The sequence below is a fragment of the Streptomyces sp. NPDC050535 genome, assembly GCF_044457665.1.
Taxonomy (GTDB): domain Bacteria; phylum Actinomycetota; class Actinomycetes; order Streptomycetales; family Streptomycetaceae; genus Streptomyces.
Map to the genome: position 1 here is coordinate 228,960 of NZ_JBITHE010000011.1, position 56,213 is coordinate 285,172.

Below are 56,213 nucleotides of genomic sequence, written 5' to 3' on the forward strand. Positions count from 1 at the left end.
GCCGCGGGCAGCTCCGCGACCAGCGAGTCGATCACCGCCCGGAAGTCCGCGGCGTCCTCTTCGTCGTAGTCGTCGAACGTGGCCCACGCCGCCGCCGTACGCTCTTCCCAGTCTTCGTTCACGGGCCCACCCTCGCACGGGTGTGCCCACCGAGGCCGATCGGGGCCGTTGATTGAGCGCTGGGCCGGTGGGAGCCGTATCCAGGGCGAGGGCCCTCGTTCGACAGGGCTCCCGGCGGCATGGGCGCCGGCACAGACCGGAGGTACGTAGGTATGAGGTTGACGGGACCGAAGCTCACGGTGGCCGGAGCCGTGGCGGTGCTCGCGCTCACGGGCTGCGCCGCCGAGGACAAGTCCGACCCGGTGCCGGTCACCGCGACCGGCAGCCTGGAACACATCGCGAGCGAGGCGGGCTGTGACCCCGAGATGCAGACGGACGCGGACGAGATCCGGCAGGCCACCTGCAAGAACACGGACGGCAAGTTCATCCTCGCGACGTTCGCCACCGACCGCGGCCAGCGCGAGTGGATCAACGGGGCCAAGGACTACGGCGGGTTCTACCTCGTCGGCCGCAAGTGGGTCGCCGTCGGCGAGCAGAAGGTCGTGACGGCGCTGCGCGGCCGGCTCGGCGGCGCCATGGAGGTGGGGACCGTGCACACGGGTCACAGCGGCTGACCGCGCGCGGGTTCCTCGGGGCGGCCACCGGAACCCGTACCGGTCCGGGGCAGACGAAAGCCGGTGGCGGAAATTCCCGCCACCGGCTTTCTCAGTGGTTCAGCTTCTCAGCGGGCCACTGCCTGTCGGTACTTCTCGCTACTGGCACCTCTTGCCGGTGTTGATGCACTTGACCAGCTTGTTCATCGTGTTCGCGGAGAAGAAGTTGATGAAGTCGTTGTGGTCGGTGATCGGCTTGTGCAGGTTCTCCGGGAAGCTGTCCACCGCGTACGGGTTCACGACCGTACCGTTCTCGATGGTCGGAGCCGGGACGTCGTAGACCAGGCGGACCTGGAGCTGGGGGATCGCCTTGAAGCCGTTGGCGCAGGTGCCGTCGGCCTGGACGAACGCCACGTGCGTGCGGTGGTTGGCGCTGTCGATGTTCTGGCCGTCCCAGCAGCTCTGGAAGTTGGTGGTCCGCACCACGTCACTGCCCTCGGGGCAGATCGGGTACTTGTCCTCCAGCTGCACCTTGTTCTCGAAGCCGGTGCAGCTCCAGTTCACGTTGGCGTTGGCGTTGCCGTTGACGAAGGCCTTGGCGTCACCGGTGATGATGCGCAGGGCGGACGGCATCGCGACGACCTTGCCCCGCTTGTTGCCGACGAACTTGAGCTGCGCCTGGACGGGCTGCAGGATCTTGCCCACGTTGCCCTCGGTGCCGCCACCGGCGTTGTTCTGGTCGAAGTCCTGCGTACCGTCCTGGAGACGGAGCACCGGCCAGAAGTACGACGACTTGTCACCCTGGTTCTGGCAGGTGGTGTCGGCCGCCGCCAGGTCCGCGTCGCTGGCGAACGCGTCGTTGTTCTGGTTGCCGACGTAGTCGTGCAGGTGGTGAGCACCGTTGGTGACACCCGGGGCGACGATCACGTTGTCCGTGTTGTGGTTGTCGTTCCCGTTGGTGCCGCACTTGGTGCTGAAGGTGCCCTTCGAACCGGACCTGCCGTTCGCGGCGAGCCCGTTCGCGCCCACACCCAGCTGGGCGTTGCCCTGCGCGGCGGTGATGTCCTGGAAGTCGGCTGCCACCGGACCGTTGCTGACCGGAGGAGTCGCACCGGCGTCGTCGCCGCCCGCGTCTTCCCCGCCGGCGTCGCCGCCCGCGTCCGCACCGGCATCGGCACCGGCGTCCGCACCGGCCTCGTCGCCGGGCGCGGGGCTCGCGGTCTCCTGACCGTCACCGGTCTGGCCCTGGGCGTCGCCGCCCTCGCCGTCGTTGGTCTGCGGCAGTTCCACCGACTGTCCGGTGCAGGGAGCGAGACCGTCCAGCGAGTCCGGCGCGGTACCGCCGACCCGGGTGATCTCCAGCTGGATGCGGTCGATGATGTTCGCCCGCCGGTCCTTCAGCGGCTGCAGGACCGCGTTCTGGACGAAGCTGGCGTCCCGGGTCTGCGCGTCCCGGGTGGTGGCCAGGCGCTGGTAGGCCTCGGTGATCTGCTGGTCGAGCGTGGCCAGCTCACCGTCGACCTCCCCGCGAGCCTTATCGGGAACACTGGTGAGCTGCTGACCGACATCGGGGCAGTCGATCGTGGCCACCTGAGAGGTGGCGGCCTTGGTGCTGTTCTGCGTGTTGTTCTTCTCATGAGCCGAGGCGTAGAAGTTCGCCCAGACCAGACCGCCTCCACCGATCGCGAGGGCCGCGGATGCGGCCACGGCGCGAACGGCCAGTGGCGAACGTCGTTTTCGTGCATTGCGTCCCATGGAACTCCTCTGACTTCCTTGCGGGGCAGCGGAGGCGCCCGACAGGAGTGAAGCGGCTCCATTCCATACGCATGAGGCGGGTGGGGTGTTCAGAAACCTCAGAAAATCTTAGAAGTCCCTGAGGTCAATTCCCCCACAATGGGCGCAGAAGCCCCCGATTCTCCGGGAGTTGATCTCGTGAAACAGGTTTGCGGCAGCCCTGAATGATATTCAGCGGCGCTGAATATCTGTCAACGGGGCCCTTGGTCCAGATAAGCGAGCACCGCCAGTACGCGCCGGTTGTCGTCATCCGAGACCTCTAGTCCCAGTTTGGCGAAGATGTTAGAGGTGTGTTTGGCGATCGCCCTTTCCGTGACCACGAGTTGACCCGCGATCGCCGCGTTCGTGCGCCCCTGCGCCATGAGTTCGAGCACTTCCCGTTCGCGCGGGGTGAGCCGCCCGAGCGGCTGGTCGGTCGTCGCCCGTCGCGACAGCAGCTGCTGGATCACCTGCGGGTCCATGGCCGTACCCCCTGCCGCGACCCTCCGTACGGCGTCGATGAACTGGTCCGCGTCGAACACCCGGTCCTTCAGCAGATAGCCGACCCCGCCGGTGCCGTCGGCGAGCAGCTCCCGCGCGTACAGCTGCTCCACGTGCTGCGAGAGGACGAGCACCGGGAGGCCGGGCCGGTTCCGGCGGGCCTCCAGCGCGCACTGCAGGCCCTCGTCCGTGTGCGAGGGCGGCAGCCGTACGTCGACCACCGCGACGTCCGGCTCCAACTCGGCGAGCGCCCTGCTCAGTTCGGGCCCGCTCTCGACCGCCGCGGCGATCTCGAAGTCGTACGCCTCGAGCATCCGGACCAGTCCGTCGCGCAGCAGGAACAGGTCTTCGGCTAGGACAACTCGCAAGGGATCTCCATGGTGACCATGGTGGGACCGCCCGCGGGGCTGCTGACGGCCAGGACGCCGTCGAATGTACCCAGCCGCCGGTCGACCCCGGTGAGCCCGGAGCCCGCGTCGAGCCGGGCGCCGCCCCTGCCGTCGTCGGTGACCGTGACGCGCAGCATGCCGTTCGCGTGGTGGACGTCCACCCAGACACGGTCGGCGCCCGAGTGCTTGACCGCGTTGGTCAGTACCTCGCTGACGGCGAAGTACGCCGCCGCCTCGACCGGTTCGCCCGGCCGGCCGTCGAGCTCGACCTCCACCTCGGTCTCCAGCGGCAGCCGCAGCGCCAACGCCCGTACCGCGTCGCCGAGTCCGCGCTCGGCGAGGACGGGCGGGTGGATGCCCCGGACGAGGTCCCGGAGCTCGGTGAGCGCGTCGGCGGAGGACCTGCGGGCCCGCGCAAGCAACTCCTTCGCCTTCGCCGGGTCCTTCTCGACCAGCGCCTCGATGGTGCCCAGGTCCATCCCCATGGCGACCAGCCGCGCCTGCGCCCCGTCGTGCAGGTCCCGCTCGATACGCCGGAGTTCGGCGGCGGAGGAGTCGACGGCGTCGCGACGCGTCTGGGTCAGTACGCGTACCCGCGCGGTGAGTTCGCCCTCGTCCCCGCCGAGCACGGCGCGGGTGAGCAGGAAGTGGACGCGCAGCAGGGGCGGGGTGAGGTGGTAGGCGGCGACGAGGAGAGCCGCGCCCAGCGCGCCCGCGAGAAGCGCCGTGCCCTGCCCGGAGACCGGCACGAAGCCGTACCACCAGTCGCCGCCCGTGGCGTCCGTCAGGACCCGCCACAGGCCGAGCGTGAGCGCGAACCCCTCCAGGGAGTAGAGCAGCAGCGCGGCCGGCAGCACCGCGGTGACCAACCCCGCGGTCAGGTCGACCGGCAGCCATCCCAGATCCCGCCAGGTCGCCGGGTCCCGGAGCATCCGGAAGCACCGCTCCCATGGGTTCGCCCCCTCGGGCACCGGCCGGTACATGGCCGGAATTCGCACTCCGGACCACTGCGCCGAGACGGTCCGCCGCCAGTTCGCGAAGCCGCGAACGCCGCTGAGAACCCACGGGGTCGTGAGGATGCCGACGCCGACCGGCACCAGCAGGACCGACACGAGCGCCAGCACGAACAGGGTGACCGATCCGACCGGTCCCACGACAGCGATCAGGAGCCCCCGGCCGCCGGCCACGACGGCTTCCCGTGCCCGTGCCCGAACTCGGCTGCTGCTCCGCGTATCCATGCGCTCAGTCTCACCGACCCGGCGGGGAGGGTCACTGGGCCTGGCCCCCGGGCGAGGGGTGGTGATGGGTGCACCCCTAGGCTTCTTCGCCCCCTCCGCCCCTGCCCGTCCCCTGCTCCTGGGGCTCCGCCCCAGACCCCGCTCCTCAAACGCCGGAGGGCTGAAATCTCTAGCCCGTCCGGCGTTTGAGGACGAGCGCGTCAGCGCGAAGCGGGGGTCTGGGGGCGGCAGCCCCCAGAAACGGGACGGGCAGGGGCGGAGGGGGCGAAAAAGGCCACTCCTCACAGGCCGAGCACCTTCGCCTCCACCGCGGGATCGAGTCCCACGACGGGCCGGTCGGCCCGCTGGGGCGCAACCCCGCCGAGCCCCTGGAGCCAGCTCCAGGTGTCGGCGACGGTCTCCAGGACGGGCCGGCACCGCAGTCCGGCGCCGACCGCCCGGGACACGTCGGCCCCGTGCAGGGAGTCATGGAGCTCGCTCCCGCCCGGCGCCCACACCGGCAGCTGACTCCACGGCTCGACACCGGCCCCGAGGACCACCTCGGGATCGGTCCACCGCAGGTCCCCCTCGCCCCCGGTGACCTGGACGCACGCGTCGAGCAGCGCCCCCGTCGTCGTGTGTCCCCGCGGACCGATCACGTTGTACGCCCCGCCCAGCTCACGCTCCACGCCCCCGAGGATCCACTCGGCGAGATCGCGGACGTCGACGTACTGGAGGGGGAGGTCGCGTGGGCCGGGGGCGAGGACCGGTCCGCCGCGGGCGACACGGTTCAGCCACCACGGCAGGCGCCCGATGTTCTCGTACGGGCCGAGGATCAGCCCGGCCCGTACGAGCAGCGCACCCTCGGCCCCGAACGCGTCGAGGGCGGCCAGTTCGCCGCCGCGCTTGTCCCGCGCGTAGTCGGTCTGCGCGGCGTCGGCCGTGGCCCCGTCGACGAGCGGCGCGTCCTCGTCGTATCCGGCCGTCATGGGCCACGCGTACACGGAGCAGCTCGACACGTACACGTAGCGGCGCACCCGGCCGGCCAGCAGCCGTGCCGAGTCCCGTACGGCCCGCGGCGCGGCGGACCAGGTGTCGACGACGGCGTCCCACTCGCCGTCGGCGAGCGCCGTGAGCCCGTCGGGAGCGGTGCGGTCGCCCTGCGACGACCGGACCCCGGCGGGCGGTTCGTGCCGTCCCCGGTGGAAGACGGTCACTTCCCAGCCACGCCCGAGCGCCGCCTCCGCGACAGCCCGCCCCGCGAACTCCGTACCACCCAGTATCAGAAGCCTCATACCGACGACTCTGCCCGCACGGCCCGCCACAGGGAACGGGAATCTGCTGACAGAAGATCCGCGCTCAGGCCGCGGGACGCGGCTGTGCGGTCAACGCCCGGTCGGCGGCGCGTACTTGTACCCCACCCGCCGCACCGTCTGGATCGCCTGCCGGTGCTGCGTACCGAGCTTGCGCCGCAGCCGGGCGACGTGCACGTCGACGGTCCGTCCGTCGCCCACGTGCCCGTAGCCCCACACCGTGGTGACCAACTGGTCGCGGGTGTGCACCCGGTTGGGGTGCGTGACGAGGTGGGCGAGCAGCTCGAACTCCAGGTACGTCAGGTCGAGTCGCTGTCCGTCGACCTCGGCGGTGCGCTGCACGGTGTCGATACGGACGAGCGGGTTGGCACCGCCGGCGGCGCCCTCGGCGTCGAGCGGCTCGGGCCGGTCCGGCACGGCGACCGGCAGCAGCGGCTGCTGGTCGGCCGGCACGAGGACCAGGTAGCCGATCATCGGCGGCTGTCCCGGCAGCACCGGCAGGGTGTGCGGGGGAGCGGGCAGCCAGGTGGCGCCCGGCGGCAGGAAGTCGGTGACGTCGACCACCTCGTCCCGATCGACGGCACGCAGTCGGTGCCGTCCGGAACTGGTGTTCGTCGCCGCCGAGGGAGAGGTCGCGACGGACGAGAATGAACGGGTGTTCGCCATGAGAGGTCAGCTCTTTCGCGCGAGGAGTTCGTCGGGGAGATCGACGACCGCGAGTTCGTGGTCGGGTTCGTCGAGGACGTACGTCGTGCGCGCTGGCCGGAGGCCGGGGTGTCGGCTTTAGAGGGCCCGCGCGTTCATCGCGCGACAACACACCCGGTCGAAGTCATGGTGCTGACGGGAAGGCCAGAACGGCTCGAGGTCATGGCGACCCGTCGCGCTGTACTTCTGGAAACCGGCCATGCCCCCATTGAAGCAGAACCCTGCGCCGGGCAGCAGAGCCCTCTCACCGGTCGGACGCTTCCTTGGCGCGAACTTGACGTCGCGCCCCTGTGAAAACGGGAAGGGGCGCCCACCGTGATGGTGGACGCCCCCGCACAGAGCTGGGTGATCAGATCTGGCCGGCCTTCTCCAGGGCGGTGCAGCAGGTGTCGACGATCAGCCGCGTCACGACGTACGGGTCGACGTTGGCGTTCGGACGGCGGTCCTCGATGTAACCCTTGCCGTCCTTCTCGACCTGCCACGGGATACGGACCGAGGCGCCGCGGTTGGAGACGCCGTAGCTGTACTCGTTCCACGGGGCGGTCTCGTGCAGGCCGGTCAGGCGGTCGTCGATGCCGGCGCCGTAGTTCTTGACGTGGTCCAGGGGCTTGGAGCCCTCGCCGAGGGACTCGCACGCGGTGATGATCGCGTCGTAGCCCTCGCGCATCGCCTTCGTGGAGAAGTTGGTGTGCGCACCGGCGCCGTTCCAGTCGCCCTTCACCGGCTTCGGGTCCAGGGTCGCGGATACGTCGAAGTCCTCGGCGGTGCGGTAGAGCAGCCAGCGGGCCACCCACAGGTGGTCGGAGACCTCCAGCGGGGAGACCGGGCCGACCTGGAACTCCCACTGGCCGGGCATGACCTCGGCGTTGATGCCGGAGATGGCGAGACCGGCGGCGAGACAGTTCTCCAGGTGCGCCTCGACGATGTCACGGCCGAAGATCTCGTCCGAGCCGACACCGCAGTAGTAGCCGCCCTGCGCGGCGGGGAAGCCGCCCTCGGGGAAGCCCAGCGGGCGCGTGCCCTTGAAGAAGGTGTACTCCTGCTCGATGCCGAAGATCGGCTCCTGGGCGCCGAACTTCTCCTCCACCTCGGCCAGCGCGGCACGGGTGTTGGACTCGTGCGGCGTCATGTCGATGTTGAGGACCTCGCACATGACGAGGACGTCGTCGCCGCCGCGGATCGGGTCCGGGAAGACGGCGACCGGCTTGAGTACGCGGTCGGAGGCGTGACCCTCGGCCTGGTTCGTCGAGGAACCGTCGAAGCCCCAGATCGGCAGCTCGGCACCCTTCGCGTCGTCGGCCAGTATCTTCGTCTTCGAACGGAGCTTGGCCGTCGGCTCGGTGCCGTCGATCCAGATGTACTCAGCCTTGAAGGTCACGGGCCACATCCTTCGGGGTGGGTCTTCAGTCGCACTGCGGTGCTGCCTGCGGCGCTGCGGCACTGGGGCGCCGCGGAGATGCAAGGCAGCCTGTCAACAGGCGATTTCCCGATCATTGCTCGAATGTGAACCCCGTGTTACCTGAGCTGTGTGTGCCGGTTGTCACCCGGCAGCGCCCCGCAGGGGGGTTCGCGACCGCGACCGGCGGTCCTGCCGGGCGGTCGCGCGCGGCGCCTCCCGCCGCTCCCGGTGCCGTGGCTCGTATGCGATGGGTTTGCGGGCGCGCACGGGGAAATGAGGGGGTCCTGCCGCCTCTGGCCGGAAAGCGGCAGGACCCGGTAGGGACGGCTCCGGTCAGCCCACCCGCTCGATCCGGGCGTTGCGGATCAGGAACTTGCCGGGCTCGCGGACCAGCTCGAAGGCGGCGTTGTTCAGCAGGGCGCAGCTTCCGGAGGTCGCGGTGACCTCCACGGTCGTGGACTTGTTGTTGTCCAGGTTCGTGACCTTCAGCTTCGTCCCGGCCGGGAACTGGTTGCTGGACGCGGCCGGGGCGCCGGCCTCCCCGGAGAGGGTGACCGTCGAGCCGTTGCAGACCTGCTCGCCGGTGGCGGCGCCGGCACCGGCATCGGCACCGGTGTCCTCCGCGGGGGCGGTCTCCTCGGGAGCCGCGGCCGGGGGCACGGATGCGGCGGGCGGCGTGTCGGTCTGGGAGTCCTGAGCCGACTCCCCGACCTCGCAGCCGGACGCTTCCTGCTGGACCTTGATCTGCGCGAGGACCGCTTCGCGGTTGGCGATCCGGGCCTCCGACTGCGCGTCGGGGGCGGCCCGTTGGTCGGCGATGAACTTCTCGTTGTTGCCGAACGCGGTGGCCAGGCCCTGGCAGACCGTCGAACTCGCCGCGTTCTGGACCGAGGCCGCGTTCGAGGTGGCGGCCAGGGCGAAGGCGCCGCCGCCGGCCACGGCGGCGGCGCTGACCAGCAGTACGAGCTTCTTCTTGGTGCTGAGGGTTCTCCTGCGCGACATGTGCGCCTCCTGTGTGCGGGGGTGCGGTACGTCGCTATGTACGAGATCCCGAACAAGGTTACTCAACGGTTACAGGAGTCACTGAAGTGGCGTGGGTCACAACGGAGTTGGCGTCCGGCGGGGATCCGTCCGGGCGGGAAAATCACGCGGCGCGGACGGCGGCCGCATCGCCGCCCACTGGAGCTGTTCGAATTTCTGCCGCCTCACGCGCATCTCCAAAACCTGCTGTGACATGTCGGCAATTCCCTTGCCCACCTGGCTGTTTGGCGGACTTCACGGACTCCCCGGTTGTCAGTGGGGGCCGGTAGACTGGGAGCAGTGTTCGAGGGAATCGCCGGGGGAGCCGGACGGTTCCCAGACCGCGACAGGAGGAGTTCCGTGCCCGCTGCCGCACTGAAGCCGCTGCCCACCCAGTCCACGTCCAAGAGGGCGGTCCTGCTGGACCTGCCGTACGAACCCGTGGAGAAGCGCCCGCTGCCCCCGGGGCGCCCCCGCGAGTGGTACGTCATCCACAACCGCCGGCTCAAGGCGATGCGCCTCGCGATCGCCCTCCTCGACTCCGGCGTCTACATGCCGAACCAGGCACGCAACGAGCAGATCCGCGCCACCGCTCAGATCATCGGCATCCACCCGCCGTCGGACACCACGTGCCACATGGTGCGCGCGCTGATGAGGTACGCGCGCTGACCCGTTCCCCGATCTTCTAGCCCGTCCGGCGCTTGAGGACGAGCGACGAGCGACTAGCGCGAAGCGCGAAGGGGGTCTGGGGGCGCAGCCCCCAGGAACGGGACGGGAAGGGGCGGAGGGGGCGAAAAACCTCCCCGCCCCGCCCGGCCTCGCCCCCACCTCACCCGATCGCCGCACCCGGCATGCGCACGTTCCGCTCCCCGCCTTGACTGAGGCAACCGCGCGGAGCGGAACCGGACGAGAACCAGCGAGACGTCGGGAGACGCCATGACGAGGCACGGCATACCGGGACTGATCCTGGCGGCAGCCGCGACAGCGGCGCTGACCGCGCCCCTCACCGGCTGCTCGGACGACACCACCCCCTCCGGCGCCGCTTCCAAGGCGGCCTCCGCCGCCTCCGCGGCCGGTGACGCGCTGTCCTCCGCCACCGCCGACGCCGGAGACGCCCTCGCCTCCGCCACCGCCGAGGCCGGCGAGAGGTTCGACGAGTTCAAGAACGGCGTGAACGCCAAGGGCGACGTGCGGACCGGCGACGTCGGCACCGACTCCGACGGGCGCTCCACCACCGAGGTGACCGTCACCAACTCCGGCTCCTCGTCGAGGTCCTACGCCGTCCAGGTCGACTTCCGCGACCCGAGCGGCAACCTCCTCGACACGGTCGTCGTCACGGTCGACGGCGTCGCGGCGGGCGCCACCAAGGACGCCACCGCCCGCAGCAACCGCACACTCTCCGGCGACGTCACCGCCGAAGTGTCCAGAGCCGTGCGGAAGTGACGGAGGTGGCCCCGACCGGCGTCACGGCCACCCCGGAGGACCGCGCCGCGCGGGGCAGAGCGGCCCGCAAACGCGTCTCCCGGTCCGCGCACGCCGGCTGGATCCCCGGCGTCGGCCGCCCCGACCCCGTCGCGCTGCTGGAACGACAGGGCAGGAACCGGCTGGCGGAGCTGCTGCCGATCCGGTACGGGCGGATGACCGCGTCACCCTTCGCGTTCCTGCGCGGCGGCGCCGCCGTCATGGCCGCCGACCTGGCGGCCCAGCCGCACACCGGGCTCACGGTGCAGCTCTGCGGTGACGCCCACCTGCTCAACTTCGGCCTGTACGCCTCCCCGGAACGCGCCCTGGTCTTCGACCTGAACGACTTCGACGAGACGCACCCGGGCCCCTTCGAGTGGGACGTCAAACGGCTCGCGGCCAGCGTCGCGGTGGCGGCCCGCGAGAACGGGCACACGGAGGCCCAGGTCCACGGCGCGGCCCAGGCGGCGGTGGGCCAGTACCGCGAAGGCATCCGGCGGCTCGCGAAGAAGGGCGAACTGGCCGTCTGGTACGAGCGTCTCGACGCCGACAGCCTGCTCCCGCTGGTCCGCTCCGCCCGGCATCGCAAGCGCGTCGAGTCGAGCCTCACCCGCGCCCGCCGCCGCACCAGCCTGCACGCGCTCGGCAAACTCACCGCGACCGTCGGCGGACGCCCGCGCATCGTCCAGGACCCGCCGCTGCTCGAACCGGCCGGAGTCACCGACATGGCGTCGCTCCGCAAGATCTTCAGCGACTACCGCTCCACACTCTCCGAGGAACGCCGCGTCCTCCTGGACCGATACCGCTTCGTCGACGCCGCCCGCAAGGTCGTCGGCGTCGGCAGCGTCGGCACCCGCTGCTTCATCGTGCTGCTCGCCGGGCGCGACACCGACGACCCGCTGTTCCTCCAGATCAAGGAGGCCGGCAGGTCCGTACTCGAAGAGCATCTGCCCAACGGCCCGTACGTCCATCCCGGCCACCGGGTCGTCGCGGGGCAGCGCCTGCTCCAGGCGGCGAGCGACATCTTCCTGGGCTGGATGACCGGGCCGCAGGGACGCGCCTTCTACTGGCGGCAACTGCGTGACATGAAGGGTTCCGCGGACGTCGCCGGGATGACCCCCGGTGAACTGCTCGCGTACGCCCGGCTCTGCGGCACAGCGCTGGCCCGCGCCCACGCCCGCTCCGGCGACCGCATCGCGATCGCCGCCTACCTGGGCGGCGCCGACACCTTCGAACGCGCCGTCGCGGACTTCGCGCTGCGCTACGCCGACCAGAACACCGCCGACCACGCGGCGCTGAGCGCCGCCGTGACGGCCGGGGTGGTCACGGCGACGCAGGGCGTGTGAGCCGAGGGGCCGGCCGCGACCGGCGGCCGGGACCGCGTCACGCTGCCCCAACTGTCATTCGCAGCAACGCCGTTGAGCGTCAGGCGTACGGAGTCACTCGGCGACCGACGCCGATGATCCGGTCGTCTTCCGCCCCTGGTCGTCCGGGCCGCCGAGCAGGGCGTCCACGAATCGCCGCCGGTCCTCGGGGTGGTCGCGGAACCACAGCCCCAACATGTGCTCCGCGCCCGGCAGTTCGAGCCGGGTGAACCGGGCCCGGGTGGCGAGAGCCTCCGCCACCGCTTCCGTCACGTCGGCCGGGATCACGGTGTCCGTGCCCGGCACGGCGAGCACCGCGCGTCCCGCGTACGCCCGCAGGACGTCGAGCGCGGGGGACCGGCGCCAGCTGTCCGGCGTACGGATGAGCTCGCTGAAGAGTCCCGCACCGTCCCCGAACGGAACCGGCCACGCCGCGGCGCCGTACACGGCGGGCGCGCACAACCCCAGCGCCGCCGCGCGCTCCCCGTAGTGCCCCGCCAGATCGGCCACCGTCTGGCCGCTCATGCTGAACCCCACGAGGATCAGCGGCGCGTCCGCCGGCACGCTCGCGTCGATCACGGCGACGGCCTGCTCGAAGCGCCTCTTCAGGCTCAACTCGCCCAGCGCGCCCGAACTTTCGCCGTGTCCGGAGAAGTCGAGAGCGAGGCCGCGGCAGCCACGCGCGACGAACTCCTCGAGCAGCGGCAGCAGCCGTTCCTTGTTGCCGACGCCCGCGCCGTGCAGCAGGACGGCGGTGGCCGTCGGGCCACCACCGGCCGATCCGCTGACACAGCTCAGTCGTTCACCGTCGTGGTCGCACGTGAAGTGGTCGAATGCGAAGTGGTCGTGCGTGGAGGGGGAAAGCATCCCTCATTCACTCACGCCGCTCGCGGCCTTCAGGCGGCGGGCGTACCGCTGTCCGCCGTCTTCGCCTGCGCGGCGGCGACCGCCTCGCGCAGCGCGTCCTCCTGCTCCTGGCTCAGCGACGTCTGCACCAACTGGCCGCCGAACTGGGCGATCTGGGGGATCACCTTGTCGCCCGCGGCCTGCTTGACCAGGACGAAGAGGGCGGCGGCGCCCGGCTTGAGGTTCTGGCTGAGGTCCTTCATGAACTTGTCGTTGACGCCGGTGTCCGTGACCGCGCCGCCGGCCGCACCGGCCGCCGCGCCCACCGCCGCGCCGAGCAGCGGAACCAGGAAGAGCAGCCCGATCACGCCGCCCCACAGCGCGCCGCCGGCCGCGCCCACGGTCGTGTGGCTGACCGCCTGGTGCAGCTTGATCCTGCCGTCCTCACGCCGCTCGACGACCACCGCGTCCTCCAGCTCGACGAGGTGTTCCTTGGAGAGCTCGAACAGCTTGGCGCGTACCTGGTTGGCGGTGGCGAGATCGTCGTACGCGACGACGAACAGATTGCTCATGAGGGGCACCTCTTCAGGTCATATGTCTATTTTGACAGACTCTATAGCGATATCCGCACGGTTGCAGGTGAGGGATTCGCCGAGGGAAATACAGGTGCGCGCCGACAACGCGCTTCCCTACGCTGGGTGGGCGTTCCGGAGGTGTCGAGCGCCGCTTTCCTCCGTACGGGCATCAGCGGGCGGACTCGGGGCTACTCTCTACGCACCGACGGACGGCAGCCTTCCCCAGCGCCCTGTCGGCCCATCCGGAAAGCACCTTCACGACATCGAGATCCAGTCACCCACGCACACAAGGAGTCCCGTCATGGGAACCTTGATCATTTCCGCTACCGCGATCCTGGTCGTTCTCGGCTTCTCCAATCACGTCCTGTGGCTCGCGGCGATCGCCCTGCTCTTCCTGTACGTCCGCTACGGCCGCGCCGGGGACGGCACCTCGGCGGCGTCCGCACCGGGTTCGGCGCCCGCCCCTCCTCAGGGCGGGGCGTCGGGGGGCCGCCCGGACTCCACCTATCGGGCATACCGTGCCCGCCGCGACCGTCAGGCCAGGTGGGAGCGCCGCTACCGCCGTGAACGTCCGCTGGAGGTGCGCCGCCAGGAGCGCAAGAAGTAGCCCATGTGCCATGGAGCCGGTGCCGGCGGGCGGGTGCTCCGGGTTCTCACAGACCCGGGGCACCCCAGAGCGGGAACCAGCGGGTCAGGTCCTGCTCGACCCGCAGATCGTCGGCGAGCGCGGCCTTGATCCGCAGTTCCAGCGCGTTGTCGCGCTGCTGCCCCCCGCCGGCCGACGGGGCGAATGGATAGAACGTCCCGCGCTTGTAGAGGTAGACGAGCCCGAGCCGGCGCCTGTGTTCGCTGTCCTGGAAGCCCGCCACCGAGCAGAGCAGTTGCGGCCCGAAGCCGCTGCCCTCCAGCGCGGTGTTGACCGCGTGCAGATCACCGACCAGCGCGGGCAGATCGTCGGGCGCCCGCCGCGAGACCAGCCAGGAGTACCCGTACTCGTCCCGGCTGACCTCCACCGGCGAGTTCCCGCGCCCGGAGTCCGCGTCGAGCAGCGCCTGGACCTCCTGGTGGGCCTCGGCGAAGGCCGCGCCCTCGACGGTCGCGAAGCACACCGCGCCCGTCCCCGTCGGGGTGAACCCGGCGGCCGCCTGCAGGGTGATCGCGGCCGACGGCAGGGCGAAGAGCTGGTCGAGGTCGGGCGTGACGGGTCTGCTGCGCCCGAGCAGGATGTCCAGGAGCCCCATGTTCAGCCGGCCTTCCCGGGGGTTGCCGCCTCGCCCAACTCGACGGACATGCGGGCCAGTTGTTCGAGCCGCTGCTCCAGGCTCGGGTGGGTGGAGAAGTACTTGGCCACACCAGGCTCGGCGCCGAGGGCGGGCGTGAAGTAGAAGGCGTTGAAGGCCTGGGCCGTCCGCAGGTCCTTGGTCGGGATCCTGGCGATGTCCCCGGTGACCTTGGTCAGCGCGGACGCCAGCGCCGAGGGCCGTCCGGTGAGCTGGGCCGCGGCCCGGTCGGCGGCCAGCTCGCGGTACCGGGACAGCGCCCGGATGAGCAGGAAGCTGATCGCGTACACGGCCGCCGAGACCGTCATGACGGCCATGAACACCATGGCCGTGTTCTGGTCCCTGCGCCCGCCGCCCAGAAGCTGCGAGTAGAAGGCGAACCGGACGATCAGCCCGGCGATCACCCCGAGGAAGGAGGCGACGGTGATCACCGCGACGTCCTTGTGCGCCACGTGCGACAGCTCGTGCGCCAGCACACCTTCGAGTTCGTCGGGCTCCAGCCGCCGCAGGAGCCCGGTGGTCACACAGAGCACCGCGTGATCGGGGTTCCGTCCCGTCGCGAAGGCGTTGGGCATGTCCAGATCGGAGACGGCGACGAGCGGCTTCGGCATGTCGGCGATGGCGCACAGCCGGTCGACCACGCCGTGCAGCTGCGGATACTCCTCCCGCTCCACGATTCTCCCGCGCATCGCGAACAGCGCTATCCGGTCCGAGAACCAGTACTGCGCCCCGAGGAACGCCGCCGCGACCACCACGACCAGCACCCAGGACTTCATCAGCGCGATCAACGCGGCGACGAAGGCCACGTACAGCAATCCGAGCAGAAACAGCGTGACCGTCATCCGCACGGTCAACCGCCGATCGCTCTGGAACCGGCTGCGCATCATGCACCACCCCACACTCGGGCACTCGTCCCGATTCCCATTGTGCGCCCGCCCCCTCCCATGAACAGGCCCCGGTCTACCCCGCACCAGGCAAAAACCTGCCCTGTCAAGAGTCACTTATTTATCCGGAGCGAACAGTCCCGTACACGGATCCGAGCGGACGACGACGGAGCCCCGCCACCACCCGAAGGCGATGACGGGGCTCCGTGGGAGAACCGTGACGACGACCTACACGTCGTAGTACAGCTCGAACTCGTGCGGGTGCGGGCGGAGCTGGAGGGGGGCGATCTCGTTGGTGCGCTTGTAGTCGATCCACGTCTCGATCAGGTCGGACGTGAAGACGTCGCCCGCGAGCAGGAACTCGTGGTCGGCCTCGAGGCGGTCGAGGACGGCCGGGAGGGAGGTCGGGACCTGGGCGACGCCCGCGTGCTCCTCGGGAGCGAGCTCGTAGAGGTCCTTGTCGATCGGCTCGGCCGGCTCGATCTTGTTCTTGATGCCGTCCAGGCCCGCGAGGAGGAGGGCCGAGAAGGCGAGGTACGGGTTGCCGGAGGAGTCGGGCGCGCGGAACTCGACGCGCTTGGCCTTCGGGTTCGAGCCGGTGATCGGGATACGCATGGCCGCGGAGCGGTTGCGCTGCGAGTACACCAGGTTGACCGGGGCCTCGAAGCCGGGGACCAGGCGGTGGTAGGAGTTCACCGTCGGGTTGGTGAAGGCCAGCAGCGACGGGGCGTGCTTGAGGATGCCGCCGATGTAGAAGCGAGCGGTGTCCGACAGGCCCGCGTAACCGGCCTCGTCGTAGAACAGCGGGTCGCCGTTGGCCCAGAGCGACGAGTGGATGTGCATGCCCGAGCCGTTGTCACCGAAGATCGGCTTCGGCATGAAGGTCGCGGTCTTGCCGTTGCGCCAGGCGACGTTCTTCACGATGTACTTGAAGAGCTGGAGGTCGTCGGCCGCGGAGAGCAGCGTGTTGAACTTGTAGTTGATCTCGGCCTGGCCGGCGGTGCCCACCTCGTGGTGCTGGCGCTCGACCTGGAGGCCGGACTTGGCCAGCTCCAGGGAGATCTCCGCACGCAGGTCGGCGAAGTGGTCGACCGGCGGGGTCGGGAAGTAGCCGCCCTTGTAGCGGACCTTGTAACCGCGGTTGTTCTCGGCGGCACCGGTGTTCCAGGCGCCGGCCTCGGAGTCGATGTGGTAGAACGCCTCGTTCGACTTGGTGTCGAAGCGCACGCTGTCGAACACGTAGAACTCGGCCTCGGGGCCGAAGTACGCGGTGTCGGCGATACCGGTCGACGCCAGGTAGGCCTCGGCCTTCTTGGCCACGTTGCGCGGGTCACGGGAGTACTGCTCGCCCGTGATCGGGTCGTGGATGAAGAAGTTGATGTTGACCGTCTTGTCGCGGCGGAAGGAATCGACGCGCGCGGTGGACAGGTCGGCGCGGAGCGCCATGTCGGACTCGTGGATGGCCTGGAAGCCGCGGATCGAGGAGCCGTCGAAGGCCAGTTCCTCGGTGGGGTCGAAGGCCTCCGCCGGGATCGTGAAGTGCTGCATCACACCCGGCAGGTCGCAGAAGCGGACGTCGACGAACTTGACGTCCTCGTCCTTGATGAACTTCTTGGCCTCGTCGGCGTTCTGGAACATCCAGCTCCTCCTACTCCCGCCCACTTCGGACCGGGGTGGTAGTTCGTTCGTGCGGCCAGTGCGGTGGCACACGCTGGACCCGACCATAGGGACGGGGGATTTCTCAAGCGTGACCCATTTGTTTCGCCCAAGTTAACCGAGCCGGGCCCGTGATACCCCGCCTGTCCACATGCCAAAACGGGCGCAGTACCTTGGACGGGTGGACAAGAGGCAAGTAATCGGATCATGGCTCGCCGGACCGCGCGAGGCACTGGAGGACGCCGGTGTCGACCTCGGCTACCGAGGCGAGCAGCTCGGCCTGCCGGAACAGGGGCCCGGTTCGATCGCCCGCCCGGGCCGCCGCTTCGGCGCCCTCGCGGTCGACTGGGCCCTCTGCCTCTTGATCGCATACGGCCTGCTCACTGACGGCGACAGCCAGGCGACCGGCAACTGGACCCTGCTCGTCTTCTTCACCCTCGGCGTCCTCACCGTCGGAACGGTCGGCTCCACCCCCGGCAAACGCCTGTTCGGCCTGCGCATCGTCCCCGAGAACGGCGGCCGGCTGAACCCCCTGCGCGCCCTCGTCCGCACCGCGCTCCTGTGCGTCGCCCTCCCCGCCCTGATCTGGGACCGCGACGGCCGCGGCCTCCACGACCGCCTGGCCCGCACGATCGAGGTCCGCATGTAGGGGAGACGGTTCCTGTCACGACGCTCACGACTCCGCTACGACGATGGGGCGCCCGGAGGAATCCGGGCGCCCCATCGTCGTAGAAGTCTCAGCTCGTGAACTCGAAGCTTGTGAACTCGAAGCTTGTGAACTCGTAGAAGGAAGGTCAGCGGGTCTTCGGGCCGCCGCGCGGCATCCGCATGCCCTTGGGCATCGGCCCCTTCGGCAGCGGCATGTTGCTCATCAGGTCGCCCATCGCGCGCAGCCGGTCGTTGGTCGCGGTGACCTGCGGCCCGGCCAGGACGCGCGGCAGCTTCAGCATCGTCGTGCGGAGCTTCTTGAGCTCCACCTGGCCCTCACCGGTGCCCACGAGAATGTCGTGCACCGGGACGTCCGAGACGATCCGCGCCATCTTCCGCTTCTCGGCGGCCAGCAGGCTCTTCACCCGGTTCGGGTTGCCCTCGGCCACCAGCACGATGCCGGCCTTGCCGACCGCGCGGTGCACCACGTCCTGGCTGCGGTTCATCGCCACCGCCGGAGTCGTGGTCCAGCCCCGCCCGATGTTGTCCAGCACGGCCGCGGCAGCGCCCGGCTGGCCTTCCATCTGCCCGAAGGCGGCCCGCTCGGCCCTGCGCCCGAAGACGATCGCCGTCGCGAGGAAGGCGAGCAGGAGGCCGAAGATGCCGAGATAGATCGGGTGGCCGATCAAGAAGCCGATCGCGAGGAAGACACCGAGGGTGACGATTCCGACAGCCGCGAGTACAAGACCGATCTTTGAGTCGGCCTTGCGGGTCATCTTGTAAGTCAGAGCGATCTGCTTGAGTCGCCCGGGTTCGGCAGCGGTGTCCGCTGCGGTTTCCTTCCTCGCCATGCCTGGAAGTCTACGTGGCCCGGCAAGCGCCTACGACGGCAGTACCGGGGGAGCCCCGGCCGACGGCAAGGAGGGCCTCGCGGAGGCTACGAACGCGTCGCGACGGCTTCCAGCACCTGCTGCGCCTCGACCCTGTCCTTGGCCCGGCGGCGGTCCTCCAGGACGGACGTCCACGCGTTGCGGCGGGCGGTGCGCTGGCCGCCGCTCAGCAGGATCGACTCGACGGCACGGAGTGCATCGGTGAACGACGGAATCGCGGTGGCGCGTACGGGCGCGGCCTGCATGATGGTGTTCCCCCCTCGGGACGGCGGCTCTGGCGGGTGCGGTACGGGGTCTGCAACCAGGGTCACTGATTGGTGTTACCAGGGCGTGACCGACCGGTCAAACACCAATGAAACCTTGACGCACCGGGCCCGATCCCTGACACGTCCCTGTCGGCGCCCCCATCTGCGGGGAAGGCGTCGAGGGTGTGGAACGGGCCATCGTGGAGGCGGAGTTGCTTGTGTGCCGATTCACATGAAAGCGGTGGCACTCAGTGCCACCGCTTTCGTCGGACCACTCGTTTCGACACGTCCGTCCGACTAGGCCGTACGAGGCCCCGCGTCGTCCGGCGCCGCGTCGCGCCGTCCGGAGCTCCTCCTGCCGCGCCCGCACGCGCCGGCGCGGACCGTTCCTCAGACCGCCTGCGAGGCTACGTACGCCCCTCGCTTCTCGATGGCCATCTGGTACAGCCGGCCGGCCCGGTACGAGGAGCGGACCAGCGGGCCCGACATGACACCGGAGAAGCCGATCTGGTCGGCCTCCTCCTTCAGCTCCACGAACTCGTGCGGCTTGACCCAGCGTTCCACGGGGTGGTGGCGCACGGAGGGACGCAGGTACTGCGTGATCGTGACCAGCTCGCAGCCCGCCTCGTGCAGCTGCCGGAGCGCCTCGCTGACCTCTTCGCGGGTCTCGCCCATGCCCAGGATCAGGTTCGACTTCGTGACCAGACCGTAGTCGCGGGCCTCGGTGATGACCTTCAGCGAGCGCTCGTAGCGGAAGCCGGGGCGGATGCGCTTGAAGATCCGGGGGACCGTCTCGACGTTGTGCGCGAAGACCTCGGGGCGTGAGGAGAAGACCTCGGCGAGCTGCTCGGGCTCGGCGTTGAAGTCGGGGGCCAGCAGTTCGACCTTGGTGCGGCCGGCCTCGCGGCCCGACGTCTGGGCGTGGATCTGGCGGACCGTCTCCGCGTACAGCCAGGCGCCGCCGTCCGCCAGGTCGTCGCGGGCGACGCCGGTGATCGTGGCGTAGTTCAGGTCCATCGTGACGACCGACTCGCCCACGCGGCGGGGCTCGTCGCGGTCCAGAGCCTCCGGCTTGCCCGTGTCGATCTGGCAGAAGTCGCAGCGGCGGGTGCACTGGTCACCGCCGATGAGGAAGGTGGCCTCGCGGTCTTCCCAGCACTCGTAGATGTTGGGGCAGCCCGCCTCCTGGCAGACCGTGTGCAGGCCCTCGCTCTTCACGAGGGCTTGCATCTTCGTGTACTCGGGGCCCATTTTCGCCCGGGTCTTGATCCACTCGGGCTTGCGCTCGATGGGGGTCTGGGCGTTCCGGACCTCCAGGCGCAGCATCTTGCGTCCGTCGGGTGCGACTGCGGACACATCGGCTCCCTGTAGCTTCGATTCTTCGGCGTACACCAGGGTACGCCCGTGCGGTTCCTGGTCCTCGCGGTGGGCAACCTTCGGGAACGGGGGTGCATTCCCGGGGCCCCGTTTCGCTAGGCCGACGCCGGTGCCACCACCCGCGGCTTCAGGTCCGCGTGCTCCAACACGTCCCGCAGATGCCGCTCGGCGACCGGCAGGACCTCGTCGATGGTGATGTCTCGGCCCAGCTCGCCCGCGAGCGAGGCGACTCCCGCGTCACGGATGCCGCACGGGATGATCCGGTCGAACCAGACGTTGTCGGGGTTCACGTTCAGCGCGAAGCCGTGCATCGTGACGCCCTTGGCGACCCGGATGCCGATCGCCGCGATCTTGCGGTCCTCGCGGCGCTGGCCGGCGTTGGAGGGGGCGTACTCGGGGCCGTTCATCCGCGGGTCGAACTCGTCGTCCGTCAGGCGCGGGTCGAAGTCGAGGGAGAGCCCGCCGAGGGCCGGCCGCCGCTCGACCGGGTCGCCGAGGATCCAGACGCCGCTGCGGCCTTCGACCCGGCTGGTCTCCAGACCGAACTCCGCACACGTACGGATAAGTGCCTCTTCCAGGCGTCGTACATGTGCTACGACGTCCACCGGGCGGGGCAGCTTCTGGATCGGGTAACCCACCAGCTGGCCGGGACCGTGCCAGGTGATCTTCCCGCCGCGGTCCACGTCGATCACCGGGGTGCCGTCGAGCGGCCGCTCGTTGTCCGCCGTGCGGCGGCCCGCCGTGTAGACCGGCGGGTGCTCGAGGAGCAGACAGGTGTCGGGGACCTCGTCCAGGAAGCGGGCGGCGTGCACGCGGCGCTGCTCGTCCCAGGCCTCCTGGTAGTCGACGGCCTCCGCGCCGAATCCCATACGGACGAACCGCAGCTCACTCACGGCAAGCGCCTCCCTCGAAGCTTCGTCAGGTACGCGGACAACGCGAAGTACCTGTGTCAGGCATGTAACGCGCCCACGCCACTGTACGTCCGGCCGATGCCCGTCAGCCCAGCGGTCAATCCTCACACGATCGGATGAATGCCCGTCGAATCGTGCGACGGCGTGCTTACGCTCCGCTACATTCGCGCCGTTCAAGAGGCCAAAAGGGCTGCTCACAGGCAATCCGGGACACCTCGGCGGTCCCAAGGCCGCTCAGAGGCCCGAAAGGCAGGAGACCGCACCGCAGATGACGGAACGACCCGCGCAGCGCACCCCCAACCGCCAGCTCGCCGCGCTCATCGCAGAAGCGGGGTTCTCCAACGCAGGTCTCGCCCGTCGCGTGGACCAGCTCGGCCTCGAACACGGCCTCGACCTGAGATACGACAAGACCTCGGTCACCCGGTGGCTGCGCGGCCAGCAGCCGAGAGGGACCACGCCCGCGCTGATCGCCGAGGTGTTCACCCGCCGCCTCGGACGCCGGCTCAGCGCGCAGGACCTCGGACTGGACGCCTGCGCACCCGTGTACGCGGGCCTCGAGTTCGCGGGGTCCCCCGAGGAGGCCGTCGACATCGTCAGCGGCCTCTGGCGCAAGGACGCCGGCAGCCATGCCGAGCTGCGCAAGATCGCCTTCACCCCGGCGGGACTCGTGGTCCCCAGCCGGGACTGGCTCATCGGCAAGGCCGACGACCGGGTGAGCCGCGGCGACCCCGCCCCGGGACGGGTGCCCGCGCAGGGCCGCTCCGCCGTGCCCAGGCAGCGCAACCAGGCCGAGCGCGGACCCGGCCAGAAGGTCAGCGGCGGCGACATCGCCGCGCTGCGCTCGGTCGGCGAGCTCTTCCGCACCCTCGACCACGCCTACGGCGGCGGCCACGCCCGCCAGGCACTGGTCCGCTACCTGGAACACGAGGCGGAGCCGATGCTGCGCGGCGCGTACGGCGAGCAGACCGGACGCCGCCTGTTCGCCGCCACCGCCGACCTCACCCGCCTCGCCGGCTGGACCTCGTACGACATCGCCGCGCACGGACTCGCCCAGCGCTACTTCGTCCAGGCGCTGCGTCTCTCGCAGGCGGCCGGGGACCGCGGGTACGGCTCGTACGTGCTGATGACCATGAGCAGGCAGGCGGTCTACCTGGGGCACGGCAGAGAGGCCGTCCAGCTCGCGCGGGTGGCCCAGCAGGGCGTCGGGTCGGCCGCGCCGCCCGTGGTGCAGGCGATGCTGCACTCCGTCGAGGCGCGCGGGCACGGAGTACTGGGGGAGGTGCGGGCCTGCACGGCGTCCCTGGTGCGCGCCGAACGGGCCCTGGAAGCGGCCCGCGCCGGTGACGAAGTCCCCTACTGGGCACGGTTCTTCGACGAGGCACAGCTCGCCGACGAGTTCGGGCACTGCCACCGGGATCTCCAGCAGTACCGGGCCGCCGCGCAGCACGCCGAGCGCTCACTCCAGTTGCGGGCGCCCGGCTATGCGCGCAGCCGGCTGTTCTGCCGGGTGGTGCTCGCCTCGGCGCGGCTCGGGCTCGGGGAGCTCGACCAGGCCTGCCAGTTGGGGGCCGAGGCCGCCGGGCAGGCGCTGGAGATGCGGTCGGTGCGGGCGGTCGAGTACGTACGGGACTTCGAGCGGCGGCTGGAGCCCTACCGGGACGCGGCCCCCGTACGCGGGTACCGGGACCGGGTGGCGGCGCTGGGCTGAGGCTCAGGCGGCCTCCGCCTCCCGGTGTTCCCCGAGTAAGGCCGGGCGGGCGCCCAGGTCCATGAGCACGGAGTGGGCCGCCCGGCGGGCCGAGTGGAGCGCGCCCTGCACGGTGCTCGTGTCCCGGTGGTCCCCGCAGACGTACAGGCCCGCCAGGAGCCGTACCGGGCGGCGCAGGTCGTGCGGCGGGGGCATCGCGGGCACCGCCTCGGGGTCGTGATGGACCGCGAGGAGTTCCCAGCGCGAGGTCGGGGTCCCGTAGAGGCGGGCGAGTTGGGCGCGGACCGCCGCGTCCAGCCGGCCGGCGGGCGGCGGAGTGCCGAGGACGGTCGAGGTGATGAGTGCCCGTCCGGCCGGGGCGCGGGTCGCGTCGACCTGGCTGATGACCGCCGTGTGCGTCACCGGACCGCTCCTGTCCGCGTCCAGCAGCAGGGCCGGTTCCGTGAGCGGGGGCTCGTCCGTGGTGTGGTGAACCACCGTCACCGGGTGGAAGGCCGGCACGTGCAGCCCGGGCAGCAGCTCGGCGGCGGCGCGCGCTCCGGTCGCCAGCAGGACGGCCCGGCAGCCGAGTTCGCCGTGCTCCCGGGTCGTCACCCTGGTGGTGGAGACCGAGTCGACCCGGACGCCGGTGCGGACCGTCCCCGGGGGGAGCGAGGCCGCGAGCAGTTCCGGGAGAGCGTCCGCGCCGCCCTCCGGCAGACACAGCCGGCCGGTGGCGAAGGAGTGCAGCGCCAGGTCCGCGCAGCGGCTGGAGGTCCGCAGCTCCGGGTCGCAGAGCAGGGCGGCGAGCAGCGGGCGCAGGAAGCCGTCGACCGTGCGGGGCGGCAGACCCCGGGCTGTCAGCGACTGGGCGGTGGGGAGGTCCGGGCGGGCGAGGAGACGGGCCGGCGGGGTGTCGGCGAGACGGGCGAGCGTGCCGGCGAGCCGGGTCCGGTCGAAGGGGCCGCCCAGGCGGTCGGCCCGGTGGGCGCCGCTCTGGGGGCGAGGGCGGGGGAGCCGGGGGGCGCTCGCGAGGGCGCGTGCGGCGTTGAGTGCGCCCCTCGCGCTCCGGGGTGCGAGGGGGGTGCTCGCGCGATGGTGCCGGCCGTCGCTGTGGAGCAGGGCTCCCGGGGAGAACGGGCGCAGCGTCAGGGTGTCCAGACCCGGCGTGCGCCGGAGTTCGGGGTACGCCGTGGACAGGAGCCGGCCCGCGCGGTCGAGCCGGAAACCGTCGACTTTCTCCGTGGACATGCGGCCCCCCACGTGCTGGGTGGCCTCCAGGACGGTGGCCGTGAGGCCCGCCCTGGTCAGATGCTGGGCGGCTGCGAGGCCGGCGGCCCCGGCCCCCACGATGACGACATCCACGTCTTGCGCCAGGCGAGCGGGCTCTAGCACGTGCTCCTCCTCGAGGTTGCGCGACGGTGCCTTGCCGGGTGGGGACGTCATGCCCCCAACGGGCTTCTGGGATGCCCGAGTTCGGATCGAGGTTAGGGGCGTGACGGGCGAGGGCAAGTCGTGCGGAGGCCGTGCACGGTCGCATGGGGGTGCACTTCCTCTCTTCAGCCCCCCGGCGTTCGAGGACGAGCGCGTCAGCGCGAAGCGGGGGTCTGGGGGCGCAGCTCCCGGAGACGGGACGGGAAGGGCCGGAGGGGGCGAGAGACCGTCGTGGTGCCCGCCCGCGTCACCGCCCCTGAAGCCGCGCCGCCGACTCCCGTATCTCCGGGAGCCGGGCCGTCAGCGCCGCTCCCGGGCAGCTGGTCATGAACCCGTCCTTGTGCCCGGCAAGGGTGTGCAGCACGGCGGACGTCCCCGCCGCGTACCGGGCGAGGTCGTTGCTGGAGACGAGCCGTACGGTCGCGCGCGGATCGACGTCCGACAGCCCGAGCTTCCACGCGGCGATCGCCGCGATCGCCGCGGTCATGGCCCGCGGCACCGGTGTACCCGCCGTGAACGTACCGATCGCCGCGACCCCCGCGGTGCGATGGTTGAACCCCTGCGCGTGCGCTCCGGTGACAGCCCGGTCGACGCCCCCCGCGCGGCCCTCGTAGATCGTGCCGCAGCGGTCGACGAGGAAGTTGTAGCCGATGTCGTCCCACTGCCGGGCGCCGGTCTGGCCGGCGTACAGATAGCGGATGATCCGGGGCGTGTCCGCGCAGGCGTACCCGTTCGGCGAGTCGGTGTGGTGCACGAAGACGGCGACGACCCGGTCGTCGTAGCGGGCGGGCGGCTGTTCGTGCGTGCTCTCGGCGTCCAGCCACCGGGACCGGGGGACGATGGGCGGCTTGGCCGCGGGATGGGCCACGGCGGGCCGGGCCGCGACCGGCGGCCGCGCGGGACGGTCTCCCGCACCGCTCACCCAACGGGCGCACACGACCAGCAGCAGGACGGCGACCACCCCGGACACGCAGACGAGCGCGACGCGCGCCGCCCGCGGCAGCGGTACCCCCCGTGACGGAAGCAGGCGGCGCACCGCACGCCACGCCCGCTCCCCGCCCCGTATTCGTACCCCCCGCGCCTTCCGCGAGACACGCATGGACTCACCCTGACCCGGATCCACCCACCCCGCGATGTGTGTTGTGCCACCCGGTGGATCCCGGGTGGAACCATCGGGCCCGTCCGGGACGTTTTTAGAGGTCCAGGCACGCGTGGCCGCTTTCCCGGCACCACACGCGCGTGCTTGATCACTGGGCCCGCGTCACGCGTACTAGGGGGCCCGAGAGAAAGGCGGCCCCGTGGACGTGCTCGACATCCTGTTGTTGCTGGTGATCCTGGCCTACGCGGCGTCCGGCTACCGTCGTGGCCTGGTCGCCGGCTGTGTCTCGCTGGCCGGTTTCGTGGGCGGCGCCGTCATCGGCGTATGGGTGCTGCCGTGGATGATGGACCTGGTCTCGCCGGGCACACCCGGGGCGACGCTGACGGCCGTGCTGACCGTCCTCGTGCCCGCCGTGGTGGGCCACGAGCTGATGGGGCGGCTGGCGCTGAAGCTGCGCCGCGAGCTGGACAGCGGGCCGCTGCGGGTGGCCGACGGAATCGGCGGGGCCGCGGCGAACACGGTGGCCGTGCTCCTCGTGGCGTGGGTGGCTGCGAGCGTCCTGGGCGCGTCCTCGTCCAGCGTCGTCACCCAGTCGATCCGCAACTCCGCCCTGCTGGGCGCCGTCCAGGACACGATGCCGGAGACCACACCGACCTGGTTCTCGCGTGCCACCTCCGCGCTCACCGAGGCGGGCTTCCCGCAGGTCTTCAACCCCTTCGAGAACGAGCCGGCGGCGGGCGTCGCCAAGCCCTCCGGGGACAGCGTCACCGCCACCGCGACGAGCGCCGCGAAGCGCAGCACGGTCAAGGTCGAGGGTGTCTCGGGCAACCAGGGCCGCGAGGGCAGCGGCTTCGTATACACATCGGAGCATGTGATGACCAACGCCCACGTGGTGGCGGGCATCGACGATCCGACCGTTCGGGTGGGCGGCGTCGGCCGGGCGTACGAGGCGAAGGTGGTGCTCTTCGACCCGCAGAAGGACGTCGCCGTCCTGTACGTGCCGGACCTCGAGGCGCCCGTGCTCCCCTTCGACGACACCGCCACGCGGGGCGACTCGGCGGTCGTGGCGGGCTACCCGCAGGACGGCGGCCTCGACCTCCAGGCGGCCACGGTCGCGAGCCGGATCGACGCGACCGGCCAGAACATCTACAGCACGGGCACCGTCACCCGCGAGATCTACTCGATCCGCTCCACCGTCCGCCCCGGCAACTCCGGAGGCCCCCTCCTCACCACCGAGGGCAAGGTGTACGGCGTCGTCTTCGCCCGCTCGACCTCCGACGCGGAGACGGGCTACGTCCTGACCGCGGACGAGGTCGCCGCCGACGCCAGGCAGGCGCGGAACGCCACGGCGCCGGTGGACACGGGCGACCTCATCTCCTCCTGAGGCCGGCCGTCGCCACGGACCCGACCGGCGACGGCCCGCCGGGACGGACCGAGCAGGGTCAGACCGAGCGGCCCATGAGTACGTCGTCGACGTAACCGCCGTCGAGCAGGAACTCCTCCGGCAGGATCCCCTCCACCACGAACCCCTCGGACTCGTAGAGCTTCCTCGCCGGGGCGTTGTGCCCCAGGACCCGCAGCGTGAGGCGCCGGGCCCCCTGCCGCCGCGCCTCCTCCAGCACGGCCCGCAGCAGCGCCCGCGCGACTCCGGCCCCGCGCGCCTCCTCCGAGACGACGAGCCCCTGGATCTGCCGGACATGGGAGTTGCAGGGGAGGGGAGTGGGGAACCCCAGCCGGACGTAGCCGACGACCCCGCCGCCGATCTCGGCGAGCAGATGGTCCCGCGGGCCGAACCGCTCGTTGTAGAAGGGGTCGTACGGCGGACGCGGGCGCGGGGTGACCGCGTGCAGCGTGGACCAGGTGACGCGGTCGAGTCGGCCGAGCGTGTCCTCGTCGTCGAAGGTGGCGAAACGTATGTGCGGATCCGGCATGAGGATCACTGTACGGCGGCCCCCCGCGGCCCCGTCCCGTGATTTTCCGCCCGGCGGGGCAGGATGGGCCCATGAGCGAATCATCTCTTGCCCCCGGTTCCCGCGTCGCGATCGCCGGTGCGTCCGGCCTGATCGGTTCGGCGCTGACCCGCTCCCTGACCTCGGACGGACACGAGGTGATCCGCCTTGTCCGCCGCGCGCCCGCCGGGAGCGACGAGGTCCGGTGGGACCCCGAGAGCCACCGGGTCGACACCGCGCGGCTGGAGGGGTGCGCGGCGGTGGTCAATCTCGCCGGGGCTGGCGTCGCCTCGCGGTACTGGACCAAGGAGTACAAGGAGAAGATCCGGCGCAGCCGGGTGGCCGGCACGACGACGCTGGCCGACGCGGTCGCCTCGCTCGACGCGCCGCCGCGGGTCTTCGTGAACGGCAGCGCCATCGGGTTCTACGGCGACACCGGTGACCGTGCCGTGGACGAGTCGGCGCCCCCCGGGGACGGCTTCCTGTCCTCCGTCTGCGTGGAGTGGGAGGGGGCGACGGCCGCCGCCGAGGGGGCGGGCATCCGCACGGTCTTCGCACGCACGGGGCTGGTGGTGGCCCGCGGCGGCGGCGCCTGGGGGAAGCTCTTCCCGCTCTTCAAGGCGGGTCTCGGCGGGCGGCTGGGGTCCGGTGAGCAGTACTGGAGCTTTGTCTCGCTGCACGACGAGGTGGCGGCGATCCGGCACCTGATCGACTCGGAGTCCCTGTCGGGGCCGTTCAACCTGACGGCCCCGGAGCCTCTCACCAACCGTGAGATCACCGAGGCGATGGGGCGAGTCCTGCACCGGCCCACCTTCCTCGCCACCCCGGCCCCCCTGCTCCGCCTCGCCCTGGGCGAGATGTCCAGCGACATCCTCGGCAGCCAACGCGTCCTCCCCACCCGCCTCCTCGAATCGGGCTTCACCTTCGCCTTCCCGACGATCGAGGACGCGCTGCGGGCTGCGTCGAACTGACGGTCCAGCCCGTCCGGCGTCTGAGGACGAGCGCGCCAGCGCGAAAGGGGGGTCTGGGGGCGCAGCCCCCAGGAACGGGACGGGAAGGGGCGGAGGGGGCGAGGAAAACACCCACAGCCATCCCGCAGCCGCCTCACAGACTCCCCAGAGCCTGCCGTCCTACCGTCGGCACAGGCACTGACCGGAGGTGGGGATATGAACAGCAGTCGGAGGAAGATCCAGGAGCAGGGGGCGGGCCGGGCGAGGGCCGGGCGAAACCCGTGGACGGTGCTCTGCGCGGTGGTGACGGTGGTCCTGGGGCCGGCCGCGGTCACGGCGTCCGCCCTGGACCAGGCCAACGCGGCGCCGATGTACCACGCGGTGAAGGCCGAGCAGCCGCAGGCGTACATCCCGTCGGACCCGGTCCGCCGCAATACCCTGGCGACCTGAGGCGCGGCCCGCCGTCAGCCCCTGAACCGCTCCCACAGCTTGGGATAGCGCTCCGAGAGGGCCGACTCGTCCTCGAAGTCGAGCGGCGTGCCCTCCGGCTCGGGAGGCGCGGGCGGGATGCCCAGGTCCGGGGCGACGACACCGGTGAGCTGTTCGTAGGCCTCGTCCGCCGAGTAGCCCAGTTCCTCACCGTCGCCGTCGATCTCGTCGTCGAAGTCGTCCACGAGGTCGGCCAGTGAGTCCGGGTCGTGCACGGCGCCCTCGAAGACCTCCCGGCCCTGGCCGATCAGCCAGCACCGGAAGAAGTCGAAGGCGTCGTCGCTGGCGCCGTCGAGCAGCACCCAGGCGGCGCCCCACAGATCCCAGCGGTAGGCGCGGTTGTAGCGGGACTCGAAGTGCCGGGCGAAGTCCAGTACCGAGTCGGGGTCCAACAGGACGAGCCGCTCGACGAGCAGGTCGGCCTGCTCCTCGGGGTCGCCCTCGGCGGCCTCACGGGTCGCGTCCACCAGCTCCCAGAACTCCGTCTCGTCCATCACGGGTCAAGCATCGGCCCTGGACGGGAGGGACGCACGCGGAGTGCCGCAGATTGTTATGCGTGCCCACGCCGAAGGGGGAACCACCGGGTTCGTACGGATTTCAAGGGCGGCGTGAACTCGTGGCGGCCAGGTCACCCGTACAGCGCCGCCAGCCGGGCCGCGTCCTCGGCGAAGCGGTCACGCAGCGCCGCCGGGGACAGCACCTCCGCCTCCGGCCCGAGCCCGGTGAGCTGACTGTGGGCGATCTCCTCGGACTCGACGCCGAGGGTCACGGTCACCCGGCCCATGCCGTCGGGCGTGGAACCGGCGGACAGCGCCTCGCGCGCGGCCGTGGGATCGACGGCGTACGGCAGTCTCCGCACGCCCGCCGGGGACAGCCGGACGACCACCTCCGCCCGCAGGATCGACCGGGCGAACTCCTCGGCCCGCTCCTCCCAGAACCCCGGCAGGTCGAAACCCTCGTCCCGGCCGAAGCGGTCCTGGGAGCCGTCCACCGCCGTGAACCGGTCGATCCGGTACACCCGGAAGGTCCCCGCCTCGGGAACCCGCGCGCACAGGTACCAGACGCCCGCCTTCAGCACGAGTCCGTACGGTTCGAGCGTCCGCTCCACCTCGGCCGCTCCGCGCCGGTAGCGCGCGGTGATCCGCCGGTCGTCCCACACCGCGTCCGCGACCGCGGGCAGCAGCCCGGGTGCCTTCGGTTCGCTGAACCAGGCGGGCGCGTCCAGATGGAACCGCTGCGCGGCCGTCCGCGAGGCGTCCCGCAGGGACGGGAGCAGCGCCGCGGACACCTTCAGCCGGGCCGCCGAGGCCGCGTCCTCGAGCCCCATCTCGCGCAGCGCCCCCGGCACCCCGCTCAGGAACAGCGCCTCCGCCTCACCGCGAGCCAGCCCGGTCAGCCGGGTCCGGTAACCCCCGACCAGGCGGTATCCGCCGGTCCGCCCGCGGTCCGCGTACACCGGGACGCCCGCCTCGGTCAGCGCCTGCGCGTCCCGTGTGACCGTCCGCTCGGACACCTCGAGCTCCCGCGCCAGCTCGGCGGCGGTCATCGAGGGCCGGGACTGGAGCAGCAGCACCATCTTGATCAGGCGGGCAGCGCGCATACGTCCATGATGCCGGGCCCCACCGACAGCGAAGGGGCACGGCAGCCGCCGTACCCCTTCGCCTCAGAACGCCGGAACCTACAGGCCGTAGCGCTCCCGCGCTTCCTTCACCGCGGTGGCCCTGACCTCGCCACGCCGCGCGAGCTGCGCCAGCGCCGCGACGACGATCGACTCCGCGTCGACGCCGAAGTGGCGGCGCGCGGCGTCACGGGTGTCGGACAGACCGAAGCCGTCGGCACCGAGCGAGGAGTAGTCCTGCTCGACCCACTGCGCGATCTGGTCCGGGACCTGGCGCATGTAGTCGGAGACCGCGAGGACCGGGCCCTCGGCGCCGTGCAGCGCCCGCCGTACGTACGGCACCCGCTCCTCGCCGCGCAGCAGCGCCGCGTCCGCGTCCAGGGCGTCGCGCCGCAGCTCGGTCCAGGAGGTCGCGGACCACACGTCGGCGGCCACCCCCCACTCCTCGGCGAGCAGCTTCTGCGCCGCGAGGGTCCAGTGGATCGCCGTGCCGGAGCCGACGAGCTGGACACGGGCGGCGTTGGCAGCCGGGGAGAGACCCGCCGACTCGGCCGTGTTGAAGCGGTACAGGCCCTTGACGATGCCCTCGTCGATGCCGGGTCCGGCCGGTTTGGCGGGCTGCGGGATCGGCTCGTTGTAGACCGTCAGGTAGTAGAAGACGTTCTGGTCCTCGCCGGGCGCCGCCTCGCCGTACATCCGGCGCAGACCGTCCTTGACGATCACCGCGACCTCGTAGGCGAACGCCGGGTCGTACGACATCGCCGCCGGGTTGGTCGCCGCGATGACGGGGGAGTGGCCGTCGGCGTGCTGGAGGCCCTCACCGGTCAGCGTCGTACGGCCGGCCGTGGCGCCGACCAGGAAGCCGCGGCCGAGCTGGTCGCCGAGCTGCCACATCTGGTCGGCCGTGCGCTGCCAGCCGAACATCGAGTAGAAGATGTAGAAGGGGATCATCGCCTCACCGTGCGTGGAGTACGCGGTGGACGCGGCGATGAAGTCCGCCATGGAACCGGCCTCGGTGATCCCCTCGTTGAGGATCTGGCCGTCCTTGGCCTCCTTGTAGTACATCAGCTGGTCGCGGTCGACCGGCTCGTACGTCTGGCCCTTGGGCGAGTAGATGCCGAGGGAGGGGAAGAGGCTCTCCATGCCGAAGGTGCGGGCCTCGTCGGGGACGATCGGCACCCAGCGCCTACCGGTCTGCTTGTCGCGGACCAGGTCCTTGACGAGTCGGACGAACGCCATGGTCGTCGCCACGTTCTGCGAGCCGGAGCCCTTGTCGAAGGACGTGAACGCCTTCTCGGCGGGGGCGGGCAGCGGGGCGAGCGGGTGCGTACGGCGGGCCGGGGCCGGACCGCCGAGGGCGGCGCGGCGCTCCTGGAGGTAGCGAACCTCGGGGGAGTCGGCGCCCGGGTGGCCGTAGGGGACCACACCGTCGACGAACTGGCTGTCGGAGATGGGCAGTTCGAGCAGGTCACGCATCTGCTTGAACTCGTCCACCGTCAGCTTCTTCATCTGGTGGTTGGCGTTCTTCGACGCGAAGCCCTCGCCGAGCGTGTGGCCCTTGACCGTCTGGGCGAGGATCACGGTGGGCGCGCCCTTGTGCTCGACGGCCGCCTTGTAGGCCGCGTACACCTTGCGCGCCTCGTGACCACCGCGTGAGAGGTGGAAACACTCGAGGATCTTGTCGTCGGACAGCAGCTTCGCCATCTCGGCGAGTGCCGGGTCCTTGCCGAAGAAGTCCTGGCGGATGTAGGCCGCGTCACGCGTCTGGTACGTCTGCACCTGGGCGTCGGGTACCTCGCGCAGCCGGCGTACGAGCGCGCCCGTGGTGTCGAGCTGGAACAGCTCGTCCCAGGCGGAACCCCACAGCGACTTCACGACGTTCCAGCCGGCGCCGCGGAACTGGGCCTCCAGCTCCTGCACGATCTTGAAGTTGGCGCGGACCGGGCCGTCGAGGCGCTGGAGGTTGCAGTTGATGACGAAGGTCAGGTTGTCCAGACCCTCGCGGGAGGCCAGCGCGAGTGCCGCCGTCGACTCCGGCTCGTCCATCTCGCCGTCACCGAGGAACGCCCACACGTGGGACGCGGACAGGTCCTTGATGCCGCGGTTGGTGAGGTAGCGGTTGAAGCGGGCCTGGTAGATCGCGGAGAGCGGGCCGAGCCCCATCGACACGGTCGGGAACTCCCACAGCCAGGGCAGCCTGCGCGGGTGCGGGTAGGACGGCAGCCCCTCGCCGCCGGACTCCCGGCGGAAGTGGTCGAGGTGGTGCTCGGTCAGCCGGCCGTCGAGGAAGGCGCGGGCGTAGATGCCGGGGGAGGCGTGGCCCTGGATGTAGAGCTGGTCGCCGGACCCGGGGGAATCCTGGGATTCCTTGCCCTTGAAGAAGTGGTTGAAGCCCGTCTCGTAGAGCCAGGCCGCGGAGGCGAAGGTGGCGATGTGGCCGCCGACGCCGTACTTGCTGCCCCGGGTCACCATCGCGGCCGCGTTCCAGCGGTTCCACGCGGTGATCCGGTTCTCCATCGCCTCGTCGCCGTCCACGACGGGCTCGGCGGCGGTGGGGATGGTGTTGACGTAGTCGGTCTCAAGCAGCTTGGGCAGCGCGAGACCGTTGCCCTCGGCGCGCTCCAGCGTGCGGCGCATCAGGTACGCGGCACGGTGCGGCCCGGCCGCCTTGGTGACGGCGTCCAGGGAGGCCTGCCATTCGGCGGTCTCCTCGGGGTCGCGGTCCGGGAGCTGGTCGAGCTCGCTCGGCTGGATTGCGGTGGGGTCGGTCATTGCGCCGCCTTCCGGATGCGGAGGGTGGTTCCCTCGTCGGTAAGGGGTTTTCGGGTGCCCTTGTGTCTTTGGCAGGACAGGGCGGCGGGCTCTGGTGGGAGCCCGCTGAGACTGTAACTCCCTGATCGATGATCGATCAAAGGGTTCAGGGAGAAAATCTCTTGATCACGAGAAAGTAGGCACGCGGTGCCTCGCCGACGGGCACGGGGTGCCTTGAATTCGAAGGGTTTCCGCAGGTGAGCGGGGGTGCGCTCACAGGGTCACGGCCGTGGCGCGCAGCCGAGCACATGCGCCTTGACGAGGTCGGCGATCAGCGGATCCCGCCGCCGGAACGCGTCCACGAGCGCCTCGTGTTCCTCCGCGTACGACTGCTGTACGGTCCCCAGCCAGCGGATCGACAGAGCCGTGAACACCTCGATGCCCAGGCCCTCCCAGGTGTGCAGGAGGACCGAGTTCCCGGCAGCTCGGACCATTTCCCGGTGGAAGGCGACGGTGTGCCGGACCTGGCCGGTGCCGTCGGCCAGCCGGTCGGCCTGGTAGAGCGCCGCGACATGCGGCTCCAGGGCCGAGCAGTCCAGGGCGAGCCGCTCGGCCGCCAGTTCCGCCGCGATGGCCTCGAGACCGGCCCGCACGGGGTAGCTCTCCTCCAGGTCGGCGGCGGTCAGATTCCGCACCCGTACGCCCTTGTTGGGGGCCGACTCGATCAGCCGCAGCGACTCCAGCTCGCGCAGCGCCTCACGCACCGGCGTCTGGCTGACCTCCAGCTCGGTCGCGATCCGCCGCTCCACGATCCGCTCGCCCGGCTTCCAGCGCCCGCTGACGATCCCCTCCACGATGTGCTCGCGGATCTGCTCGCGGAGCGAGTGGACGACGGGCGCGGTCATGAGGGCTCCTTTGCTGGGGGCGTACCGGCCCCAGGGGCGTTTGACCATTAGACAATAAGGCCGACCTCACGCCGACGAGAGGCGCACGGGGGCGCTTTCGCGCAGGTGAGACGAGACTTACACGCTGTCAGAGCCGGCCCACCTGTAAAGACCCGTACCGGGTGCGGTGCGAAGGGGTCACGTCCCTGTCACCCCGAGAAACCCGCGGGCCCCGTACGAAGTGGCGGTGGACAGATGGGGTGCCGGAACAGGCTCCCCCCCGGGCACCTCAGGGTGGTGACATGAAGGGTCGACGGCACGGGTTAGGCCTTCGCCGGGCGATGGCGGCGGTGGTAAACCGCGCTCGGCCCGGGCCTGGAAACGCGGCGCCCCCGCCCGGAGGGTTCCGGACGGGGGCGCCTTACGAGCGGTGGGGCTACAGGCCGAGCTCGACCTCGAACTCGCCCGCCTCCAGGATCGCCTTGACCGCGGTCAGGTAACGGGCCGCGTCGGCGCCGTCCACCAGACGGTGGTCGTAGGAGAGCGTCAGGTACGTCATGTCGCGGACGCCGATGACCGTACCCTCCTCCGTCTCGATGACGGCCGGACGCTTGACCGTGGCACCGATGCCCAGGATCGCGACCTGGTTCGGCGGCACGATGATCGTGTCGAAGAGCGCGCCGCGCGAGCCGGTGTTGGAGATGGTGAAGGTCGCGCCGGACAGCTCGTCCGGGGTGATCTTGTTCGCCCGGACCTTGCCCGCCAGGTCGGCGGTGGCCTTGGCGATACCGGCGATGTTCAGATCGCCCGCGTGCTTGATGACCGGGGTCATCAGGCCCTTCTCGGAGTCCACCGCGATACCGATGCTCTCGGTGTCGAAGTAGGTGATCGTGCCCTCTTCGACGTTGATCCGGGCGTTGACGGCAGGGTGGGCCTTCAGCGCCTGGGCCGCCGCCTTCACGTAGAACGGCATCGGGGAGAGCTTGACGCCCTCGCGGGCCGCGAAGGAGTCCTTCGCCTTTCCGCGGAGCTTCATCAGGCGGGTGACGTCGACCTCGACGACCGAGGAGAGCTGGGCCTGCTCGTGCAGGGCCTTCACCATGTTGTCGCCGATGACCTTGCGGATGCGGGGCATCTTGACGGTCTGTCCGCGCAGCGGAGAGACCTCCAGGGTCGGCGCCTTCTTGGCGGCGGCCGGGGCGGCGGCGGCCGGAGCCGGCGCGGCGGCGGCGGCCTTCGCGGCCTCGGCGGCGGCGATGACGTCCTGCTTGCGGATACGGCCGCCGACGCCGGTGCCCTTGACGGTGGACAGGTCGACGCTGTTCTCGGCGGCGAGCTTGCGCACCAGCGGGGTCACGTAGGCGCCGTCGTCACCGGAGGTCGCGGCGGGTGCCGGGGCCGGGGACTGTGCCGCCTTGGCCGGCTCCGCCGCGGGGGCGGCGGGCGCGGCCTTGGCGGGCGCCGGGGCGGCGGGCTGGGCCGGAGCCGGGGCGGCAGCGGCCGGCGCGGCCGGAGCAGCGGGGGCCGGAGCCGGAGCGGCAGGCGCGGCCGGAGCCGGCGCGGGAGCCTCGGGGGCGGCCGGGGCAGCGGCGGCGGGAGCGGCCGGAGCCGCCGGGGCAGCCGCGGCCGGAGCCGAGCCGGGAGCGCCGACGACGGCCAGCTTGGCGCCGACCTCAGCGGTCTCGTCCTCGCCGACCACGATCTCGAGCAGCACGCCGGCGACCGGCGAGGGGATCTCGGTGTCGACCTTGTCCGTGGAGACCTCGAGCAGCGGCTCGTCCTCCGCGACCTCTTCGCCGACCTCCTTCAGCCAGCGGGTGACGGTGCCCTCGGTGACCGACTCGCCCAGTGCGGGCAGCACGACGTCGGTGCCCTCGGCGGAACCGCCGCCGGACGCGGCCTCGGCGGTGGGGGCGGGCGCGGGTGCCTCGGCCTCGGTCGAGGGAGCGGCCTGCGGGGCGGGCTCCGGCTCGGCGGCCGGGGCCTCCTCGGCGGCCGGAGCGGGCTCCGCGGCCGGAGCCGGGGCGGCCTCGGGCGCACCCGTGCCGTCGTCGATGACGGCCAGCTCGGCGCCGACCTCCACCGTCTCGTCCTCGGCGACCTTGATGGATGCGAGCACACCGGCGACGGGCGAGGGGATCTCGGTGTCGACCTTGTCGGTCGACACCTCCAGCAGCGGCTCGTCGGCCTCGACGCGCTCGCCCTCGGCCTTCAGCCAACGGGTGACAGTGCCTTCGGTGACGCTCTCACCGAGCGCCGGAAGGGTTACGGAAACCGCCATGGTTTCTGTTGCTCCTTAACGATGGTGCGGAAGTCTGTGGTCGTCGCGCCCAGGTGCGACGCGGTGACTGATGTGCAGCCAGTGGCGGCTGATCAGTCGTGCGAGTGCAGCGGCTTGCCCGCGAGGGCCAGGTGGGCCTCGCCGAGTGCCTCGTTCTGCGTCGGGTGGGCGTGGATGAGCTGGGCGACCTCGGCCGGCAGCGCCTCCCAGTTGTAGATCAACTGGGCTTCGCCGACCTGCTCGCCCATACGGTCACCGACCATGTGGACGCCGACCACGGCACCGTCCTTCACCTGGACGAGCTTGATCTCGCCCGAGGTGTTGAGGATCTTGCTCTTGCCGTTGCCCGCGAGGTTGTACTTCAGAGCGACGACCTTGTCCGCGCCGTAGATCTCCTTGGCCTTGGCCTCGGTGATACCCACGGAGGCGACCTCCGGGTGGCAGTACGTCACCCGGGGGACACCGTCGTAGTCGATCGGAACGGTCTTGAGACCGGCCAGACGCTCCGCCACCAGGATGCCCTCGGCGAAGCCGACGTGCGCGAGCTGGAGCGTCGGGACCAGGTCACCGACGGCGGAGATGGTCGGAACGTTAGTGCGCATGTACTCGTCGACCAGGACGTAGCCGCGGTCGAGCGCGACGCCCTGCTCCTCGTAGCCCAGGCCCTGCGAGACCGGGCCGCGGCCGACGGCGACGAGCAGTACCTCGGCCTCGAACTCCTTGCCGTCGGCGAGGGTGACCTTGACACCGTTGGCGGTGTACTCGGCCTTCGAGAAGAAGGTGCCCAGGTTGAACTTGATGCCGCGCTTGCGGAAGGCGCGCTCAAGAAGCTTGGAGGAGTTCTCGTCCTCGACCGGTACGAGGTGCTTGAGGCCCTCGATCACCGTCACGTCGGTGCCGAAGGACTTCCACGCGGAGGCGAACTCGACGCCGATGACGCCGCCGCCGAGCACGATCGCGGACTCCGGGACGCGGTCCAGGACCAGCGCGTGGTCGGAGGAGATGATGCGGTTGCCGTCGATCTCCAGACCCGGCAGCGACTTCGGCACGGAGCCGGTCGCCAGGAGCACGTGGCGGCCCTGGACACGCTGGCCGTTCACGTCGACCGAGGTCGGCGAGGAGAGGCGGCCCTCACCCTCGATGTACGTCACCTTGCGGGAGGCGATCAGCCCCTGGAGGCCCTTGTACAGACCCGCGACGACTCCGTCCTTGTACTTGTGGACGGCCGCGATGTCGATGCCCTCGAAGGTGGCCTTGACGCCGAACTGCTCACTCTCGCGGGCCTGGTCGGCGATCTCGCCCGCGTGCAGCAGTGCCTTGGTGGGGATGCAGCCATTGTGCAGGCAGGTACCGCCGACCTTGCCCTTCTCGATCAGGGCGACGTCCAGGCCCAGCTGAGCTCCGCGCAGCGCCGCGGCGTATCCGCCGCTACCGCCACCGAGGATCACTAGGTCGAAAACGGTGCTGGCGTCGTTCGCCACGTCACGTCCTCCATGCATGTGCGCCGTACGCCGGTCTGCTTCGACCGGGCGGCGGCTGGTGTCCGGCCGCTCTTTCTCCGGCCCTGTGGTGGGGGCCCTGTCCTGCCGAGAACCCATCTTCGCACTTGTCGGGGGCGAGCGAGACGCCGGGCCGGTGTGTGACGCGTCCCACCTGGCCCCCGGACGCGTCCCATCGGGCCCAGGAAGGGGACAAAACGGCCCCGGGGTGACTTGTCACCCCGGGGCCGTCCCGACCGGACGCCGACGCGGCCCTAGCCGAGGTCCCCCGCCGCGGTCAGCTCGGCGAGACGCACCAGCGTCCGCACCGCCGAGCCCGTGCCGCCCTTGGGGGTGTAGCCGAAGGGGCCCGACTCGTTGAAGGCGGGGCCGGCGATGTCCAGGTGGGCCCAGGTGATGCCCTCGCCGACGAACTCGCGCAGGAAGAGGCCGGCCACCAGGCCGCCGCCCATCCGCTCGCCCATGTTGGCGATGTCGGCGGTGGGCGAGTCCATCCCCTTGCGCAGGTGCTCGGGCAGCGGCATCGGCCACGACTCCTCGCCGACCTCCTCCGCGGCCTCCACGATCGAGGCGCGGAAGGCGTCGTCGTTCGCCATGACGCCGAAGGTGCGGTTGCCGAGCGCCAGCACCATGGCCCCCGTCAGGGTCGCCACGTCGATGATCGCGTCGGGCTTCTCCTCGGACGCCTTCCACAGCGCGTCGGCGAGGACGAGCCGGCCCTCGGCGTCCGTGTTGAGGACCTCGACGGTCTTGCCGCTGTACATGCGCAGCACGTCACCGGGGCGGGTGGCGGAACCGGAGGGCATGTTCTCGGCCAGCGCGAGCCAGCCGGTGACGTTGACCTCGAGGCCCAGACGCGCGGCGGCGACCACGGCGGCGAAGACCGCCGCCGCACCGCTCATGTCGCACTTCATCGTCTCGTTGTGCCCGGCGGGCTTGAGGGAGATGCCGCCCGAGTCGTAGGTGATGCCCTTGCCGACGAAGGCGAGGTGCTTCGTCGCCTTGGCCGAGGTGTACGACAGCTTCACCAGGCGGGGACCGGCCACCGAGCCCTTGCCGACGCCGAGGATGCCTCCGTAGCCGCCCTTCTCCAGGGCCTTCACGTCGAGCACCTGCACCTTGACGCCGTGCTCCTTGCCGGCCGCGGTGACGACGGCGGCGAAGGACTCGGGGTTGAGGTCGTTCGGCGGGGTGTTGACGAGGTCGCGGGCGCGGTTGAGCTCCTCGGTCACGGCGGTGGCGCGCGCGATCGCGGCCTTGTACGCCGCGTCGCGGGGCTTGCCGCCGATGAGGGCGACCTCGCCGAGCGGGCCCTTGCCGTTCTTGGCGCCGTTGCCGGTCTCCTTGTACGCGTCGAAGGCGTACGCGCCGAGGCGGGCACCCTCGGCGACGGCACCGGCGTCGGCGGGGTCGCCGATCGGCAGGGCGAACGCGGCCTTCTTCGCGCCGGCCAGAGCGCGGGCGGCGGCACCGGCCGCGCGGCGAAGCGCCTCGGCGCTGTACGTGTCGTCCTTCTCCGGGACCGCTCCCAGGCCGACGGCCACGACGACCGGGGCCTTGAAGCCGGAGGGCGCGGGCAGCTTCGTCACCTCGCCCTCGGCCCCCGAGGCGCCGAGGGTCTCCAGGATGCCGGCGAGCCCGCCGTCGTAGGCCTTGTCGACGGCCTCGGCGCCCGGTGCGACGACCGGACCCCTGGGGCCCTTCGCGACACCGACGACGATGGCGTCGGCCCGCAGACCGGACGCCGCGGCGGTGCTGAGAGTAAGAGCAGTCACGGTGGTGAAATCTCGCTTCCGTAGGAATTACTGAGGCCGAACGGGGGCGGGTCGACCGGGCCCGGCAATCGACCCTGGATCCGGCCCTGAGGGGTGGACCTCACCGGGGCAGGGCAAGTACCAGGGTCGAGCCTACGCTCGGGGCCCGGTTCAGCTCATACCGGCGGGTGTTCACCGCGGGGTGGCGCCGACGTCGATCTCCCGCCGCTCGCTCGCGGTGACATGGGACGCACTGTCCGTGTTGGCCCTGGTATGGAATCGGGCTCAGCCGAGTGACAGGATCACGAGCGCCGTCGTCGCCGCCGTCTCGGCGAGGCCGCCGAAGACGTCGCCCGTGATGCCGCCGAAGCGGCGCGTGCAGTGGCGCAGCAGCAGTTCGGCGCCGGCGCAGGCGGCGAGCACCGCGAGCGCGGCGCGCACCGGGTCGTACGTCCCCAGAAGCGCCCCCGCGCCCGCCGCCGCGATCGTGACGCCGGCCGCCACCAGCAGGGCCCCGCGCACCGGAACCGTGCCCGCGACCGCCGCGCCCAGGCCCTCGGGGCGGGCCGCCGGGACCCCGGTGCGCGCGGCCAGGGTGAGAGCGAGGCGGGCCGCGGTCGCCGAGACGACGGCCGCGAGCACACCCCGGGCCCAGGAGGTCTCGTACGCCTGGAAGAGTGCGGCCACCTGCGCGAGCAGCACGAAGAGCAGGGTGATCACGCCGAACGGGCCGATGTCCGACTGCTTCATGATCCGCAGCGCGTCCTCGGCGGGCCTGCCGCTGCCGAGGCCGTCCGCGGTGTCGGCGAGCCCGTCCAGATGCAGCCCCCGGGTGAGCGCGGCCGGTACGGCGGCGGTGGCCACGGCGGCCAGCAGCAGGCCGCCGCCCATCGCGAGCAGGGCCACTCCCGTCAGGGCCGCGCCCGCCCCGACGACCAGCCCGGCCAGCGGCGCGCACAGCATCCCGCCGCGCGCCGCCTCGCGGTCCCAGCGGGTCACCGTCACGGGGAGCGCGGTGAGGGTGCCGAAGGCGAAGCGGAGGCTGTCGGCGAGGGTGGGCTTGGGCACCGGCGCAGGTTATCCGGCCGTACGAGGAGTGCCTGCGGCGGCTGTCGTCAGCCATGGATAAAGTGCGCGATATGGGTCATTGGTTGCATCGGAACATCGTCGAGCCGGGCAAACTGCCGCTTCTGCTGGCACTCGCCTCGTTCGTGCTGACCTTCGTGATCACCCGGGTCATCGTCCGGCTGATCCGGGCCGGCAAGGGCCCGTTCGGCAACATGGAGGCGGGCGGGGTGCACATCCACCACGTGGTCCCGGGCGTCGTGCTGACGGTGATCGGCGGGTTCGGGTCGGTGGCCAGCAACCGGCACGGCTTCGGCTCGGCCGTTTTCGCCGTGGTGTTCGGGGTGGGTACGGGCCTGGTGCTCGACGAGTTCGCGCTGATCCTGCATCTCGACGACGTCTACTGGACCGAGGCGGGACGCCAGAGCGTCGAGGTCGTCGTGGTCACGGCGGCCCTCGTGGGTCTGGCGCTCGCCGGATTCGCGCCCTTCGGCGTGAACGACCTCAGCCAGGAGGAGCTCCAGGACCGCGGGGGCGTGATCCTGAGCATCCTGGTGAACTTCGCCTTCGCCCTGCTCGCCCTGGGCAAGGGCAAGGTCCGGACGGCGGTCTTCGGCGTCGTCATCCCGTTCATCGCGATCGTCGGCGCGATCCGCCTGGCCCGCCCCGGCTCACCCTGGGCCAAGCGCTTCTACCGCCGACGGCCCCGCGCCCGGGCCAGATCCACCCTGCGCACCTACCACCACGACCGCCGCTGGGCCGGCCCCCGCCGCGTCTTCCAGGACTGGATCGGCGGCAAACCCGACGAGCCGGTCCGCTCACTGCCCGGCGGCCGGTGACGCGCCGCGGAGATCCCGCACATCAGCATTACCGCGGCGACGGCCGCGAGGTGTTCCTTGCCCGCCAGGTTCTCCTTGAGCACGGTCTCCACGAGCATCGCCACGATCACCGCCGCGCCCGTGACGTACGCGCGACAGCGCCGGCACACGAAGACGGCGAGGCCGACCACGGCCGCGGAAGGGCCGGTGTCGACGACGTACCGGTCCGCCGCGGGCAGCCCCAGCGGGCTGTCGGGGCCCAGCGCGATGCCCACGCGCGCGTAGAGCGTGCCGGCCAGCGTCGCGACGTACGCGATGACCAGCGTCCGCCACCGGCCCAGGACGATCTCGGCGATCGCGAACACGACGAGGATCTGCGCGAGCGCGCCCCATACCGGGAGGTCCAGCGCCGGTACGAAGAGGGAGAGCGGGGTGCGCGCGAGGGCGAGGGGGAGCGGGTCATCGGCGCGCACGGAGCCGATGTTCTGGACGAACCGGAAGCCCCACGTCTGGTTCTGCGTGAACTGGAGGGCCGCCGTGAGCAGGACCGCGCCGCTGGTCAGGGGAATCGTCCGCAGGTGGTCCGCCCGCAGAGCCTCGCGCAGGGCGGCGTACAGCGGCCCCCATTCGGCGCGGGCCCAGCGGGCGCACCGGTTCGTCCGCGCGTACTCATCCGGTGCGTACCCGATCTGTTCGCGCGGCGGGTGCGTACTCATCTCTGCGACTCCAGGTGCTTGCGGTGCAGCCACTTCGGCAGGCCCGGCGCCTCCAGGAACCCTTCGGCGCGCCCGGAGGCGGCACCGATGCGCAGCAGGTCCGCGCTCTTCTCAAAGAGCAGGAACCGCGGCTCCCAGATGGGCCGGTACTTGGCGTTGGCGCGGTACAGCGACTCGATCTGCCACCAGCGGGAGAAGAAGCTGAGCAGCGAGCGCCACAGCCGCAGCACCGGTCCCGCGCCGAGGCGGGAGCCACGTTCGAAGACGGAGCGGAACATCGCGAAGTTGAGTGAGACCTGGGTGATTCCGATCTCCTGCGCACGGCTGAGGAGTTCGATCACCATGAACTCCATCAGCCCGTTCTCGGCGTCGCGGTCACGCCGCATCAGATCGAGGGAGAGCCCGTGCGGCCCCCACGGCACGAAGGACAGCAGAGCCCTCAACGCGCCGTCCCCGTCCGTGCATTCGAGCATCACGCACTGCCCGTCGCCGGGGTCGCCGAGCCGTCCCAGAGCCATGCTGAACCCGCGCTCGGTGGCCCCGTCGCGCCAGTCGTCGGCGCGCCGCAGGAGGTACGTCATCTCGTCGGCCGGGATGTCCTGGTGGCGCCGGATGCGCACCTGGTACCCGGCGCGCCCGACCCGGTTGTAGGCCTGCCGGACGGTACGCATGGCCCGTCCGTCGAGGGTGAACTCGGCGGTCTCCACGATGGCTTCGTCACCGAGTTCGAGGGCGTCCAGACCGTGCCGGGCGTAGACGGTGCCCGCCTCCTCGCTCGCGCCCATCACCGCCGGGATCCAGCCGTGTTCGCGCGCCTCGGCGAGCCAGGGCTCGATGGCGCCGGGCCACGCCTCCAGGTCGCCGATGGGATCGCCCGAGGCCAGCGAGACCCCGCCGACGACGCGGTACACGACCGCCGCCTTGCCGGTCGGCGACCAGACCGCGCTCTTCTCGCGGCGCAGGGCGAAGTAGCCGAGCGAGTCCCGGTCGCCGTATCGGTCGAGCAGCGCCCGCAGCCGCCGTTCGTCGTCCTCGGTGAGCGGGTCGACGGCGCGGCGGGAGCGGAAGGCGGCGTAGAAGACGGCGAGGATCAGCAGGGTGCTGAGCACGTTGATGACGACGTTGACCCAGTTCGGCGTGGTGATTCCGGGGAAGCCGGCGTCGTCGGCGGCGACCGAGACGAGCCGCAGGAGGCCGTAGCGCCAGCGGTCCAGGAAGGTCGAACGGTCCGCGTCGTGGGCGTGGTTGGTGACCGTCACCAGGAGCGCGGCGAGCAGTGAGGTGACCAGCAGACCGCCGATCCCGACGGCCGCGGCCAGCTTGGGGTTGGACCGGTCGCCCTTGGCGTAGAACTCCCGGCGGCCGACGGCGAGCGACGCCACGAAGGCCGCCGTCAGGACGAACGAGATCCAGTTCTGCGGGTACCGCCGGATCTCCGGGAACACCAGCGCGAACGCGAACAGCAGCAGGAACAGCCCGCTGAGCACGAGGTTCAGGATCCACGCGGCCCGCTTCCGGCGCCGCATGGTGATCGCCAGGAACATCGTGAACACGCCGGACGCGAACCCCGCCGTCAGCAGGTACGGGGTGAAGTAGTTGTCGGTGTTGTGCCGCCGGAGGTCCTGCCCGAGGGAGACCCACACGGCGCTGAGGAAGTTGATGAACGTGACGACCCGCAGGTACCAGACGGCGAACGCGGCGGCCCGCCGCGAGGCGCCGGTGGACCGGCGTTCCCCCTCGCCCTGCTGGGCCGCGGCCCGTTCCTGCTCGCCGGAAACTCGGGCATCTCCCATGAAGATGGATGATATGGGGCAAGCCGAAATCCGCCGCCACGGCGCTCAGCCGGGGCGGCGGATTTCAGAGATGCGCGAGATGCGGAGAGTGCCGTACCCGTACCCCGCGAAGAGCCGGACCCGGCGGGAGTGCCGAACCCGACACGGCGCGCCGGCGCTGGACGCGCCGCACGTACGCCGCTCGGTTACGCCTCCCGGCCCGAGGGCTCCGCTTCGGCGCCGACCTCGGCCGCAGGCTCAGGCTCCGCAGCCGCAGGGCCCGCCCCTGCCTCCGCCTCCGCGTCTGCTTCCGCCTCTGCCCGCGCTTCCGGCCCCGCTTCCGTCTCCGTCGCGGCCGTCGGCTTCTCCGGAAGCTCCGCCGCCAGCGCGGCCGCCGCCTGGACTAGGGGGAGGGCGAGGAGGGCGCCCGCGCCCTCGCCGACGGTGACTCCGTGGTCGAGCAACGGCTCGAGGGCCATCCGGTCCAGGGCCTTGGCCTGCGCCGGCTCCCCGCTGTTCTGGCCGGCCAGCCACCAGTCCGGCGCCCGGAAGGCGACCCGCTGCCCGACCAGGGCGCAGGCCGCCGCGACTACGCCGTCGAGGACCACCGGCATCTTCCGTACCGCGCTCTGCAAAAGGAACCCGGTCATCGCCGCGAGGTCGGCCCCGCCGACCACCGCGAGCAGCTGGAGCTGGTCCCCGAGCACCGGCCGGGCCCGGCGCAGCGCGTCCCGCACGGCGGCGCACTTGCGCATCCACGCGAGGTCGTCGATGGCGAGCCCGCCCCGCCCGGTGACCACGGACGCGTCGGTTCCGCACAGCGCGGCCACCAGCACCGCCGCCGCCGTGGTCCCGCCGACGCTGATGTCGCCGAGCACCACCAGATCCGTACCGGAGTCCGCCTCCTCGTCCGCGACGGCGACCCCCGCGCGGAACGCCGCCTCCGCCTCTTCCGGCGTCAGCGCGTCCTCGACGTCGATACGGCCCGAACCGCGCCGCACCCGATGCCGTACGACCTCGTCGGGCAGCCCCTGCGGATCACAGTCCAGCGCCATGTCGACCACGCGCACCGGAACACCGAGCCGGCGGGCCAGGATCGACGCCGGGCTCGCACCCTCGAGGACGGCCCGCACCAACTGGTCGGCGCTGCCCGGGGGGCGCGCCGACACGCCGAGTCCGGCGATCCCGTGGTCGCCCGCGAACAGCACCGCACGCGGGTGCTCGACCGGCCGCACCGGCACGGCGCCCTGCGCCGCCGCCAGCCACTCACCCAGTTCGTCGAGGCGGCCCAGCGAGCCGGGCGGCACGATCTGGCGCTCCCGACGTGCTTCGGCGTCGCGGCGGACGCCTCCGTCGGGGCGCTCGATCAGATCGGTGAAGTCGTCGAGATTAAGCGAGCTCATTCGCCGAAGAGTACCGGCACCGATCGAACACGTCCGCGCCACGTCGTTGCACCTGGGATCGCCCTTCAATACGTACCTTTTATGTCGGATTGTCATGTGGCCAGTCGCCCCCCACAGGAGCACCAGGAGCACTCATGCCCCCCACCTCGCAGTCGACCGCGGAACGCCGGGCCGCCTGGCTGAGCGAACTCGCCCAGGGCACCGACCGGTTCCACGAACCGCGCCGGGACGACTGCCCCTGGTGCGGCTCGAAACGGCTGCGCACCCGGCTCCGCACGCCGGACCTGCGGCAGCGCAAACCCGGCACCTTCGTCGTCGACGAGTGCGGGGACTGCGCCCACGCCTTCCAGAACCCCCGGCTGACGGCGGAGGGGGTGGCCTTCTACCACCGGGACCACCACCGGGACGACCACCCGGACGACCACCCGGACGACCATCCGGACGCACCCGACAGCCTCGCCGACCGCATCCTCGCCGCCCGCGCCGGCCGCGGCCGGCACCTCGCCGCCGCCCGCGCGATGCTGCCGCACCCCGAGCCGGAGAGCTGGCTCGACGTCGGCACCGGGCACGGGCACTTCCCCGCGGTGGCCAAGGAACTGCATCCGTACACCGCCTTCGACGGTCTCGACGCCACCCGGCGGGTCGAGAAGGCGCGGGCCGCCGGGCGGGTGGAGGAAGCCCACCGCGGCCGGCTCACCGACCCGGAGACCGCCGAGCGGCTGCGCGCCCGCTACGACGTCGTCAGCATGTTCCACCACCTGGAGCACACCCCCGACCCGCGCGAGGAACTGCGCGCCGCGCTGACGGTGCTGCGCCCCGGCGGCCTGCTCCTCGTCGAAGTCCCGGACCCCGACTGCGCGTTCGGCACGCTGCTCGGCAAGTGGTGGGTGCCGTACGGGCAGCCGCGCCACCTCCACCTGATGCCGCTGCCCAACCTGCTGGCGGAACTCGAGTCGCTCGGCTGCGAGATCGTCTCGACGGACCGCCGGGAGCCGCACATCCCGTACGACCTCTCGGGCGCCCTCGCGCTGGCCCTCAGCCGGATCCTCCCCGGCCTCGACGCCCCCTGGCGCCCGCTTCCGCCGCCACTGCTCCAGCGCCGACTGCGTACGGCCCTGACGCGGGTGTCCGTCCCGCTGCTCGCCTCGGCCGCCGCGCTGGACCACACGCTCGCCCCACTCTTCCGCCGCACCCGCTTCTCCAACGCGTACCGGATCATCGCGCGCCGGGAGGCATGAGCGGCGTCAGCCGCGCAGCGTCACCGCCTGTCCCGCCACCACCAGCAGCAGGTGCTCGCACTCGCTCCCGAACGCCGCGTTCAGCCGGCCGAGTTCGTCCCGGTAGCGGCGGCCCGAAGCCGTGGCCGGGACGATCCCCGAACCGACCTCGTTGGAGACGGCGACGACCGTGCGGCGGGTCCGTCGCACGGCGTCCGTCAGCTCCTCCACCCGGGCCCGCAGCGCGCGCTCCCCGCCGCACGACCACTCCGCGTCGTCCCAGGCGTTCACGGAGTCCATCGCGTCGGTCAGCCACAGGGAGAGGCAGTCGACGAGCAGCGGGGCGCCGTCCGCCTCCAGGAGGGGGACGAGGTCGCAGGTCTCGACGGTGTGCCACGAGCCGGGGCGCCGCTCGCGGTGGGCGTGCACGCGCGACGCCCACTCGTTGTCGCCGCCGCGGGTCCCGCCGGTGGCGGCGTACACGACGTCGGGGAAGGCCTCCAACCGCCGTTCCGCCTCCAGCGACTTGCCGGAGCGGGCGCCGCCGAGCACGAGGGTGCGGCGCGGCACGTCGGGGACGTCCTCGTAGACGCCCACGTCCAGCGTCGTCCCGTCCGGGACGGCCCGCGCGCCCGCCGCCGCCAGCCGCCGCCGCAGTTCGGCACCCGGCGGCACGTCGTGGTCGAGGTGCACCGCGATCACGTCCGTCGCCGGGCCGACGGCGCCCACCGCGCGCAGTTTCGCCAGCGCGTCCGGGCGCCCCACGATGTCGGCGGCCACCATGTCGTAGGGCGGGTCGCCGTTCACGTCGAGCCCGGCGGGCGCCGCGCCGGGCGGCAGGTACAGCAGCCGCTGCCCGTCGGGCCCGGTCACCGCGTACCCGGTGCCGGGCGCGTCCATCGGCACCGCCCGTACCCGGTGTCCGGTCAGCAGCGCCAACTCCCGGCCGTCGGGCACCCGCCCCGGCTGCGGCAGCCCGGCGGGCACCTCGACCGCGGGGCCGTCGTGCGGGTGCGAGAGCAGCACCTGCCGTACGCCGCCCAGCGAGTGCCCGGCGCGGGCGGCCGCCAGTACGGCGCCGGGGGTGAGGTCGAGCAGCAGCGTGCCGTCCACGAGCAGCGCGGTCGCCGCCCGCGCGTGTTCGCCGAGCGCGGTCGCGCAGGCCGCGCAGGGGCAGTCGGGGCGGGGCAGGCCGTCGGGGGCGCCGGTGCCGAGCAGTGTCAGTTCCACGGAGCTGATTTTCGCGTGTCCCCGCAGGTCTTGCCCGTCCGACTAGGCTTCGGGCAGGAGCCGGATCTTGTCCGGCTTCCGCTGTGCAGTGAGCTGAGACCTGGGAGGCGTACATGGCGGCATGGACGTGGCGGTTCGAGAAGGCCGACGGGACAGAGGTCCAACCCGTGGTGCAGCCCGAGGAGTTCACCACCCAGGGGGACGCGGAGTCCTGGATCGGCGAGGTGTGGAAAGAGCTCCTGGAGGGCGGCGCGGACCAGGTGTTCCTCTTCGAGGACAGCACACAGATCTACGGGCCGATGAGCCTGCAGGCCGCTTCGGAGGCGTAGGCCGGCCGGGGGTGGCAGCGGGTGCCGGGGTTCTCTCCCGGCACCCGAGGCGCCTACTGCTCGCCCAGCGTCACGTCCACCGTCTTCTCGCTGCCGTCCCTCGTATAGGTGACCGCACTCTTGGCACCCGGTTTGTCGGCGGCGAGTGCCTCGGAGAGCGAGGTGATCGTGGTGATGCCGGTGTCCCCGAGCCCGGTGATGATGTCGCCCGGCGCGATGCCCGCCTTGTCGGCCGCGCCGCCGTCCTCCACCTCGACCACGGCGACACCCGCGGCCCGGTAGTCGTCGTCGACGACGGTACGGCCGGTGATCCCGAGCGCGGCCCGGCCCGAGTCGGTGACCTTGCCGTCCTTGATGATCTGGTCGGCGACCTTCGTCACCATCGACGCGGGGATCGCGAAGCCGATACCGGGCGCCGTGCCGCCGCCGAGGCTGGGATCGGACGCGGCGAGCGTGGGAATGCCGATGACCTTGCCGTTCAGGTCGACCAGCGCGCCGCCGCTGTTGCCCGGGTTGATCGCCGCCGAGGTCTGCACCATGTTCGCGATGGTCGCCCCGGTCCCGCCGCCGCTGCTGCCCTCGCTGACGGTGCGCCCGGTCGCCGACACGATGCCCTGCGTCACGCTGGACGACAGCCCGAGCGGCGACCCCATCGCCAGCACGATCTGGCCGACCTCGACCTTCGAGGAGTCCCCGAAGGAAGCCGCCCTCAGGCCGTCCGGCACCTTGTCCAGCTTGATGACCGCGAGATCCTGCTCCGGGTAGGCGTACACGAGCGTCGCCGTCTGTTCGTCCTCGTTGTTGGCGGTGGTGACCTTGAACGTCTTCTCGTCCCCGACCACGTGCGCGTTGGTGACGATGTGCCCGTTGTCGTCGTACACCACCCCGGACCCCAGATCACTGCTGGCCTGGATCTGCACCACCGACGGCAGCACGTCCTTGATCACCTTCAGGTAGTCGTCCTGGAGGCCATCGGCCGCGACCGGGACCGCCGCCTGCGTCGTCGTGCCCTTTTTCGCGGGCGAAGATCCGGAACCGGACGAACAGCCGGCGAGCAGGGCGGCGGAGCAGGCGAACACGGCAAGGGGGACGTACAGACGGGCACGGGTGGTGCGGGCACGGGTAGGGGTACGGAAAGCGTCCATGCCCGAAGTGTCCCTTCGGGGGACTTGCCCTGACCTGCGGTGCGCACCCGAACGGGTCGGACCTCAGCCCCGCACTCCGCACAGGTGCAGCAGCGCCGCCACCTGGCGGTACGGATCGGTCCGCCCGGCCCGTTCCTCCACGGCGAGGAGGGCGTCCAGGTCCGCGGGGACGGGGGCCCGGTCGGCCGCGGTGTCCGTGCAGACCCGCACGCCGTACCAGGCGCGCAGCGGCGCCCCGATTCCGGCGAGCGTCGCCGTCAGCGTGGAGAGCCGGTCGGCGCGCACGTCGAGGCCGAGCCGGTTCGTGTACGAGGTGGTGTCGAACGCCGTCAGCGCCGCCGCCCAGTCACCGGAAAGACCCGGCCGCATGGCCAGCGCGTCGGCGTTCCGTACGAGCAGCGAGAGCAGCCCGCCGGGGGCCAGCATCCGCGCCAGGCCCGCCAGCAGGGGATCGGGCTCCTGGACATACATCAGCACGCCGTGGCACAGCACCACGTCGAAGCTTCCCGGCAGGAAGTGGACACCCGTCTCGCGGCCGTCGCCCTCGATGAGGCGCACGCGGCACTGGATGCCCTCGGGCTCGGCGGCCAGCGCCTCCCGGGCCACCGCGAGCATCTTCGCGTCCTGCTCGAGCCCGGTCACCTGATGCCCGGCCCTGGCCAGCCGCAGCGCCTGGGTGCCCTGGCCCATTCCGACGTCGAGCACCCGCAGCCGCTGCCCCACGGGGAACCGCCCGGCTATCTGCTCGTCGAGCTGCCGGGCCACCAGCTCCTGCCGTACGACATCACGCAGGCCGCCCAGCTTGCTCAGCCAGGCGTCCGCCGCGCCCCCGGAGAAGGATGTCGCGCTCAGGGCCGCTCTCCGCGCTTGACCTGCGGCTTCGGCAGCCGGAGTCGACGCATCTGGAGGGTGCGCATCAGCGCGTAGGGCACCGCGCCCTTCTTGGGCAGCTCGGGGAATCGGGTGTTGAGCTGCTTCTTCAGGCGGATCGCGATGCCGACCGAGTCGACCACGATCATCAGGATGACCACGAGCCACAGCAGCAGCGCGATGTTCTGGAGCGAGCCCACCCGCACCATGCTCAGCACGAGGATGAGCACGGCGAGCGGCAGGAAGAACTCGGCGATACAGAACCGCGAGTCCACGAAGTCGCGGGCGAACTTCCGCACCGGCCCCTTGTCACGGACGGGCAGATAACGCTCGTCGCCGCTGGCCAGCGCCTGACGCTGCCGCTCCATCGCGGCACGACGGTCGCCGCGCTGCCGCTTGGACGCCTCCTTGCGCGTCGTCGGCGTGTTGGCGACGCTACGACGCTGGGTCTGGGCCTCACTGCGCTTGGGCGTGGGGCGGCCCTTGGGGGCCTGCGGATCACGGGTCTGCTTGGAGTCGGTCAGCGCCTTGTCGGCGGGGGCCTTCTCTTCCTTGGCACGGCTTCGGAACACAAAACCCAAGGGTACGCGGTATGTGCGCATGGACGTCATTCGAGTGGGGAACGATCCGGCAACACCGTACGTCTGTACTGGGAAAGTACTGGGACAGAGGGGACGTTGCGCACGGTTTCACCGGGCGGGCCCACCGGAATTCCCCAGGTGTTCCGCGGGAACCCCTGGTGGACCCCGAGGTCCACCTACTCCCTACGCCGGAGCGGTGCCGTTCGCAGTCGTCCTTGGGGATGAGCGCATCCGTCCCCGAACAGTGCGGTAATGGATGCAGGGCCCGTACTGTGGGTTCTGTTGCAGTACCTGGAGCTGGAGTCCGTCAGAAGGGGGCGCGCGAAGCCCATGAGCGGTGTCATGAAGCGTATGGGGATGATCTTCCGCGCGAAGGCGAACAAGGCCCTTGACCGGGCCGAGGACCCGCGCGAAACCCTCGATTACTCGTACCAGAAGCAACTGGAGCTGCTCCAGAAGGTGCGCCGCGGCGTCGCCGACGTGGCGACCAGTCGCAAGCGCCTGGAACTGCAGCTGAACCAGCTCCAGAACCAGTCGTCCAAGCTGGAGGACCAGGGCCGCAAGGCGCTCGCGCTCGGCCGGGAGGACCTGGCCCGTGAGGCGCTGTCGCGCCGGGCCGCGCTCCAGCAGCAGGTCACCGACCTGGAGACGCAGCACCAGACCCTCCAGGGCGAGGAGGAGAAGCTCACCCTCGCGGCACAGCGGCTCCAGGCCAAGGTGGACGCCTTCCGCACCAAGAAGGAGACCATCAAGGCCACGTACACCGCGGCCCAGGCGCAGACCCGGATCGGCGAGGCCTTCTCCGGCATCTCCGAGGAGATGGGCGACGTCGGCATGGCGATCCAGCGTGCCGAGGACAAGACCGCGCAGCTCCAGGCGCGCGCCGGCGCGATCGACGAGCTGCTCGCCTCGGGCGCCCTCGACGACCAGTCGGGGCTGGCCAAGGACGACATCCAGACCGAGCTGGACCGGCTCTCCGGTGGTACGGATGTGGAGCTGGAGCTGCAGCGCATGAAGGCCGAGCTGGCCGGCGGTCCCGAGTCGAAGCCGGCGATCGAGGGCGGTCAGGGCCAGTCTCAGTCCCAGCCGCAGGACACGCCCCGTTTCGACAAGCAGTAGCAAGCGGTAACCCACGCCTTAGGAGGGCGACATGATCGTACGGATCATGGGGGAGGGGCAGGTGAGGCTGGACAGCAGCCACCTCGCCGAACTGGACAAGCTGGACGACGAGCTGCTCGTGGAGGTCGAGAGCGGCGACGAGTCCGGCTTCCGCCGCACCCTGGGCGCCCTCCTGGAGGAGGTGCGCTGGCTGGGCGCTCCCCTCCCGGACGACGCCCTGGAACCGTCGGAGCTGATCCTTCCGTCCCCGGACGCGACCCTCGAAGAGGTCCGCGAGATGCTGAGCGACGACGGCTTCTTCAGCCCGTCCGGCGCTTGACGACGAGGCCGCCCGGGTCGGCAGCGGGGGTCTCGAGCCTCCAGGGACGGGCAGGGGCGGCGGACACCCCCGCGCCCACCCCGGCCCTGGGGACACCCGCTACCGCCGTTCCGAGCCCCGCGCCGGCCCCGTACCGTGAACGGGTGAGCACGCTGGATCGGACCATGTGCAGAGCCCGGGCCCACCCGCTGGCCGTGGACGCCACGCTCGCCGCGGGCGTCCTCGCCTGCATGGTGGCCGGCTCCTTCGTCGACCCGCACGGCGAGAACGGCGCGACGTGGATCACCCGCACCCCGAACGCCCTCAGCCTCACGCTGATGGTGCTCGGCGCGGCGGTCCTGGTCTTCCGCCGCCGCGCGCCCATCACGGTCCTCGCCGCGACGGGCGCCGTCTCCCTCGTGGAACTGGTGGTCGGCGACCCCAGGGCCCCGGTGGCGATGTCCGCCGTCGTCGCCCTCTTCACGGTCGCCTCGGCCACCGACCGCCACACGGCCTGGCGCCTCGGCCTGGTCACGATGACCGTGCTGACCGCGGCGGCGATGCTCGCGGGCCCGCTGCCCTGGTACGCCCAGGAGAACCTGGGCATCTTCGCCTGGACCGGCATGGCCGCCGCCGCGGGCGACGCCGTACGCAGCCGCCGTGCCTTCGTGGACGCCATCAGGGAACGCGCGGAGCGCGCCGAGCGGACCAGGGAGGAAGAGGCCCGCCGCCGGGTGGCCGAGGAACGGCTGCGGATCGCCCGCGATCTGCACGACGTCGTCGCGCACCACATCGCGCTGGTCAACGTGCAGGCCGGAGTCGCCGCCCATGTGATGGACAAACGGCCCGACCAGGCCAAGGAGGCGCTCGCACACGTACGCGACGCCAGCCGCTCCGCCCTCAACGAACTCCGGGCCACCGTCGGGCTGTTGAGGCAGTCCGGGGACCCCGAGGCGCCCACCGAGCCGGCCCCCGGCCTCGGCCGCCTCGACGAACTCGCCGACACCTTCCGCAACGCGGGCCTCCCCGTCGAGGTGGCCCGCGACCACGGCACCGGCCTGCCCGCCGCCGTGGACCTCGCCGCGTACCGCGTCATCCAGGAAGCCCTGACCAATGTGCGGAAGCACGCGGGCCCGGACGCGAAGGCCGAGGTCAGCGTCGTACGCGTGGGACCGAACGTGGAGGTGACCGTCCTGGACAACGGGCCGGGGCAGGACGACGGACCGGAGGAGGGCGGCGGGCACGGGCTGCTCGGAATGCGGGAGCGGGTCACCGCGCTCGGCGGCAGATGCACGGCCGGTCCCCGCTACGGAGGCGGCTTCCGGGTCCATGCGATCCTTCCGGTCAAGAACCGCACACCCGCCCGGGGGGCCTCCGTATGACCATCCGCGTCCTGCTCGTCGACGACCAGGCCCTGCTGCGCAGCGCCTTCCGGGTGCTCGTCGACTCCGAGCCCGACATGGAGGTGGTCGGCGAGGCGTCCGAGGGCGCGGAGGCCGTACTCCTGGTGCGCCAGGAGCGGCCCGACGTCGTGCTGATGGACATCCGCATGCCGGGGACCGACGGGCTGGCCGCCACCCGGCTGATCACCGCCGACCCGACCCTGGAGCACGTGCGGGTCGTGATGCTCACGACGTTCGAGGTCGACGAGTACGTGGTGCGGTCGCTGCGGGCCGGCGCGTCCGGGTTTCTCGGCAAGGGGGCCGAGCCGGAGGAGCTGCTGAACGCGATCCGGATCGCGGCGGGCGGCGAGGCACTGCTGTCCCCGGCGGCGACCAAGGGCCTGATCGCCAAGTTCCTCGCGCAGGGCGACGGCCTGGACGACGAGCGCGACCCCGCCCGCGCCGAGCGGCTCGGCGCGCTCACCGGACGCGAGCGCGAGGTGCTCGTACAGGTCGCCGGCGGGCACTCGAACGACGAGATCGCCGAGCGGCTCGAAGTCAGCCCGCTGACGGTGAAGACGCACGTCAACCGGGCCATGGCGAAGCTGGGCGCGCGCGACCGGGCACAGCTCGTCGTGATCGCGTACGAGTCGGGGCTGGTCCATCCAAGGGTGGACTGAACTCCACCGGCGTGTACTGCGCCTGGAGTAGGTTCCGCATAAGGAAATGGACCTGCGGGCGACGGAACGGCCGCCGGTGATGGCTCAAGGTGTGAGCGGGGGTGCTCAGATGTGCCCCTCCTGCCGCGCACACCACAGAAGAGAGACCCCTCACCCATGTCCTGGCTGTCCAGATTCAGCCTCGCGCAACGGGCCCTGATAGGTCTGATGTCCGTGGTCGCGCTCGCCTTCGGAGCGATCGCGATCCCCCAGCTCAAGCAGCAGCTGCTGCCCACCTTCGAACTGCCCGTCGTGTCGGTGCTCGCGCCGTACCAGGGTGCCTCTCCCGACGTGGTCGAGAAGCAGGTCGTCGAGCCCATCGAGGACAACCTCGAGTCTGTCGACGGCATCACCGGCGTCACGTCCACGGCGAGCGAGGGCAACGCGCTGATCATGGCGTCGTTCGACTACGGCAACGACACCAAGCAGCTGGTCGCCGACGTCCAGCAGGCCGTCAACCGGGCCCGCGTCCAGCTTCCGGACACGGTCGACCCGCAGGTCTTCGCCGGCTCCACGGACGACATACCGACCGTGGTCCTCGCCGTCACCTCGGACGAGGACCAGCAGGCCCTCTCCGACCGGCTCGACCGGACGGTCGTGCCGGACCTGACGGGCATCGACGGAGTCGGGCAGGTCACCGTCGACGGCGTACGGGACCTCCAGGTCACCGTCACCCCGGACGACAAGGACATGAAGCGGGCCGGGCTCACCTCCGCCGCGCTCGGCCAGGCCCTCCAGGCGGGCGGCGCGACCGTCCCCGCGGGCTCCTTCGACGAGGACGGCAGCAACCGCACCGTCCAGGTCGGCGGCGGCCTCACCTCGCTGGAGCAGATCCAGGACCTGATGGTCGCGGGCGCCCCGGGCAAGAAGCCCGTGCGTCTCGCCGACGTCGCCGCCATCAAGGAGGAGCAGGCCACCGCCGACTCCATCACGCGTACCGACGGCAGGCCCAGCCTCGCCGTGAACGTCACCATGGACCACGACGGCAGCGCGGTCGCCATCTCCGACGCGGTCGGGGACAAGCTCGCCGGCATGCGCGCGGACCTGGGCGCGGGGGCGGAGATCACCGTCGTCAGCGACCAGGGCCCGGCCGTGAAGAAGTCCATCGACGGTCTGACCACCGAGGGCGCGCTGGGTCTTCTCTTCGCCGTCCTCGTCATCCTGGTCTTCCTGGCCTCGATCCGCTCGACCCTGGTGACGGCGGTGTCGATCCCGCTGTCCGTGGTGCTCGCGCTGATCGTCCTGTGGACGCGCGACCTGTCGCTCAACATGCTCACGCTCGGCGCGCTGACCATCGCGATCGGCCGGGTCGTCGACGACTCGATCGTGGTCCTGGAGAACATCAAGCGGCACCTCGGATACGGCGAGGAGCGCGAGGAGGCGATCCTCAAGGCGGTCCGCGAGGTCGCGGGCGCGGTCACCTCCTCGACCCTCACCACGGTCGCCGTCTTCCTGCCGATCGGCCTCACCGGAGGCATGGTGGGCGCCCTGTTCGGCTCCTTCAGCCTGACGGTCACGGCGGCGCTGCTGGCGTCCCTGCTCGTCTCGCTGACCGTCGTACCGGTGCTGTCGTACTGGTTCCTGCGCGCCCCCAAGGGCACCCCGGCGGACGCCGAGGAAGCGCGGCGCAAGGCGGAGGAGAAGGAGGAGCGCAGCCGGCTCCAGCGTCTCTACGTTCCCGTACTGCGCTTCGCGACCCGGCGGCGGCTGACGAGTGTGGCGATCGCCGCCGTCGTCCTGATCGGCACGTTCGGCATGGCGCCGCTGCTGAAGACGAACTTCTTCGACCAGGGCGAGCAGGAGGTCATCAGCGTCAAGCAGGAGTTGAAGCCGGGCACCAGCCTGGCGGCGACCGACGCCTCGGCCAGGCAGGTCGAGAAGATGCTCGACGGCGTCGAAGGCGTCAAGGACTACCAGGTCACCATCGGTTCGTCCGGGTTCATGGCCGCGTTCGGCGGTGGCACGGACACCAACCAGGCCTCGTACCAGATCATGCTGGAGGACTCGGCCTCCTTCGACGACGTCCAGGACGGCATCGAGGAGGGGC

The 56,213-nt window shown here is 71.3% G+C and carries 53 protein-coding genes (2 of these 53 cut by a window edge); 18 read left to right on the plus strand and 35 right to left on the minus strand.

Going from position 1 to position 56,213, the window contains the following annotated elements; genetic code table 11:
• On the minus strand, positions 1-122 hold the beginning of the coding sequence (locus ACIBLC_RS24870; RefSeq protein ID WP_399213367.1) for a tetratricopeptide repeat protein. 376 nt of this gene lie to the left of the window's left edge; 122 of the gene's 498 nt are visible here — the first part of the coding sequence; it begins with the start codon at positions 120-122; its stop codon lies off the left edge, out of view.
• Between the two features lie 150 nt (positions 123-272).
• On the opposite strand from ACIBLC_RS24870, the gene ACIBLC_RS24875 reads away from it, so the two are divergent.
• Positions 273-674, plus strand: coding sequence for a hypothetical protein (locus tag ACIBLC_RS24875; protein ID WP_399213368.1), 402 nt, complete (start codon positions 273-275; stop codon positions 672-674).
• Between the two features lie 138 nt (positions 675-812).
• Here ACIBLC_RS24875 and ACIBLC_RS24880 read toward each other — a convergent pair whose 3' ends face one another.
• The 7 genes from ACIBLC_RS24880 to ACIBLC_RS24910 form a co-directional block, all read right to left on the minus strand.
• A complete protein-coding gene (locus ACIBLC_RS24880) occupies positions 813-2,408 on the minus strand; it encodes a DUF1996 domain-containing protein (protein WP_399213369.1) in 1,596 nt (531 codons plus the stop codon).
• A gap of 230 nt (positions 2,409-2,638) precedes the next feature.
• Positions 2,639-3,295, minus strand: coding sequence for a LuxR C-terminal-related transcriptional regulator (locus ACIBLC_RS24885; protein ID WP_399213370.1), 657 nt, complete (start codon positions 3,293-3,295; stop codon positions 2,639-2,641).
• Positions 3,280-4,554, minus strand: a complete 1,275-nt coding sequence (locus tag ACIBLC_RS24890; RefSeq protein WP_399213371.1) for a sensor histidine kinase — start codon at positions 4,552-4,554, stop codon at positions 3,280-3,282. Before ACIBLC_RS24890 ends, ACIBLC_RS24885 begins: the two co-directional genes overlap by 16 nt.
• Positions 4,555-4,835: 281 nt before the next feature.
• Complete coding sequence (locus ACIBLC_RS24895) at positions 4,836-5,828, minus strand: SDR family oxidoreductase (protein ID WP_399213372.1); 993 nt, start codon at positions 5,826-5,828, stop codon at positions 4,836-4,838.
• A 90-nt stretch (positions 5,829-5,918) separates the two neighbouring features.
• Positions 5,919-6,512 (minus strand): winged helix-turn-helix domain-containing protein, encoded by a 594-nt coding sequence (locus tag ACIBLC_RS24900; protein ID WP_399213373.1) that lies wholly within the window; start codon positions 6,510-6,512, stop codon positions 5,919-5,921.
• A 388-nt stretch (positions 6,513-6,900) separates the two neighbouring features.
• The gene (gene glnII / locus ACIBLC_RS24905) at positions 6,901-7,929 is read right to left on the minus strand and encodes a glutamine synthetase (RefSeq protein WP_399213374.1); all 1,029 of its coding nucleotides are present in this window, start codon (positions 7,927-7,929) and stop codon (positions 6,901-6,903) included.
• A 354-nt stretch (positions 7,930-8,283) separates the two neighbouring features.
• A complete protein-coding gene (locus tag ACIBLC_RS24910; RefSeq protein WP_399213375.1) occupies positions 8,284-8,952 on the minus strand; it encodes a hypothetical protein in 669 nt (222 codons plus the stop codon).
• Positions 8,953-9,330: 378 nt separating this feature from the next.
• On the opposite strand from ACIBLC_RS24910, the gene ACIBLC_RS24915 reads away from it, so the two are divergent.
• The 3 genes from ACIBLC_RS24915 (at position 9,331) to ACIBLC_RS24925 (ending at position 11,777) form a co-directional block, all read left to right on the plus strand.
• On the plus strand, positions 9,331-9,639 hold the full coding sequence (locus ACIBLC_RS24915) for a hypothetical protein (RefSeq protein WP_399213376.1): 309 nt from the start codon (positions 9,331-9,333) through the stop codon (positions 9,637-9,639).
• A gap of 267 nt (positions 9,640-9,906) precedes the next feature.
• Positions 9,907-10,413, plus strand: a complete 507-nt coding sequence (locus tag ACIBLC_RS24920; RefSeq protein ID WP_399213377.1) for a hypothetical protein — start codon at positions 9,907-9,909, stop codon at positions 10,411-10,413.
• On the plus strand, positions 10,410-11,777 hold the full coding sequence (locus tag ACIBLC_RS24925) for a DUF2252 domain-containing protein (protein WP_399213378.1): 1,368 nt from the start codon (positions 10,410-10,412) through the stop codon (positions 11,775-11,777). The genes ACIBLC_RS24920 and ACIBLC_RS24925 overlap by 4 nt, the downstream gene beginning before the upstream one ends.
• Before the next feature lie 93 nt (positions 11,778-11,870).
• Here ACIBLC_RS24925 and ACIBLC_RS24930 read toward each other — a convergent pair whose 3' ends face one another.
• Both ACIBLC_RS24930 and ACIBLC_RS24935 read right to left on the minus strand, forming a co-directional pair.
• Positions 11,871-12,662: an alpha/beta hydrolase gene (locus tag ACIBLC_RS24930; RefSeq protein ID WP_399213379.1), complete on the minus strand. Its 792-nt coding sequence runs from the start codon at positions 12,660-12,662 to the stop codon at positions 11,871-11,873.
• A 29-nt stretch (positions 12,663-12,691) separates the two neighbouring features.
• Entirely contained in the window at positions 12,692-13,213 is a 522-nt protein-coding gene (locus ACIBLC_RS24935) for a DUF1269 domain-containing protein (protein WP_399213380.1), read from the minus strand.
• A 304-nt stretch (positions 13,214-13,517) separates the two neighbouring features.
• Here ACIBLC_RS24935 and ACIBLC_RS24940 point away from each other — a divergent pair, with 304 nt between their 5' ends.
• Positions 13,518-13,823 carry a hypothetical protein gene (locus ACIBLC_RS24940; protein ID WP_399213381.1) on the plus strand — a complete coding sequence of 102 codons (306 nt, stop codon included), beginning with the start codon at positions 13,518-13,520 and terminating at the stop codon, positions 13,821-13,823.
• 46 nt (positions 13,824-13,869) lie between these two features.
• Here the strand turns inward: ACIBLC_RS24940 and ACIBLC_RS24945 are convergent, their stop codons facing one another.
• From ACIBLC_RS24945 to glnA, 3 genes are all read right to left on the minus strand, one after another.
• Entirely contained in the window at positions 13,870-14,457 is a 588-nt protein-coding gene (locus ACIBLC_RS24945; protein ID WP_399213382.1) for a hypothetical protein, read from the minus strand.
• A 2-nt stretch (positions 14,458-14,459) separates the two neighbouring features.
• Positions 14,460-15,380, minus strand: coding sequence for a zinc metalloprotease HtpX (htpX, locus tag ACIBLC_RS24950; protein ID WP_399213435.1), 921 nt, complete (start codon positions 15,378-15,380; stop codon positions 14,460-14,462).
• Positions 15,381-15,608: 228 nt separating this feature from the next.
• Positions 15,609-17,018 (minus strand): type I glutamate--ammonia ligase, encoded by a 1,410-nt coding sequence (gene glnA, locus ACIBLC_RS24955; protein WP_399213383.1) that lies wholly within the window; start codon positions 17,016-17,018, stop codon positions 15,609-15,611.
• Positions 17,019-17,217: 199 nt separating this feature from the next.
• Between glnA and ACIBLC_RS24960 the strand changes: the two genes are divergently transcribed.
• Entirely contained in the window at positions 17,218-17,685 is a 468-nt protein-coding gene (locus ACIBLC_RS24960) for an RDD family protein (RefSeq protein WP_399213384.1), read from the plus strand.
• A gap of 145 nt (positions 17,686-17,830) precedes the next feature.
• Here ACIBLC_RS24960 and ACIBLC_RS24965 read toward each other — a convergent pair whose 3' ends face one another.
• The 4 genes from ACIBLC_RS24965 to lipB all read right to left on the minus strand — a co-directional run bounded on the left by ACIBLC_RS24965 (position 17,831) and on the right by lipB (position 21,089).
• Positions 17,831-18,535 carry a DUF4191 domain-containing protein gene (locus ACIBLC_RS24965; protein ID WP_399213385.1) on the minus strand — a complete coding sequence of 235 codons (705 nt, stop codon included), beginning with the start codon at positions 18,533-18,535 and terminating at the stop codon, positions 17,831-17,833.
• A gap of 86 nt (positions 18,536-18,621) precedes the next feature.
• The gene (locus ACIBLC_RS24970) at positions 18,622-18,819 is read right to left on the minus strand and encodes a hypothetical protein (RefSeq protein ID WP_399213386.1); all 198 of its coding nucleotides are present in this window, start codon (positions 18,817-18,819) and stop codon (positions 18,622-18,624) included.
• Between the two features lie 390 nt (positions 18,820-19,209).
• Positions 19,210-20,175, minus strand: coding sequence for a lipoyl synthase (lipA, locus tag ACIBLC_RS24975; protein ID WP_399213387.1), 966 nt, complete (start codon positions 20,173-20,175; stop codon positions 19,210-19,212).
• Between the two features lie 116 nt (positions 20,176-20,291).
• Entirely contained in the window at positions 20,292-21,089 is a 798-nt protein-coding gene (gene lipB / locus ACIBLC_RS24980) for a lipoyl(octanoyl) transferase LipB (protein ID WP_399213388.1), read from the minus strand.
• Positions 21,090-21,375: 286 nt separating this feature from the next.
• Here lipB and ACIBLC_RS24985 point away from each other — a divergent pair, with 286 nt between their 5' ends.
• On the plus strand, positions 21,376-22,815 hold the full coding sequence (locus tag ACIBLC_RS24985; RefSeq protein WP_399213389.1) for a regulator: 1,440 nt from the start codon (positions 21,376-21,378) through the stop codon (positions 22,813-22,815).
• A gap of 3 nt (positions 22,816-22,818) precedes the next feature.
• Here ACIBLC_RS24985 and ACIBLC_RS24990 read toward each other — a convergent pair whose 3' ends face one another.
• Both ACIBLC_RS24990 and ACIBLC_RS24995 read right to left on the minus strand, forming a co-directional pair.
• On the minus strand, positions 22,819-24,189 hold the full coding sequence (locus tag ACIBLC_RS24990; protein ID WP_399213390.1) for an NAD(P)/FAD-dependent oxidoreductase: 1,371 nt from the start codon (positions 24,187-24,189) through the stop codon (positions 22,819-22,821).
• A gap of 286 nt (positions 24,190-24,475) precedes the next feature.
• On the minus strand, positions 24,476-25,327 hold the full coding sequence (locus ACIBLC_RS24995) for a peptidoglycan recognition protein (protein WP_399213391.1): 852 nt from the start codon (positions 25,325-25,327) through the stop codon (positions 24,476-24,478).
• 199 nt (positions 25,328-25,526) lie between these two features.
• Here ACIBLC_RS24995 and ACIBLC_RS25000 point away from each other — a divergent pair, with 199 nt between their 5' ends.
• On the plus strand, positions 25,527-26,711 hold the full coding sequence (locus ACIBLC_RS25000; protein WP_399213392.1) for a MarP family serine protease: 1,185 nt from the start codon (positions 25,527-25,529) through the stop codon (positions 26,709-26,711).
• Positions 26,712-26,769: 58 nt separating this feature from the next.
• Here ACIBLC_RS25000 and ACIBLC_RS25005 read toward each other — a convergent pair whose 3' ends face one another.
• Positions 26,770-27,258 (minus strand): GNAT family N-acetyltransferase, encoded by a 489-nt coding sequence (locus ACIBLC_RS25005; protein ID WP_399213393.1) that lies wholly within the window; start codon positions 27,256-27,258, stop codon positions 26,770-26,772.
• 71 nt (positions 27,259-27,329) lie between these two features.
• On the opposite strand from ACIBLC_RS25005, the gene ACIBLC_RS25010 reads away from it, so the two are divergent.
• A complete protein-coding gene (locus ACIBLC_RS25010) occupies positions 27,330-28,247 on the plus strand; it encodes a TIGR01777 family oxidoreductase (RefSeq protein ID WP_399213394.1) in 918 nt (305 codons plus the stop codon).
• A gap of 195 nt (positions 28,248-28,442) precedes the next feature.
• Complete coding sequence (locus ACIBLC_RS25015; RefSeq protein ID WP_399213395.1) at positions 28,443-28,676, plus strand: hypothetical protein; 234 nt, start codon at positions 28,443-28,445, stop codon at positions 28,674-28,676.
• A gap of 14 nt (positions 28,677-28,690) precedes the next feature.
• On the opposite strand, the gene ACIBLC_RS25020 is transcribed toward ACIBLC_RS25015, so the two are convergent.
• From ACIBLC_RS25020 to ACIBLC_RS25055, 8 genes are all read right to left on the minus strand, one after another.
• Positions 28,691-29,212 carry a DUF4240 domain-containing protein gene (locus ACIBLC_RS25020; RefSeq protein ID WP_399213396.1) on the minus strand — a complete coding sequence of 174 codons (522 nt, stop codon included), beginning with the start codon at positions 29,210-29,212 and terminating at the stop codon, positions 28,691-28,693.
• A gap of 131 nt (positions 29,213-29,343) precedes the next feature.
• Positions 29,344-30,315, minus strand: a complete 972-nt coding sequence (locus ACIBLC_RS25025) for a helix-turn-helix transcriptional regulator (RefSeq protein ID WP_399213397.1) — start codon at positions 30,313-30,315, stop codon at positions 29,344-29,346.
• 78 nt (positions 30,316-30,393) lie between these two features.
• Positions 30,394-33,105, minus strand: a complete 2,712-nt coding sequence (aceE, locus tag ACIBLC_RS25030) for a pyruvate dehydrogenase (acetyl-transferring), homodimeric type (protein ID WP_399213398.1) — start codon at positions 33,103-33,105, stop codon at positions 30,394-30,396.
• A 260-nt stretch (positions 33,106-33,365) separates the two neighbouring features.
• Positions 33,366-33,989, minus strand: a complete 624-nt coding sequence (locus ACIBLC_RS25035) for a GntR family transcriptional regulator (RefSeq protein WP_399213399.1) — start codon at positions 33,987-33,989, stop codon at positions 33,366-33,368.
• 415 nt (positions 33,990-34,404) lie between these two features.
• On the minus strand, positions 34,405-36,249 hold the full coding sequence (gene sucB / locus ACIBLC_RS25040; RefSeq protein ID WP_399213400.1) for a 2-oxoglutarate dehydrogenase, E2 component, dihydrolipoamide succinyltransferase: 1,845 nt from the start codon (positions 36,247-36,249) through the stop codon (positions 34,405-34,407).
• A gap of 92 nt (positions 36,250-36,341) precedes the next feature.
• Entirely contained in the window at positions 36,342-37,730 is a 1,389-nt protein-coding gene (lpdA, locus tag ACIBLC_RS25045) for a dihydrolipoyl dehydrogenase (RefSeq protein ID WP_399213401.1), read from the minus strand.
• A gap of 272 nt (positions 37,731-38,002) precedes the next feature.
• The gene (locus tag ACIBLC_RS25050; RefSeq protein ID WP_399213402.1) at positions 38,003-39,523 is read right to left on the minus strand and encodes a leucyl aminopeptidase; all 1,521 of its coding nucleotides are present in this window, start codon (positions 39,521-39,523) and stop codon (positions 38,003-38,005) included.
• A gap of 264 nt (positions 39,524-39,787) precedes the next feature.
• A complete protein-coding gene (locus tag ACIBLC_RS25055; protein WP_399213403.1) occupies positions 39,788-40,570 on the minus strand; it encodes an adenosylcobinamide-GDP ribazoletransferase in 783 nt (260 codons plus the stop codon).
• A 71-nt stretch (positions 40,571-40,641) separates the two neighbouring features.
• Here ACIBLC_RS25055 and ACIBLC_RS25060 point away from each other — a divergent pair, with 71 nt between their 5' ends.
• Positions 40,642-41,406: a hypothetical protein gene (locus ACIBLC_RS25060; protein WP_399213404.1), complete on the plus strand. Its 765-nt coding sequence runs from the start codon at positions 40,642-40,644 to the stop codon at positions 41,404-41,406.
• Here ACIBLC_RS25060 and ACIBLC_RS25065 read toward each other — a convergent pair.
• From ACIBLC_RS25065 to cobT, 3 genes are all read right to left on the minus strand, one after another.
• Positions 41,304-42,101, minus strand: coding sequence for a hypothetical protein (locus ACIBLC_RS25065; RefSeq protein ID WP_399213405.1), 798 nt, complete (start codon positions 42,099-42,101; stop codon positions 41,304-41,306). The two genes, ACIBLC_RS25060 and ACIBLC_RS25065, sit on opposite strands and share 103 nt — an antisense overlap.
• Positions 42,098-43,894 carry a phosphatidylglycerol lysyltransferase domain-containing protein gene (locus ACIBLC_RS25070; protein ID WP_399213406.1) on the minus strand — a complete coding sequence of 599 codons (1,797 nt, stop codon included), beginning with the start codon at positions 43,892-43,894 and terminating at the stop codon, positions 42,098-42,100. Before ACIBLC_RS25070 ends, ACIBLC_RS25065 begins: the two co-directional genes overlap by 4 nt.
• A gap of 185 nt (positions 43,895-44,079) precedes the next feature.
• Positions 44,080-45,276, minus strand: coding sequence for a nicotinate-nucleotide--dimethylbenzimidazole phosphoribosyltransferase (gene cobT / locus ACIBLC_RS25075; protein WP_399213407.1), 1,197 nt, complete (start codon positions 45,274-45,276; stop codon positions 44,080-44,082).
• A gap of 134 nt (positions 45,277-45,410) precedes the next feature.
• On the opposite strand from cobT, the gene ACIBLC_RS25080 reads away from it, so the two are divergent.
• A complete protein-coding gene (locus tag ACIBLC_RS25080; protein WP_399213408.1) occupies positions 45,411-46,514 on the plus strand; it encodes a class I SAM-dependent methyltransferase in 1,104 nt (367 codons plus the stop codon).
• Between the two features lie 6 nt (positions 46,515-46,520).
• Here the strand turns inward: ACIBLC_RS25080 and ACIBLC_RS25085 are convergent, their stop codons facing one another.
• Positions 46,521-47,723, minus strand: coding sequence for a bifunctional adenosylcobinamide kinase/adenosylcobinamide-phosphate guanylyltransferase (locus tag ACIBLC_RS25085; RefSeq protein ID WP_399213409.1), 1,203 nt, complete (start codon positions 47,721-47,723; stop codon positions 46,521-46,523).
• Between the two features lie 113 nt (positions 47,724-47,836).
• On the opposite strand from ACIBLC_RS25085, the gene ACIBLC_RS25090 reads away from it, so the two are divergent.
• Positions 47,837-48,052: a hypothetical protein gene (locus ACIBLC_RS25090; protein WP_365445494.1), complete on the plus strand. Its 216-nt coding sequence runs from the start codon at positions 47,837-47,839 to the stop codon at positions 48,050-48,052.
• A gap of 53 nt (positions 48,053-48,105) precedes the next feature.
• On the opposite strand, the gene ACIBLC_RS25095 is transcribed toward ACIBLC_RS25090, so the two are convergent.
• The 3 genes from ACIBLC_RS25095 to ACIBLC_RS25105 all read right to left on the minus strand — a co-directional run bounded on the left by ACIBLC_RS25095 (position 48,106) and on the right by ACIBLC_RS25105 (position 50,669).
• Complete coding sequence (locus ACIBLC_RS25095; protein WP_399213410.1) at positions 48,106-49,197, minus strand: S1C family serine protease; 1,092 nt, start codon at positions 49,195-49,197, stop codon at positions 48,106-48,108.
• Between the two features lie 63 nt (positions 49,198-49,260).
• Positions 49,261-49,962, minus strand: coding sequence for a class I SAM-dependent methyltransferase (locus ACIBLC_RS25100; RefSeq protein WP_399213411.1), 702 nt, complete (start codon positions 49,960-49,962; stop codon positions 49,261-49,263).
• 83 nt (positions 49,963-50,045) lie between these two features.
• Entirely contained in the window at positions 50,046-50,669 is a 624-nt protein-coding gene (locus ACIBLC_RS25105) for a DUF3043 domain-containing protein (protein ID WP_399213412.1), read from the minus strand.
• A 309-nt stretch (positions 50,670-50,978) separates the two neighbouring features.
• Here ACIBLC_RS25105 and ACIBLC_RS25110 point away from each other — a divergent pair, with 309 nt between their 5' ends.
• The 5 genes from ACIBLC_RS25110 to ACIBLC_RS25130 all read left to right on the plus strand — a co-directional run.
• Positions 50,979-51,767 (plus strand): PspA/IM30 family protein, encoded by a 789-nt coding sequence (locus ACIBLC_RS25110; RefSeq protein WP_399213413.1) that lies wholly within the window; start codon positions 50,979-50,981, stop codon positions 51,765-51,767.
• A gap of 31 nt (positions 51,768-51,798) precedes the next feature.
• Positions 51,799-52,086, plus strand: coding sequence for a hypothetical protein (locus tag ACIBLC_RS25115; RefSeq protein ID WP_399213414.1), 288 nt, complete (start codon positions 51,799-51,801; stop codon positions 52,084-52,086).
• 143 nt (positions 52,087-52,229) lie between these two features.
• A complete protein-coding gene (locus ACIBLC_RS25120; protein WP_399213415.1) occupies positions 52,230-53,447 on the plus strand; it encodes a sensor histidine kinase in 1,218 nt (405 codons plus the stop codon).
• Complete coding sequence (locus tag ACIBLC_RS25125; protein WP_399213416.1) at positions 53,444-54,127, plus strand: response regulator; 684 nt, start codon at positions 53,444-53,446, stop codon at positions 54,125-54,127. Before ACIBLC_RS25120 ends, ACIBLC_RS25125 begins: the two co-directional genes overlap by 4 nt.
• 156 nt (positions 54,128-54,283) lie before the next feature.
• A protein-coding gene (locus ACIBLC_RS25130; protein ID WP_399213417.1) for an efflux RND transporter permease subunit crosses the window boundary here: on the plus strand, positions 54,284-56,213 show its 5' portion. Its footprint extends 1,202 nt past the window's final position; only the first 1,930 of its 3,132 coding nucleotides appear in the window; its start codon is at positions 54,284-54,286; its stop codon lies off the right edge, out of view.

Excerpts from the sequence above, each read along its gene's own strand:
- ACIBLC_RS24875 (WP_399213368.1), top strand. The coding sequence starts at position 273 with ATGAGGTTGACGGGACCGAAGCTCACGGTGGCCGGAGCCGTGGCGGTG.
- ACIBLC_RS24880 (WP_399213369.1), bottom strand. The coding sequence starts at position 2,408 with ATGGGACGCAATGCACGAAAACGACGTTCGCCACTGGCCGTTCGCGCC.
- ACIBLC_RS24890 (WP_399213371.1), bottom strand. The coding sequence starts at position 4,554 with ATGGATACGCGGAGCAGCAGCCGAGTTCGGGCACGGGCACGGGAAGCC.
- ACIBLC_RS24895 (WP_399213372.1), bottom strand. The coding sequence starts at position 5,828 with ATGAGGCTTCTGATACTGGGTGGTACGGAGTTCGCGGGGCGGGCTGTC.
- ACIBLC_RS24900 (WP_399213373.1), bottom strand. The coding sequence starts at position 6,512 with ATGGCGAACACCCGTTCATTCTCGTCCGTCGCGACCTCTCCCTCGGCG.
- ACIBLC_RS24910 (WP_399213375.1), bottom strand. The coding sequence starts at position 8,952 with ATGTCGCGCAGGAGAACCCTCAGCACCAAGAAGAAGCTCGTACTGCTG.
- ACIBLC_RS24920 (WP_399213377.1), top strand. The coding sequence starts at position 9,907 with ATGACGAGGCACGGCATACCGGGACTGATCCTGGCGGCAGCCGCGACA.
- ACIBLC_RS24930 (WP_399213379.1), bottom strand. The coding sequence starts at position 12,662 with ATGCTTTCCCCCTCCACGCACGACCACTTCGCATTCGACCACTTCACG.
- ACIBLC_RS24935 (WP_399213380.1), bottom strand. The coding sequence starts at position 13,213 with ATGAGCAATCTGTTCGTCGTCGCGTACGACGATCTCGCCACCGCCAAC.
- ACIBLC_RS24940 (WP_399213381.1), top strand. The coding sequence starts at position 13,518 with ATGGGAACCTTGATCATTTCCGCTACCGCGATCCTGGTCGTTCTCGGC.
- ACIBLC_RS24945 (WP_399213382.1), bottom strand. The coding sequence starts at position 14,457 with ATGGGGCTCCTGGACATCCTGCTCGGGCGCAGCAGACCCGTCACGCCC.
- htpX (WP_399213435.1), bottom strand. The coding sequence starts at position 15,380 with ATGCGCAGCCGGTTCCAGAGCGATCGGCGGTTGACCGTGCGGATGACG.
- glnA (WP_399213383.1), bottom strand. The coding sequence starts at position 17,018 with ATGTTCCAGAACGCCGACGAGGCCAAGAAGTTCATCAAGGACGAGGAC.
- ACIBLC_RS24965 (WP_399213385.1), bottom strand. The coding sequence starts at position 18,535 with ATGGCGAGGAAGGAAACCGCAGCGGACACCGCTGCCGAACCCGGGCGA.
- ACIBLC_RS24970 (WP_399213386.1), bottom strand. The coding sequence starts at position 18,819 with ATGCAGGCCGCGCCCGTACGCGCCACCGCGATTCCGTCGTTCACCGAT.
- ACIBLC_RS24985 (WP_399213389.1), top strand. The coding sequence starts at position 21,376 with ATGACGGAACGACCCGCGCAGCGCACCCCCAACCGCCAGCTCGCCGCG.
- ACIBLC_RS24995 (WP_399213391.1), bottom strand. The coding sequence starts at position 25,327 with ATGCGTGTCTCGCGGAAGGCGCGGGGGGTACGAATACGGGGCGGGGAG.
- ACIBLC_RS25005 (WP_399213393.1), bottom strand. The coding sequence starts at position 27,258 with ATGCCGGATCCGCACATACGTTTCGCCACCTTCGACGACGAGGACACG.
- ACIBLC_RS25010 (WP_399213394.1), top strand. The coding sequence starts at position 27,330 with ATGAGCGAATCATCTCTTGCCCCCGGTTCCCGCGTCGCGATCGCCGGT.
- ACIBLC_RS25015 (WP_399213395.1), top strand. The coding sequence starts at position 28,443 with ATGAACAGCAGTCGGAGGAAGATCCAGGAGCAGGGGGCGGGCCGGGCG.
- ACIBLC_RS25025 (WP_399213397.1), bottom strand. The coding sequence starts at position 30,315 with ATGCGCGCTGCCCGCCTGATCAAGATGGTGCTGCTGCTCCAGTCCCGG.
- aceE (WP_399213398.1), bottom strand. The coding sequence starts at position 33,105 with ATGACCGACCCCACCGCAATCCAGCCGAGCGAGCTCGACCAGCTCCCG.
- ACIBLC_RS25035 (WP_399213399.1), bottom strand. The coding sequence starts at position 33,989 with ATGACCGCGCCCGTCGTCCACTCGCTCCGCGAGCAGATCCGCGAGCAC.
- sucB (WP_399213400.1), bottom strand. The coding sequence starts at position 36,249 with ATGGCGGTTTCCGTAACCCTTCCGGCGCTCGGTGAGAGCGTCACCGAA.
- ACIBLC_RS25060 (WP_399213404.1), top strand. The coding sequence starts at position 40,642 with ATGGGTCATTGGTTGCATCGGAACATCGTCGAGCCGGGCAAACTGCCG.
- ACIBLC_RS25065 (WP_399213405.1), bottom strand. The coding sequence starts at position 42,101 with ATGAGTACGCACCCGCCGCGCGAACAGATCGGGTACGCACCGGATGAG.
- ACIBLC_RS25070 (WP_399213406.1), bottom strand. The coding sequence starts at position 43,894 with ATGGGAGATGCCCGAGTTTCCGGCGAGCAGGAACGGGCCGCGGCCCAG.
- cobT (WP_399213407.1), bottom strand. The coding sequence starts at position 45,276 with ATGAGCTCGCTTAATCTCGACGACTTCACCGATCTGATCGAGCGCCCC.
- ACIBLC_RS25080 (WP_399213408.1), top strand. The coding sequence starts at position 45,411 with ATGCCCCCCACCTCGCAGTCGACCGCGGAACGCCGGGCCGCCTGGCTG.
- ACIBLC_RS25090 (WP_365445494.1), top strand. The coding sequence starts at position 47,837 with ATGGCGGCATGGACGTGGCGGTTCGAGAAGGCCGACGGGACAGAGGTC.
- ACIBLC_RS25095 (WP_399213410.1), bottom strand. The coding sequence starts at position 49,197 with ATGGACGCTTTCCGTACCCCTACCCGTGCCCGCACCACCCGTGCCCGT.
- ACIBLC_RS25105 (WP_399213412.1), bottom strand. The coding sequence starts at position 50,669 with ATGCGCACATACCGCGTACCCTTGGGTTTTGTGTTCCGAAGCCGTGCC.
- ACIBLC_RS25110 (WP_399213413.1), top strand. The coding sequence starts at position 50,979 with ATGAGCGGTGTCATGAAGCGTATGGGGATGATCTTCCGCGCGAAGGCG.
- ACIBLC_RS25115 (WP_399213414.1), top strand. The coding sequence starts at position 51,799 with ATGATCGTACGGATCATGGGGGAGGGGCAGGTGAGGCTGGACAGCAGC.
- ACIBLC_RS25125 (WP_399213416.1), top strand. The coding sequence starts at position 53,444 with ATGACCATCCGCGTCCTGCTCGTCGACGACCAGGCCCTGCTGCGCAGC.